Genomic DNA, 57,671 nt, shown 5'->3' on the forward strand with positions numbered 1-57,671 from the left:
TGAGGTAATAGCCATTATACGATGCACGCACATCGCCTTAACGACACTGATAATGCCACATCTAATTGAAAAGAACAGCGTTTTATCACGTGTTCAGGTTCGACTGATGAAGTTATCACCACTTAGGTTGCCTAGCGTTGCTTTTATAATCACTTAGAAGCTTTACAACACAACGCTCTCAATCAATAGCCACGAAATCATACTTGCTTAAAATCATGAAGAGTAAAGTCAATGAGCCCTTCTATCATACGAGTTGTGTCGGGCTAGCGGCTTTTGTATGACTCTTTATCTATTCCATGCTTTTTCATTCTTAAATACAGTTTTTTCCTCGGCACTTGCAGATAGCTTGCAGCATCACTGACTCGCCCTGAGTGCAAAAACAATGCATCTTCTATCACGCCTTTTTCATAATCATCAACCAGTTCATCCAGTGCGAGTTGTGTTTCCTCTTGAGTGTAGAGCTTTTCTTGACCCGTGAGTTTAATAATACCTACCGCGTAAAGTTCTGCTACATTACGAAGCTCGCGCACATTTCCCGGCCAACGGTGGCTTCGCAAAACAGATAAATAACTCGGGTCGACTTTAGGTACACTTTTTCCGAGTTTAATGCAGCTTGATTTTAGGAAATGGTGGAACAGCACGGCAACGTCATCTGGGCGAGAGTGCAATGAAGGCATTTCAATGACACCTTGATTCAACACGTAATAAAGCTCTGGGACCAGTTTGGCCGCGGCTATGAGCCGCTGTGGATCTTGATTGAAAATAGCAATCACCTGCAAAGGCTGTTTGTTTCTTTCTTTCTCAATAATCGCTTGAGCCAAAATGCGTTGGCAAGGCTCGCTCATCTGCTCAATATTGTCGATTAACCAAGTTGTTCTTGTTTCACCGCCGATTTCTTGAGTGAATAAATCACAATCAGTGCAAGACTCCGAACTGACACGAAATACCTCTTTAGTTTTGAAATCGGTGAGATCATGAATTAACTGCCCAACTAAGTGGCGGCCAGTTCCCGTTTCACCCCAAACGACAACATGGTTTTTTAGCAAAGCAAATTGAGATATACAGTGACGAATATGCTCAAGTTGAGCTGAATGACCGATTAAGCTGCGGTCAATACTCGACGCCATGGCCTTCTTCTGCTCTATGAACACTTTTCGAAAGCTTAACTGCTCTTTAACCATTTCTAACAATTGAGCGGGGTTAATTGGTTTTTCTACAAACTCACATGCCCCTACTTTAAGCGCTTCAACGGCCATAGGAATATCGCCATGGCCCGTAATAACGATCACCGGAATACGCTCATCTAACCGCTTAATTTTTTGTAACAGTTCTAGCCCATGCATCTGTGGCATGTACATATCGAGCAGCACCACACCCGGCCAATCGGTGTAGAGATGTGGGCTTACCAAGGTAGGATCTGCCACAGGTTTTGCAGTTAAACCTGCAAGTGACATAAGGTGCATGTATGAATCCAAGACATCTTGATCATCATCCACCAATAAAACAGAGTAGTTAGGATAGATCATAAGGTAACTCCAAAAGTACTAATGCTCCTCGGTTCACACTGGATCCAAGATAAATGTGGCCAGAGTATTTCTCTATTAGCGACCGACTAATACTTAAGCCAAGTCCCAGCCCCACTTCTTTCGTCGTGGTAAATGGTGTGAACAATTTTGAGACAATATCTGGCTCAAAACCATTCCCGTTATCTTCAATAGCGATAGTGTGGTAATTAGGTGAGCTGTAAAGGTGGTAGATAGAAACGTTACGCGATTCTGGATTTGACTCACTAACCGCATCACATCCATTGACCATTACGTTAATGAGCACTTGTTCTAGAGCCAACGCACTGAAAGCCACACGAAGATCTGGTTCTACTCGGTTTTCTAGGGTAATCATTTGACGCTTGGCTTTGGTATTAACGATACTCATTGCCTGCTCAACTACGTGATGAATGTGCAATGACTCTGGCGCTTGGTCTCCATCTGGCTTTTTGGCAAAACTGCGTAAACTGGTAATGACCTTATTCATTCTGTTGGCCAATACATCCACCTGGTGTAACGCTTGATTCATTCCAACGATATCTTTGCCCTCACTGGACAGTTTTGCACTGTATAAGTATGTCGACATTGCATTGAGAGGCTGATTTAACTCGTGGGCCAAACTTGTCATGGTTTGCCCTACAACGGCCATTTTTGCTGCTTGAATCAACTCACCTTGGGTTTGCTTAAGGTTACGCTCGGCCAACTCGCGTTCGCTCACCTCTTTTGATAAACGCTGATTTTTTTCAATTAAATCGTGCGTTTTTTCATCCACCAACTTTTCTAATTCTCGAGCAGTCAGCTCTTGCTGAGTCACGTTAGTAATGGTGATAATTATTTTGTTCAACTGACCATGAGAGAACTGATGGAAATCGAAATGCAAATAGCATGGCTCTGCATGGCCAACGCTGAAAGTGAGCTCGTCTTGCCCATGAGTTCGCAGTTTCCCTTCACGAGAAAATATACGCGCCAAATCTAGTGGATTATCAATATCTAATATTTCCCAAATTGGCTTATGACCAGAGTCTTCATCTGTTGCGAGCAATCGACGTGCGCTCAGGTTTAATGACTCCACATTGCCTACTAGATCACAGGTCAACAAGCTTGCGGATGTGTTGTTAATTAGGCTAACAGCGTTAGTGCGCTGAATTTCTTTGACACTTTCACCATACTCAATCAGTTTTTCACTAATACGCCCAATTTCATCTTGGCCATCCACTTTAATCGGGTAACTTAGGTCACCTCGTGTTATTGCATCAATGCTGGTGCTCAGTGCCGTCAAACGAGCAACGATGCGGCGGTTAATAAAGTAATAAGTCAAAAACAGCGACATCAAAATTGAGACACTAAAACACACGAGCAATACATGGTTACCATACGACACCAATCTGGCTGTCTTTTTCTTTACATCGACAAAACTTTCATCCGCTAGACCAACCAGTTGCCCTATTTGCTGATGGATTTCATTTAGTTGAAAATCAATTCTATGGTTTAACCCATTAATCCTTTGGTTTGTCGACACTTTGTCTAGGATTTGCGAGTAAAAGGCCCCTTCAGGAGACAGTAGGCCCGTTAACTCTTCAAGCAACTGTTGGTAAGCAATCGCAGTAGGCAGCACCACAATCACCTCACTGATCTCGCTGAGATCATTCAATTTATACTGAACCACTTTTGCTGCATTGTGCACTTGCCCTAGCTGTTGCGCGTCCATTACATCGCTGATGATCGTAAACACACTTGATTCGAGGTCCAATATTTGTTGTATCGTACGTAGTTGCTCAAAGGCGTTATTGCGCCTTTCTCCCGCATTATAACGCTCAATTAACCAGTGCAATTCTTGGCGAATGGGCATGAGCTCCGCGTCAATATCTTGATTTAACCAATTTAATTGCTCTTTGAGCTGATTGATCTTTCGGGTTTGCTCGACTCGGTGTAAGACTAAATCACTATACTGACCTAAGGTGTTTTCAAGATCCAAGTAAAGCTCAGCTAGGTTTGTACCTCCAACATCATTGAGACCACCTTGATTATGGTCGCTTAAGGTACGTTTAATTGACTCTATTAGGGTTGATAAAGTTGCAATCTGATCATTGAGCTCGACCATGTTAGTGATCGTCGGTAGCAATTGAACCTGGTATCGAATTTCGCCACTTCGACTCTCAAGCAAATAGCTGGTGTTGTATTTAGGAACACTTTGTTCAAGTAACTCACTCACTTGATCATCTAGCTGATTCCAAGTTAACCAGGCCACCACACTTACCACCGTCAAGAGTATAGTGGTGCCAGTGAATGCCAACACCAGCTTGGCGCCAATCGTACTCCATTTATTCATTGGTCGTACTCTTGTTGCAGTTCTTGTTGCAATTGACTGATGCGCTTAGCAACATTGGTCAAATTGGCGCTATATTGGCCGCCAAATCGATAGCTAAACTCCGCCAACATCACACGCTCTATACCACTCGACGCGATATCCTCTTTTACTTGTTCTCTCATTGTCGCTGAATATGCAGCGACCTGTTGTTCTGATATTGGCAATTGAAACAACTGGGATTGTAGCCGTTCAAGCTCTTTACTCACCTTTGAATTCGGTTTCGACTCTTGTTTGAGCCTCATTAAGCTAAACCACGCATCTTGTAGTTCTGGCAGCCGTTTCGTGATGGCTTCATCAAAGATCATGTTGACCAACTTCTCTCGCCTCATGACTGTATTAAGTTCGATGCCTGGAATGTCGCTGCTGAATAATGAAGGATCAGCAATCGCATGCTTTGAAAAACGGGTTTGTAACATGTTGGTTTGAACTTGTTTAGACAATAACAACTCGACAAACTGCTGAGTCGCGACACTATCAACAGGTTGATGCACTACCCCCACATAAGTCGGCATCAAGGTGAAGTCTTGATCATAGCCAAATTCGACATGACTGAATTGATTGGCCAGCACCAATGCATAACTGTCAATACTCGGCCCAATCGCAAACTGGCCTTTTGCCACGTAATCACTCACACCAAAACTACGCGATGAGATAGATCCAAGATTAGCGCCAACATTAAGAATGATCGACCAACCTTTTTCCCACCCGTATCTTTTTAGAATACTTTCGATCATCATTTGCGTCGTGCCAGATCGGCTCGGCGTACTCATTGTCAAATGGCCAAAATAATCAAACGAGGTCAGGTCAATGAAACGTTTCGGTTTGTTCAGACCGTTGGCGTTAAGATAGTCATTATTCCAAACCAAACCCGCCCCTGAATAACCAACGCTGGTGACTTTATTTTGTTCAGGTAATACAAACTGGCTCAGCCAATCCGGTACCTCATTAGAGAAATCCACCGTGGCTAGCTGATTCCGCTTGTTAAGCTCTTGCATTAAAAACGGAGAAGAACTGAGTACGACATCGACATCTTCAATATAGGTTTTGTTGAGCATTTGAATAGCAGATTGAGTTCGGCGGTGGATCAATTTGATATCCACAAGCGGATGGTGCTTTTGATATTCTGCAATCAATTCAGCCATAGGTTCACTAGAAAACGTAGTCAAAATGACCAGTTGCTCTTGGTTTGCGAAACTCAACGAGCTAAACAGCCCAAGAACGGTCAACCATATCGAACGAATAATCGTTCGTGCATTCTGTATACCCACGTCACAAAGTCCCTTAAAAGTGTGCGTCAATTCAAAATTCGCCAACAAGCTAATAATTAGGCCATTTATCTATTGGGTCAAAGCCGACACAACGCTTTATCCCGATAGACATAATTCTATCAGTTAGCGGCCTATTCGCGGACTTAAAAGCGCCATTTTTAACTCATGCCAAACTAAAGTTTGAGTCATTTTCGTCTCAAAAGTGGCTTTTTGTAACTCTTACCCTCGCTCGCCATGATGCCCCGGACAAATTAATTATCGTCAATTTATCGGAGTAAAACATCATGTTTGATTTTTTCAAAACCCGTCCGGACAAGCCCTTGTCCGACGGAAATAAGCAGGCCATGCAAAAGCGGTTCAAACGCTATCAATGGGAAGTATTCCTAGGCTTAGTATTCGGCTACGCAGTATTCTACGTGGTTCGAATGAGTTTAGGTGTCGTAAAAAAACCGATGCTTGATGCTGGAATCGTTTCCATCGAAGAGCTTGGTATTATGGGTTCAGCCTTCTTCTTTACTTATGCAATAGGCAAATTCTCGAACGGCTTCCTTTCTGACTACGCCAATATTGGCCGCTTTATGTCGTTTTCATTGCTCCTGTCTGGTGCAACAGCGATCGTAATGGGCCTTAACACTACCGGTTTCTTTTTCGTTCTGCTTTGGGGCTTAAACGGTTGGTTCCAATCAGTAGGTTCTGCACCTTCTTGTGTGTCTCTATTCCAGTGGTTCTCACCAAAACAGCGTGGTAGTCGTTACTCTGTTTGGGGTGGTTCTCGTAACATTGGTGAGGGTATCACTTGGATTCTAACCGCGACATTAGTGAGCTACTTAGGTTGGCGCGCAGGTTTCATCGGTGCTGGTATTGCAGCCATTGCAGCCGCGCTATGTATGTTCTTTGCGCTAAAAGACCGTCCTCAAACTTATGGCCTACCTGATGCGGCAACGGCATTTGACGAAGACCCTGAAATTAAGAAAAAGAACGATCCAAAAGAAACTCGACGTGCACAACTGTTTATTCTTAAACAACCAACCATGTGGCTTATTGCTATGGCATGTGCGGCAATGTATGTCTCACGTTATGCGATGTCGTCTTGGGCTGTTCTGTATTTACAAGAAGTGAAAGGCTACTCACTGATCGATGCTGGTTTTGCTATGTCGACCTACCCAATTGCAGGTCTGGCGGGCGCTATATTATCGGGCATTATTTCTGACAAAGTGTTTAACGCTAATCGTCATATCCCAACCTTACTTTACGGAATTGCCAACATCGCAGGTATGTGCCTGATGTTCTTCGGACCAGACCACCGCATGGTTGACGCAGTGGCTCTTGGCCTCATCGGCTTTGCTATCGGCGGTCTAGTGGTATTCCTTGCTGGCCTTACAGCTTGTGATTTGATGCCGAAGAATGCGGTTGGTGCAGTAAAGGGCTTCATCGGGCTGTTCTCTTACATGGCCGCATCCGCTCAAGAAGTGGTTTCAGCTTCGTTGATTAACATTACTGAAGTCGATGGTGTGACGACGTACGACTTCACTCAAGCTCAGTACTTCTGGCTAGCAGCAGGTGTGGTTTCACTGGTTCTGGCGCTCACAGTATGGAACGCTAAAAAAGTCGTGGATATTGATGAGTCGGAAGGCGAACTCAAACCAAGCACAGCAAGTTAATGACATATTGAGGAGTCTTAATTGGCTCCTCTCACCCATTTTCTTCCAACCTTTCAATTATGTCGTTATAGGTAAGCCCATGAATAAAACAAAAATTGTCGCAACCCTTGGCCCCGCAAGCCAAGATGCCGAAACATTAACAAAAATGATTAAAGCAGGCGTCAATGTTGTTCGACTCAATTTCTCTCACGGGAATCAAGAAGACCACATAGCAACCGCGCTTAAAGTAAGAACCATCGCCAAACAACTGGGGAAATATGTCGGTATTCTCGTTGACCTACAAGGCCCTAAAATTCGTATTTCGGGTTTTGAATCTGATTCTATCTACCTGAATCAAGGGGATACTTTTTACTTAGACGGGAAATTAGCGCCCAATGCCGGAACCCAGCATTCTGTTGGTTTAGATTATCCTCAACTGATTCAGGATTTGGAACCTGGCAATATTCTTCTATTGGATGATGGTCGTGTTCAATTGGAAACCTTGTCAGTCGATAAAGTAACGCAAAAGGTGGAAACTCGAGCGTTAAATGGCGGCAAGCTGTCAAACCGCAAAGGCATCAACTTATTGGGCGGTGGTTTATCTGCACCAGCATTGACCACCAAAGATAAACAAGACATTGCCACCGCAGCGGTGATTGATGCCGATTTCCTTGCTGTATCATTTCCACGCAATGCAGACGACTTGCACGATGCTCGTGCTATCGCTGTGCGATCAGGTTGCAACGCGCAAATTGTGGCTAAAATTGAACGCGCTGAAATTGTGACAGATGCAGATTCAATGGACAAAGTGATAGCCGCTTCAGACATTATAATGGTGGCACGTGGTGATCTTGGTGTAGAAATCGGTGATGCTCGTCTCCCGTCAGTTCAAAAAATGCTTATTTCTCGCGCTAAGCATCTTGGAAAACCTGTCATTACAGCAACTCAAATGATGGAATCTATGATCGAGAATCCACTACCAACTCGCGCAGAGGTTATGGATGTCGCTAACGCTATAATAGACGGCACAGACGCTATCATGTTGTCAGGAGAATCTGCAATGGGGTGCTATCCGGTAGAAGCCGTTGAAGCCATGGTGAGAGTGGCTGAAGGTGTCGAAACCGAAAGCTTATGCGCTGATGCATGTTGGCAAAAAATTCAGCAGTTATGCAGCGACAACAGCAAGAGTTTTGCAATTTCGTCAATGATTTCAGCTGCACGCTCAGAGCAAGCGCTGGGGGTTGCTGTCTACACGGAAAGTGGAGAGACGCCTTTGCTGATGTCTCGCTGCCAAAGCCAAGCAGTGATCTGGGCGCTGAGTAACGATGAGAAATTGCTCGCGAGAATGAGTATTTTGCGCGGCGTTGAAGCGATTTACCTCAACACCACCCACTCATCGTCGGATGATACATCGATCATTGTGCCACTGCTAAGTCGTGAACTGGAAAAACGTAATATCTCTTCCCTTCTTATTTCTCGTTTTGAATCGGTTGAAAACGTCGGTGATATCAATATTAGCCAGTTGATTCAAATCAAACCAAGCACTTGCATTACTGCCTGTTAAAGGCGGTTAGTTTCCCTCCCCCACCCCTCGCTCCACAGGGATTTTAGGGATTTTGGCCTACCTTCGGGTAGGTCCTTTTTAACAATAACCACTGTTTTTTGGCTGAAGTGACGTTAACGTTGCTGAAATGCTGAAATGCTGAAAACCATAAAATCACTTCACCACCAAAACGCATCTCTCATTAATCCACAACCTTAATTGAAATATGAATCAAAATGGCGAAGGGTCACGCATAACAAAAGTTACACTCGCGTAAACTGGTCCATTTCTGTATTGAGTTCAACCACCTGCTCTTTCACCGTCACCGATGTCGCATGAGTACTTTCTGCAATTCTCGATACATCGTCTATTGAACTGGACACCTCGCCCATTAAAGCGTTAATAGCTTGAGTAGAATCCGACTGTGCTTCTGCTGCGTTCGCGAGTTCTGACATCTCATGACTTAGCATCTCTATTTGCTTAACCGTTGACACTAATTTTGCAACGGCTAGTTCTGTGTGTTGTGCGCCTTGCTGAGCCAAACTCTTACTCGCTTCAATCTCATCAACTACCGATGATGTGGAGGCTTGGATAGCATCGACAATTTGGTTTATTTCGGTTGTCGATTCTGTTGTTCTTGTCGCTAGCAAGCGAACTTCATCGGCGACAACGGCAAAGCCTCGCCCCTGCTCTCCCGCTCGAGCAGCTTCTATTGCGGCGTTTAATGCGAGTAGGTTCGTTTGCTGTGCAAGACCTTCAATAACTTCCGTCACCCTACCAATCGCTTCGCTTTCACGACTAAGCGTCGTCACCTCGGCACTGGCTTGTTCAATGGTTGAATATAGCTTTTCGACCGTTTGTTTATTTTCGCCCAATGCCTCTGAACCCTGGCTGATTAGCTCGCTCGACTGGGCCAGTGTTTTCATCGATTGATCCGCATGATGAACCGTGGTTTGTGCCGATTGGGCCACGTCATCCAATTGCTGAACGATTTGATGAATGTCCTCTTTTTGCCCAGAAACCTGACTGAGCGTCTCTTGATTGGCTGTCAGTAAGCCTGAAATGCTGTCATCAACTTGATGAGCTTTGTCTGTCACACCTTGAACAATGCCAGCTAACGATTGATTCATTCGATTAATAGAGTCGGTTAAACTGGCCAATTCATCGTTGCCTTCAACATCAAGGGCCGGTTGTGATACATCGCCACTCGCTATTAATTGAGCTCGTTGAGAGATACGGCTAATTCGCCGACCGATATTACGCCCCATAAAATGTGAAATGGTAAAAGCTGCAACAAGCGCTATTAATCCTGCTGAGATCAGTAGTCCAATCACGCTAGAAATAGCACTAAATATCTCTTGGCCTGTTTTATCCGCTTGCTGCTGTTGGGTTACAACGAGGTTTTCGAGCGATACTTCAAGTGTTCGCGCGGCTGGGATAAGCTCATCCGCCATTTTTTGATTTGCTCGGTTCCATCCCGCGGACTTTCGCAGTTCAACGACTTCTTGTACCAATGGGAAATAAAGTTGCTGCATTTCATTAAACAACGTCCACAGGACGACGTCGCTACTGTCTAGCAGCTCCTTTTTAGATTCGATCTCTGCAACGGATTTTTCATGAACGTTTATAAAATCAGCGTACTTATTAAGATGAACTTGTTTCCCATACAGCAAAAAGTCTCGCATTGAAGCCAACGCGTTTGAAAGGGAGGTATAGCTATCCGCGTATAGTTTAAACAGGCGTTTTCGTTCTTCGCCTTCCTTATTTGATGATTCTTCATTAATCAAACCTTGAATTTGATCAAGTGCCACTTCAGCGATAGGCGCAGCTTCGTTAATGAATAAGCTATGAGCCGGAAGGTTTTCATCACTGTGGCTAAGATCGGTGATCTCTGTGACTAAGCCCTTTAGTTGGATCCATTGACCACTTATCTGAGCAAACTCTTCCTCCGAGATCAACACTTCGAGAGTGGGTAATCGTTCATCGGTAGACGCTATTATTTGATTTAATGTGTCCAATTGCTCTGCGCCAACCTGTTCGTTATCGCCCAGTAGCATAAAGGCGCGAACCGTCGAGAGCGTTGCTTGAACGGATTGTTGCAGTGAACGACTGGTGTCTACAGTCGGTAAATCGGACTGAAGAAGTGAATGTGTCTGAGCTTCAACAACGGTTACGCTACGGTATGCAAAAAATGCGGATGCGATAAAAAGTACTGCTAGTAGCAGAAAACTAAGCTGCAACTTCCCTGATATCGAGAGTTTCATCCTTTAACTCCTATATTTAACCAATAGGCCAATATAGCTGTATTGAGCTAAATATAACATCGTTATCGCTGCTTTTATGAAACATTCCCGTCACACCATTCTTACAAGTAATTATTTTATAGTGACTTATCTGGCTAACCAATAGCTAACTCACTAATAGTTAACTCGCTGACAAACAACTCGCTACTGCGTCAGCTTATAACGAAGTCGAGCACCGAGATTCTATTTGGCTACGTTGATTGATAATGAACTCTTTCCCTGCCAGCAAGCCTTGCTGGTAGTCACTGAGAATATCATCTTTCCCACTGAGTAGGCCTCGACTTGAAAGTGGGTTTGCCGGTGATATTTCATGTATGACGATACCTTCAGGAGGCCTATTCATGAACTCTTTGACCGATTCATGGTTAAGATAATGAGAGACTAACATCTCCATTTTCTTTGAACTACCCCCTGAAAAATGCCCTTTCTTCGATTGCTCTTTCAGCAAATTAGCCAGCTTTTCTACTTCTGGCACCCAATTAATATTGCCTGACTTTCTTAATAATGAAGGAGTAGATAATGAAGGCATGGTTAATGAGGGGACCGCTAATGAAGGGTAATTTGACTTTACCCGTTCAACCGCTTGAGAAAACTGCTGATGAAACTCATTCAAACGAGACACATGCCCAACTAAGCCATACTTTTCAACAAACTGATCAAAGCCGCTTTCTATGCCAAGAGAAAATTGGGAAGGCGGTTTGGGCTGCGATTGATTTTCGTTAGCCAACGGCTTTTCGTTAACAAGTAGCTTTTCATTGGCAAGCTGCTGCTCATTAACAAATGGCGTTTCATTCATAATAGGTTCAGTGGTGATAACGACCAGTTCTGTTGCGCCACGTCGATACGCTTCATGTACAGGAATCGTTGATGTCACGCCCCCATCAACCCAAGTTGCACCATCAAATTCAATGTCATCAAAATAGAGAACGGGAATCGCACTGGTTGCACGTAAAATATCAAACCAATTGTCTTCAAAAATCGGGTAGTAATAATCTTTAAGCTCTTCAACGTGTGTCACACAGGCCAGCGCTTCTCTTTTACGACCAAGATGAAGTTGTTCTAGTTTCTCTTTTCCTTTTTTTATGTCTAATGGAAACTCCCCACTTTCCACAAATTGAAACGCCCAATCCAGATCCATCGGCTGCTGTTTATTCACAAACTTATTGAAATCAAAAAAACGCTGATTCGTGGTGTAGTTCATTATAAAATCGAGTGCCAAACCCGTTTGACCAGCGATGAATGCCGCGATGTTTAACGCCCCAGCGGACGTACCCAAATAGAGAGAAAACGGGTCATACTCTTGTCGCTTAAATTGATCCAAAACACCTGCCGCGAAGGCGCCTTTTTGACCGCCACCCTGAACCACTAAAGCACTTACTGTTGAATCAAGCATGAGAACCTCTATTTACTATTTCGGGAAACTAGATAGACCGTATTTTATGGTTTAATTGGGGATATCGACACTCACATGAGCATAAACATTAACGCAGAGTCGAGAAAGCCTAACCTTGCAACTCTTTATAGCAAGATCACAAAGAATAAATTAACTGAGGCTTCATTACCCACTTGCATCAATATTATTTATACTGATTTTGCTATCCAGCAAATTATAATAAATCCACGATAAAACAAAGTGTTAATTCTACAAATAATTCATTGCATCAGTCTTGACAATACTCATACCGAACACATAGTTTTAACAACTGCTTCAATTATTTAACACATTGAAATTAAATGATTATTTGATAAAAAAAGAGATTCCAATCACATTTATATTGGTTATAATCCGCGCTCTTTGCGTTAATTGTTGATAAACGCAAACTAATTTTGAAGAAATACCTTTAATCACTTCCTCGATACGTCGAGGCAACACTGGAATAAATAATGAGCAAGATCGATAAAGCTATGCGTATCCTACTAGCGGGATTCTGTATCAACCTTTGTCTTGGCATCCTGTATGCTTGGAGTGTATTTAATAAAGCACTGGTTACTGACTTTGGTTGGAGCGCGGCGGATGCTTCTTCTCCATACGCTACGGCTACCATCACTTTTTCTATCTGCCTTCTAGTCGCCGGTATTCTTCAAGATCGCATGGGGCCACGTAAGATCCTCATCTTAGGTACCTTGCTGACTGGCCTTGGCATGATTGCGTCTGGTTTTGTTCATTCGGTACTCATGCTTAATATCACCTTTGGTGTCATCACCGGGGCAGGCATTGGTTTCGGCTATGCGTGTTTGTCTCCTTCAGCCATGAAGTGGTTTCACCCATCTAAAAAAGGCATGGTTAACGGCTTAATTGCCGCGGGATTTGGTCTTGCTGCTATCTACTTAGCCCCGCTCACTTCAATGCTTATTACCGACCTAGGTATTAACACGGCATTCATGATTCTCGGAACAGGCGTTTTACTCATTGCCGTTCCATTAGCATGTACCATCAATAACCCTGATGAAGACTACGTACCAGCAGAGCCAAAAGTAAAAGCAGGCCAAGCTCCAATCGTTGTTAAAAAAGCGGCTGACATCAACTGGAAGACAATGCTGAAAACCCCTCAGTTTTATTCACTTTGGGTGATGTATGCGTTTGCAGCATCAGTGGGCTTGATGGTGATTGGTAACATTACTAACATTGCAAGTGTTCAGGCAAATCTACCAAATGCGGTTTACTTAGCGTCTATTCTTGCTGTATTTAACTCTGCAGGTCGTGTTGGCGCTGGTATGTTGTCAGACAAAATTGGGGGTGTTCGCACCCTTCTTCTTGCCTTTATCCTGCAAGGCATCAATATGGTGTTGTTCGCGACATTCGATTCTGAATTTACACTCATTATTGGTACCGCTATTGCCGCGGTTGGCTACGGCACATTGCTCGCAGTCTTCCCATCACTGACTGCGGAATATTACGGCCTAAAAAACTACGGTACCAACTACGGCGTGCTCTACACAGCATGGGGCATTGGTGGTGCACTAGGCGTTGCTGTTGTGGGGTATTCTATGTCTCATAACGGTGGTTACAGTCTAGCTTATACGATTTCTGCTGCAATGATGGCTGTTTGTATTGTTCTAGCATTTGTTACTAAACCTGTGAAAGAAGTGTCTGCAGACCAATTACAAGCGGTAAGCGCATAATCGTTATTGATACCTCACTATTTGAAATGGCCCGACCTTGTGTTGGGTCATTTTCTATCCGCTTTCAACTCTTCCTTTCTATACCCTCGCTACGTGTTCATCTTGCTATACTTAATACATATGGCTTAATACATATGGCTTAATAGTTATTGCTTGATCGTTATGACCCATAGCTAGATTTTTATGATCAAATTTCCATGGCTATTTCCATGACGAGAGTGACTTGAGCAACGATGGGTAACTCACGCTGTATAGAGTCAAGTTGCTTCATTAAACCCAGCTATTTTTTGTTGTATAATCATAGATAGTTTTAATCTCTTTCGGTAACAACATGAATTTTAGGAAGTTCCTTTTCTTAAGTTTTGTCGTCATTTTCTCAGGTTGTGCAACTTACGCAGGGCTGAACTACGATGAGCTATTCGGTAAAGCGAGTGTTCAGCAACGGACAGTTAGCCACGAGTCCGCACAGGCTGATTTTTTCCTCAATGAAGTCAGACCCATCATTGATAACCGCTGCGTGGTTTGCCACGCTTGTTACGACGCACCTTGCCAACTCAAGATGTCGTCTGTCGAAGGGATAGATCGTGGAGCCAGTGACGCTCTGGTGTACCAAGGAACACGCTTAACCGCGGCTCAGCCTACACGACTGTTTGAAGACGCACAGTCAACCGAGCAATGGCGAGCTTTCAATTTTCATCCGATACTCAATGAGCGTGCTCAAACCCCCACGGCGAATATTCAAGCCAGTTTGATTTCTCGTATGCTGATGCAAAAAGAAAATCACCCTCTGCCCGATCAAAAGCAGTTGGAGGGATTTGATTTTGCCATTGATCGATTGCAGGAGTGCCCTTCTATTGAAGAGTTCGATAACTATGAGCAAGATTTCCCTACCTGGGGAATGCCTTACGGACTCCCTAATATCAGTAGTCACGAATACAGCACACTGATGGCATGGGTTGAGAACGGCTCAATCATGAATGCCTCTCTTCCTTTGTCTAAGGCGGAACTGAGTAAGATAGCGGAATATGAAACCTTTCTAAACAAGGATGATCTGAAAAGCCAACTCTCGGCTCGGTACATTTATGAACACCTTTTTCTTTCCCATCTTTATTTTTCGGATCTCACCGATAGCCCTCGTTACTTCAGTCTTGTCCGATCCTCTACCCCACCAGGAGAGTCGGTTCAACGTATAGTCACTCGTAGGCCTTATGATAGCCCAGGGGTTGACCGTGTTTACTATCGATTAATTCCAGAACAAGGGACGACCGTAAGCAAGACTCACTTACCCTTTGAATTAAACAAAGCTCGTATACAAGATTGGAAAGCGTGGTTTGTAGATGAGAGTTACACTGTCACTAGATTACCTAGTTACCAAATCGGTGTCGCCGCTAATCCTCTGACCGCTTTCTTTGATTTGCCAGTTCGTTCACGGTTTAAATTTATGGTCGATACCGCTCAAAACACCATTGGCGCGTTTATAAAAGGTCCCGTTTGTCGTGGTCAGCTCGCACTCAACGTGATTAACGATCGTTTCTGGGTGATGTTTATTGATCCTGATAAATCTAATCTTCCAGAAATAAATGAATTCTATCAATCGCAAGTAAATAATTTACGACTTCCCTCTGAACTTGATAGCACAACTGTCCCTGTTGTCAGTTGGGTAAAATACTCACGTCAACAAGCTCGCTATTTAGAAGCAAAATCAACATTCATTAACGATTGGTTCAATCAGGGTGAGTACTTAACCACCGATATCCTTTGGCAAGGTGATGGCAGTAATCACAACGCTGCCCTCACCATTTTCAGGCATTTTGACAGCGCCTCGGTGGTGCAAGGGTTAGTCGGACACCCGCCTAAAACCGCGTGGGTTCTCGATTACGCACTCCTTGAAAGAATCCATTACCTTCTGGTAGCAGGCTTTGATATCTATGGTAACTTTGGCCACCAACTGATCACTCGTATGTTTATGGATTTTCTTCGACTCGAAGGGGAAACGAATTTTATCTCTCTGTTACCACGAGAGGTTCGCCATATCGAACATTCGAGCTGGTATCAAAATCAAAGTAGCGACTTGAGTGATTTTTTCCAGCGTAATATCCGTCCATTTGACCAACAGAGTCTCGTTCCATATCAGACGACAGATTACAAAAATGAGCTGTACGATATTCTACAAACTCAGCTTGGACCGGTGCTCAATGCTCGATATGACATAAAAAAAACTGATCTCTCACCCCGTAACGAGCGTATCCTTAACTCGGTTAATGGTATTACAGGCAATGGTGTCCAGTTTCTTCCAGAGATCATCATGATGATCGTTGAAGCAGATACGGGAGAGGATGAAGTATTTACCCTCCTGCGTAATGCCGCCCACACGAATATTTCGAGTTTGTTTAATGAAGAGAGTAATCGTGATTTTGATAATGACGACTTAACATTAGTCAAAGGTATTGTAGGAAGCTATCCGTCGGCGTTTCTTCTTGTCGGTGAAAAAGAGGTTACTGATTTAGTGAAGATGCTCTCCACCCTTAAAACGGAAGAAGACTACATTAAGTTACTGGATCGATTTGCTATTCGACGCAGTGACTCATATTTTTGGCCGTTCAGTGACCGTCTGCACGCTTGGTACCAGAAAAATCAGCCTATCGAATTTGGGTTGCTTGACTACAATAGATTTGAAAATAGATAGATTTGAGAACAGGCAAATCAGGTCTGTAACACGTATAGGAGGTGGATCATGGCACTAAAAGATAGTATCGAGGCATTGGAGCAGCAAATTTATATCGCTTGCTCAGAAGCTGATTACGATACCGTTAACATGCTAGAGCATCAATTAGAGGTGCTAAGAGATCGCGCTGAGCATCCCTTTGACGATGATCCTAACGCACTGAGTGATAACTCACTGAAAAAAGAGTGATAGCTCATCGAAAAACAAGTGAAAATTGCTTGTGTGATTGAATAATGAGGCAAAACAGCCAGGCTATAACGAAATAACACCCTACGAAAGGGTGTTATTTTTGTTTCTAGCCGCTTTTAATAAAACCGCTACTTATACCAATCGTAGTAAATAACTGTTCACCCTAGCTAGTTAAAATACTCGATAACGGCGTTAGAATTGTTGATTGTAGAATAACAACTTATCAAAAAATTCCTCCTTGTTCTCAAGCTTTTTTTCCTACGCTATTTCTGATCACTTACTGACTGTGATTGGTCTTATTCATCTGATCATGCATCGCGTCGACGAGATTCCCAGAAGGGTCGCCTGACAGCTCCCAAGTAAAGATACCGCCTAATTTAGCTGATTTGGCCCAATCTGCCTTTGCTCGGATGGATCGTTCATCTTCAAACGAAATAAACACTTTGTCCTTTTCATTCCACAAGTAAGGCGCTTGAGCTTGCTCGTCGTATAGGTAGCTATAACCTTGCTTGTCACTGTAATTTTCCATCAAATCCCAGAACATAAAGTACCCATTCTCACCGGTACCAAATTCCGCTCCTTTCTCAGAGACTAGGTCTGATGAAGGTAATCCACCTTGATAGTCTTTTGTTCCTTGCCAACCTCGGCCATAAAATGCGGCACCCAGAACCAGTTTCTCACTTGGAATGCCCGCCTCTATCATTTGGTTGATGAACACATCAGCGCCCATTCCCCACCAGCTTCTCTCTGTTGCGTGAAGATTGGTAAGGTGTCCCGTTTGTTGCCCCCACCCTCCGAGGAAGTCGTAGGTCATTGCAAACATATTGGTTAAATAAGGCGCCGCGCTCGCCCAGTCAATTTGAGTCGCTTTAGGGCCAACACCTACAGCAGTAGACAGTTCGTACTCTCGTTGAGTCGATTTCGATAAAGCATCGAGGTCCTGGCGAAGGGTTTTCACTAAATAGGTAAAGGCTTCTCGTTCTTGGGCTTTTTGGTCATCATTAAGCTTTGTGTCCGGATTCCAAGGCGATGTCGTCAGCCCGCCTCCCCCAGGGTATTCCCAATCGAGATCGATGCCATCAAAGAACGCATATTGTTCTATAAGCTCGACCGCTGTTTTCGAGAACTGTTGCATAGCCTTAGGGTCTTTCGCCATGGCATGAAAGGGTTCCGACATCGTCCAACCACCAAATGACGGTAAAATCTTGATTGAAGGGTTGTCGTTCTTTAACTGAGCAAGCTGAGCAAAGTGACCTTTGTAGTTAACATCGACTTCTACATCACCAAAGTCATGTTGCAGGGCGGCTTGACTATCAACAATAATCGCACTGAAAGGGGCCTTACCCTCACACGCTTTCTCAACCTGCTCTTGGACCGCATTCGACGCTCCAGTATGAGGGCCACACATACTTAAAAATGCGTAGATAATGTGAGTCAATTTATCGGCGGGAATGTCTTTCACCGTATAAGGGTTTTGCTCTTTGTTATATTGCCAGTCGGCGAAGTAACCCGCCACGACTGGCTCATTTGCACTTGCCGATGAAACAGAGAGTGCAGACAACATAGCCAGCGTTGTAAGTGTTTTTTTCATTTGTAACCTCCTGTTATTTGGTTACAAAATAGTCATTGGCTATTTATTTAGCACTTGAAGTAAATCGGGCTGCGAGTCATCCCCCACTAATCGTTGCAAGGATGCAATATTTTTAACGTTCAGATCAAAGCTGGCGACTTTAAGTCATTCATAAGCCTATCTTATTACTCTAAGATCAGCGTTACGGCGATCGACTGCTACCTCATCTGCTCGTCAAGATTCAATACCGTGAGCGCATTGCTCACACTGGTCGCAATAACATCCACCACTCCAGTCCTTAATGCACCAAGTAACGCTAGCGGTTTTGAGTTTTCAGCCGCAATAGCAATGACTTCCGCAATCGGGCGAAATTCTTCAATACCTAAACCGATGACTCGGTCACTCATGACGGTAATCGCGACCTTTCCGTGAATATCGAAGAAATCATAACCCGCAAAATCGCCAACTACGCCTTGTGTCAAACGTGACTGAACGACCTCGTCAGTGCTAAACCAGCCTAAGTCGACCATATAGCTATTTTCACTCATGTCACCAATGCCGACTAACGCGACATCGGCTTTACGCGCAAGATCGAGGGTCTGCTTTACCGTCGCATTTTGCATAAACGCTTTCTTCTGATCTGGGTTCTCAGCATAAGCAGGGGCGTAGAGAGATTCCGACGAACCTCCATATTTCTTGGCGAGCTGACGGCAGATATGGTCAGCGTTAAACATACCCCCTCTTGGGTGAATGCCTCCAATGCCACAGACGAATTTACAATCACGGGGGGTAATGACACCAACATGATGTGCAACGGAAGAGACGTTTCTGCCCTGCCCAACGGCAACGACCATGCCATTTTTTAACGAGCTGGTCAGATAGTTTGAGACTAGACCAGCGACTTGTTCACGTTGTAATTCTTCACTGGGCTGATCCAACGCGATTAACGCCCGGCTCACACCAAAACGCTCGATTAATCGCTGCTCGATCTTGGCACTAAAGACAGGGTGGTATTTGACGGTAATATCAACAATCCCTTCATCACGCGCCTGTTTCAACAACCGACCCACTTTTGCCCGTGATATTGAGAATTTTCGTGAAATTTCCTCTTGGGTGGCCCCATCTTGATAATACGCCACGGCAATTTCCGTCAGTAAGTTAGTTACTTCGAGTGAGATATCTTGAGTATTTTGCACAAGGATTCCTACGCTATGAGATCACTGACTGATTCTAAGTGAACCTCACACCAGATCGCAAGCATTTGCGCAGCTAGATTACAAATGTTCAGCGTGTTTTCTCCATCGTTGCGAGCCATAGAAAACCAAGCAAACGTTTATACCGCTACTGCATCCACTAATATAAATAAATTTCATGACAACATTCACTTTATAGGGCTCATAACAATTGACAATATTTCAGAATACGATAATTATGATTACATCAATTACTCATGCAATGAGCATGCGCTCAAGAGCACTTGCACACGGCATAAAAATTTAGATCTGATGCAAAGAAATGAGTTCTTCGTATCACATGCTTGCTGAACCCTTTCAATCGCCCAATGGCGAGCGAAGCCCAAAAATAGGATGAATGATTATGAGCAATAAGTTAGAGCAACTTCGCAAACTGACGACAGTTGTAGCGGACACTGGTGATATCGAAGCGATCGCAAAATACACGCCAGAAGATGCAACAACTAACCCGTCTCTAATTCTTAAGGCGGCTCAAATTGCTGAGTACGCGCCTCTAATTGACGCTTCTATCGAATACGCTAAAGCTCAAAGCGACGACAAAGCACAGCAAGTTCAAGACACTTGCGACATGCTGAACGTAAACATCGGTAAAGAAATCCTGAAAGTTGTCCCTGGCCGTATCTCTACTGAAGTAGATGCTCGTCTTTCTTACGATATGGAAGGCAGCGTTGCTAAAGCTCGTCAACTTATCAAAATGTACAATGATGCAGGTATCACTAACGACCGCATCCTAATCAAACTGGCTTCTACTTGGGAAGGCATTCGCGCGGCTGAAATCCTAGAGAAAGAAGGCATCAACTGTAACCTAACGCTTCTATTCTCTTTCGCTCAAGCTCGTGCTTGTGCTGAAGCTGGCGTATTCCTGATTTCTCCTTTCGTTGGTCGCATCATGGACTGGTACAAAGCGAAAGAAGGTCGTGATTTCGAAGCATCAGAAGATCCAGGTGTCATCTCTGTTTCCGATATTTACAACTACTACAAAGACCACGGTTACAAGACGGTTGTTATGGGCGCAAGCTTCCGTAACATCGGCGAGATCCTTGAACTTGCTGGCTGTGACCGTCTAACTATCGCTCCTCAGCTTCTAGCAGAACTCGAAGCGACGGAAGGTGACGTTGTAGAGAAGCTGATTGACTCTAACGGTACTAAAGAGCGTCCCGCTGCCATGACTCACGCTGAGTTCCTATGGGATCACAACCAAGATCCAATGGCTGTAGAGAAACTGGCTGAAGGCATCCGCAACTTCGCCGTTGACCAAGGCAAGCTTGAAGACATGATTGCCGCTAAGCTGTAGTCGCTAAGAATTAAAAAAGGGGAACGTTTGCGTTCCCCTCTTCATATCAAATTATCTATTTCAAATTCAAACTTTAACTCTATTTGGAAGCAATTATGACTCAATCTAGAAAGCATCTTGCTAACGCTATCCGCGCACTCAGCATGGACGGCGTACAACAAGCAAACTCTGGCCACCCAGGCGCACCTATGGGTATGGCTGACATCGCTGAAGTGCTTTGGCGCTCACATCTAAACCACAACCCATCAAACCCAGAATGGGCTGACCGCGACCGTTTCGTGCTGTCTAACGGCCACGGTTCAATGTTGATTTACTCTCTGCTTCACCTAGCGGGTTACGAGCTCTCTATCGAAGAGTTGAAAAACTTCCGTCAGCTACACTCTAAAACACCAGGCCACCCAGAATACGGTTATGCTCCGGGTATCGAAACAACAACCGGTCCACTTGGCCAAGGCATTACTAATGCTGTTGGTATGGCGTTAGCCGAGAAAACACTCGCTGCGCAATTTAACAAAGAAGGCCACGACATCGTTGACCACTATACCTATGCATTCATGGGCGATGGCTGTCTGATGGAAGGTATCTCTCACGAAGCGTGTTCTCTTGCTGGTACTCTTGGCCTCGGTAAGTTAGTTGCTTTCTGGGATGACAACGGCATCTCTATCGACGGTGAAGTGGAAGGTTGGTTCTCTGACGATACGCCTAAGCGTTTTGAAGCTTACGGCTGGCACGTTATTCCTGCGGTTGATGGTCACGATGCTGACGCAATCAATGCGGCCATTGAAGCCGCTAAAGCAGACCCTCGCCCGACCCTTATCTGTACGAAAACGGTTATCGGCTTTGGTTCTCCAAACAAATCAGGAACGCACGACTGTCACGGTGCACCTTTAGGCGCTGAAGAAATTGCAGCAACACGTAAACAATTAGGTTGGGAGCACGGTCCTTTTGAAATTCCGTCGGAAGTTTACTCAGAGTGGGATGCGAAAGAAGCAGGCGCAGCTAAGGAAGCAGCGTGGAACGAGAAACTTGCAGCTTATGAAGCAGCATACCCAGAATTGGCAGCAGAATTCAAACGCCGAGTAAATGGTGAGCTTCCTGCGCAGTGGGAAGAAAAAGCATCGGCAATCATCGCTGATCTTCAAGCTAACCCAGCTAACATCGCTTCACGTAAAGCGTCTCAAAACGCGCTAGAGTCTTTCGGAGCTATGCTACCAGAATTCCTAGGTGGCTCTGCTGACCTAGCACCTTCTAACTTGACTATGTGGTCTGGCTCTAAGTCTCTAACCGCTGAAGACTCATCAGGTAACTACATCCACTACGGTGTTCGTGAATTTGGTATGACAGCGATCATGAACGGTCTTGCATTGCACGGCGGATTCGTACCGTACGGCGCGACGTTCCTAATGTTCATGGAATACGCTCGTAACGCGATGCGTATGGCGGCTCTGATGAAAATTCAGAACATCCAAGTTTATACGCATGACTCTATCGGTCTTGGCGAAGATGGCCCAACTCACCAACCGGTTGAGCAAATCGCTTCTCTACGCCTAACTCCAAACATGAGCACATGGCGCCCGTGTGACCAAGTTGAATCAGCAGTGGCTTGGAAGCTGGCGATTGAGCGTAAAGATGGCCCTTCTGCGCTTATCTTCTCTCGTCAAAACCTGGCACAGCAAGACCGTGACGCTGAGCAAGTTGCAAACATCGCTAAGGGTGGTTACATCCTGAAAGATTGTGAAGGCAAACCTGAACTTATCATCATTGCAACGGGTTCTGAAGTTGAGCTAGCGGTTAACGCTGCGGCTGAATTAACGGCTGAAGGCAAAAAAGTTCGCGTAGTATCTATGCCTGCAACTGATGCGTTCGACAAGCAAGATGCGCAGTACCGTGAGTCTGTACTTCCGTCTGACGTTACAGCACGTATCGCAGTAGAAGCTGGCATCGCTGACTTCTGGTACAAGTACGTTGGCTTTGGTGGCAAGATCATCGGTATGACAACGTTCGGCGAATCTGCGCCAGCTGGTGAGCTATTTAAGATGTTTGGTTTCACGACTGAAAATGTTGTTAACACAGCAAAAGAGCTGCTGGCTTAATCGCATCGCAGTAAGTTAATTTGTTACTAAAAGGTCTAGCTTCTTGTTAGGCCTTTTTTATTGTCTGTTATTTAGCGGTTTATTTAGATCAGTGAAGTCCCTATACTTTAGCAAACTTGATCTAGCGCAAACTTATTATGCACATCCCTTTAGCCGGTTTATGGCAGCTATCGCCATTGACTGACCTTTCTATCCCTCAAGATGATATTACTTTTCCAGGGCCACTCAGCGCGGTGTTGCCGAGCAATCTTTCGGAAGACGATATCGTCAAGCAGGAATGGCACCTAATGCATGATATTGAAGTTGATGAAGCGATGTTGTCGAATTCAGCGGTAGATCTAGTGATATCGGGTATTGGTTATCATGCTGAAATTCGAATCAATGGAGAGGCTATTTTTGATTGTGACGACTTTCAAGAGCATTATCGAAAAGATGTGCTTCCCTATCTGCAATTGGGGAGAAATCGTTTTGAAATTCTGTTTCTTGAACCTGATGATGATTGGTTACTCGACGAAGAACACGATGAAATTGGCAATCTAGTCCCTCTCGTATCGAACGAAATTGAAGATCGAATGGGGATTTGGCACACACCTTATTTAGACGTCTTGCCAACGGTGCGTTTGGATCGTGTGGAGACTGAACAAGTTTGCCATTTAGTGGGGGGGTGTGAGCTCCTTGTACACTTACATTACACAGTGTTCAAGCCAGGTTTGCTTTCCGCTGAGATCAAATTCAATGGCATGACTTACCGTCTTCCCATTGATGTTAGAGCTTCAAAAGCGACGGCGATATTTCAACTGGATGCGCCAAAATATATTCAGCCAGAAGGAAGGTTGCTTGAGGACGATTGTTACCAGTTAGATGTTCAACTTGAACAGGCTCATCAAACTCACCAAATTGGATTAGTGAATGGCAGTGATGAAGGGACAACTTTGCATTATCAGCGCGAGATTCCCCCTGTTTTTTAAGTGAGTTGTTTCGTTTATTGAACTTGTCTAATGAGCCGTTGGATCAGTTCATTCATCGTCGCGTTTAGTGAGCACAGTGCCATTGTGAAGAGTGCTTACTTTGCCATATTTTTTCATGGAAATAGTATGCACAGGTATTAAAAGCAGGCTCTACGGTTGCCATTATTCCACCGACTAACGCATCCCCCGTTAATAGATAAACCACACCAAATGCCACACTGAAATGGACGACTGCAAAACTCATTGTTTTTATTTTTGTTGAGCGAGAAAAGCGTTTCAGTGCTTGCCATTGATTCCATATTTTTTCGTGGAAATAGAATGCAAACGTATTCACTGTGGGCTCGATCATCGCAATTAAGCTACCGATGAGAATATCGCCCGTTAAGATATAAGCGACACTAAAGGCAATAGTGAAGTGAATAGCGGCAAAGTTGAGTGTTTTTTTCATTAGGATTCTCAAATCAGTTCTTGTGGGTATAGGAGCATTATTGAGAATTATTATCATTAATTAAAATGGTTATTGCCTATCGGTTTCATCAGCCATTTCTATGGTAATGATCAGTGCGTCAACGCAGATGAGCTTTACAAAAATTAAGAAGCGACAGATAAAGAAAAACGTAACCCTGATAGAAAAGATTACGATTATATTTTTACCGATCTGATACCATGTAGGCGTTGTCACAACTAGCCTTGAGGCTTGACAACCATGACGTTAATTCGCGAGTTTTGTACCACTTTGCTGGCGACAGAGCCTAGCACCGCATGATCAAGCTTAGAGCGTTTATGGCTTGGCATAACAATAAGGTCAGCCCCCAGTTTTTCTGCGTACTCTAAAATGGTTGAATAAGGCTTGCCCTCAGCGACATGTACTTTGTACACAATCTTGTCGTCAATGTGCTGGACAGCGAACTGTCTAAGTTGCTCTTTGACATCTTCCTTCATTTTTTGCGCGGCATCTTTCGGGAAATAGGTGGCCACCATCGACATATGTATCCCCGGCAATACATTCAAAAGATGTATCTGCGCTTTTGAATGCTTAGCGTGCCAAACAGCCAACTCAACCGCTTTGTCTGAAAAGCCTTTATCATTTAAATCTACAGGAACAAGGATTTGTTTATACATTATTTTTACTCTTGATATTTTTGGCTGATAGCCAAGCTAATCCTTTCAAATATTGGCCTTATCTCGCGACAATCTAATACGGAATAAGGCCATCTCATTATGTCATAACGCTCATTACGCGCTCAGTTGTTCCTTTCTAGCACGTCTTTGTTGGTTCAGTCCTAGACCGATTAAGATCAATAGGGCAGGGACAAATACCCACTCTTTCATTGGACGATCCGCGTCTTGGACAATCCATTTGATTTCCCAATCAAAGTCAATACCTGCCGCTTCTGCTGGGCTGCCAAATTCAACCATATCAACAATCATTTGGTCATCATTTTGAGTCAGCATGAGACCCATTGAAGCTATGCGTTCTTCTGATGTCACCGCTCGATCTTCGAAAGGTAAACGCACCGTTCTTTCTAGGTAGCGTCCTTCGATGTTCTCACCCGCCACTTGCATCTCAAGCTGCTGTCCAATATCGAGTTTTCCAGTAATCTCTGCAATCTCAACACCTGGAGAGTAAACTTTAGCAGGGTATACCATATCCCACCAAAACCCAGGTCTAAAGAAAGTGAAAGTTAACACGAGCAATAACACGGTTTCCCACCATTTACTCTTAGTTAACCACCAACCTTGCGTTGCTGCTGAGAAAATGAGTATAGCCACTATCGAGGAGAAAATGGTTAAAGCTAAGTGCCACCAACTATCAATACCCATCAATAGCAGTTGAGTATTGAAAACGAACATAAACGGTAAAATCGCGGTTCGTATGTCGTAGGTAAAGCCTTGAATACCTGTTCGTATTGGATCTGACTTTGCGATAGCCGCGGCTGCAAACGCCGCCAGTCCGACCGGAGGGGTATCATCGGCAAGGATACCGAAATAGAAAACAAACAAGTGTACAGCGATGAGAGGAATAATCAGTCCGTGTGCTGCCCCTAGAGTCACGATGACCGGTGCCATAAGGGTCGAAACAACGATGTAATTCGCGGTTGTAGGTAGGCCCATTCCCAGAATCAAGCTGATAACCGCGGTGAAGAGCAACATAAGAATGATGCTACCACCTGAGATAAACTCAACAAAGTCAGTCATGACAAGACCGATACCCGTCAAGGTTACCACCCCTACAACGGTTCCGGCCGCCGCAGTTGCAACACCAATACCAATCATATTGCGAGCGCCTGATACCAAGCTTTCTGCTAAATCAACAAATCCAGCTTTTACTTGCTCAGAGACATCGCCTGACTGAGACATCATTGCCATCAGTGGACGTTGCGTGATCAAGATAAAGACCATGAACACGGTTGCCCAGAATGCAGATAGCCCTGGCGAAAATCGTTCGACAGTCAAGCACCAAACCAATACGACAATAGGAAGCAGGAAATGCAGCCCTGATTTGATGGTAGGGCCAGGTTCTGGCACTTCGGTCAGTTCCGCATTAAGGTCCATTCCTTCATCTGCATAGCGCGAGGAAATGCGAACCAAAGCGACATAGGCTATCAATAGAGCGATGGTGACAATCGGTGTTGCTGCGGTGCCAAAGACATCTTTCGTCCAACCAACGCCGTAGTAAACAATCGCACTCATAACACCGAGGCCGATAATTGTACCAGTAAATGATAATAGGCTTTGAACCCATGTCGGAGTGTGACGACGAGGCAGGCCTGTCATACCCGCTTTACACGCTTCTAAATGGACAATATAAATCAGTGCGATGTAAGAAATTAAAGCTGGTAAAAGAGCTGCTTTGATAACTTCAACATAGGAAATACCGACATACTCAACCATCAAGAAGGCTGCTGCACCCATAATCGGTGGAGTCAGTTGCCCGTTGGTTGATGCTGCAACTTCAACAGCACCCGCTTTTGTACCCGGGAAACCCACTCGTTTCATGAGAGGAATGGTGAATGTTCCTGTAGTCACGACGTTGGCAATCGAAGAGCCGGAGACTAAGCCTGACAGCCCAGAAGCGACGACCGCTGCTTTTGCTGGACCGCCTTTCATATGACCCAGTAAAGAGAACGCGACTTTAATAAAGTATGCACCGGCTCCAGCGCGTTCTAGCATTGCACCAAATAGTACAAACAAGAAAACAAAGGACGTTGAAACACCCAGAGCAACACCAAATACACCTTCAGTGGTTAACCACAGGTGCGACATTGCTTTATTTAAGCTCGCACCCTTGTGGGCGATAACATCTGGCATGTGAGGTCCGCCAAATGTGTAAAGCAAAAAGACAGCGGCAACGACCATAAGAGGTGGCCCTAAGGCGCGTCGTGTGGCTTCTAAAAGAAGAATCATACCCGTCACAGCGGCGACGATATCAAACGTTGTTGGTGCACCAGAACGTTCGGCAAGCTCGGTATAGAAAAGATAGATGTATGCAGCGGAAAAACTGCCTGCTAACGCCAATAACCAATCGATAATGGGTATCTGATCCCGAGATGAATTCTTAGAAGCAGGGTAAGCGGTAAACGCCAAAAAAACGGCAAATGTGAGATGAATTGCGCGGGCTTGCGTGTCATTAAGTACTGCAAAATTAAAAATAAACGGTAGCGGAGATGCGTACCAAAGTTGGAACAGTGACCAACACAATGGAACAAACCAAAGAATACGCCCTGGAATGCCTTTCGGATTACGAGCGCCAGTATCGGCTTGTGCCACCATTTCTTGCACATCTTGAGACGGTGTTGTTGTCTGCGTCATGTACTTTGTCCTTATTATTGATGGTCTGGTTTATCTATAGTGCATTTTTGCTTGTGATTCGTTTAGTGAACTCACAGATTGAAGTCGACTTACACTGCATTAATGGTTGTAATTATAGATGTAAAACGAGGTTAGGTTTCTAGCAGTGATAATCTAGATAGGGTTGTAATAATCAAGGAGGCATGACGCCCCCTTGATGTACTCAGTTATTGACCTATTTTAGTAGACCAATTTCTTTGTAGTACTTCTCCGCACCTGGGTGAAGAGGGATTGAAATACCTGCTTTCACCATGTCTTCTTTCTGCAGATTTGCAAATGCAGGGTGAAGGCGTTTAAAGGTATCGAAGTTTTCGAATACTGCTTTAGCAACATTGTACGCGATCTCATCAGAAACATCGGTGGTGGTTACCATTGTTGCAGCAACACCAAAGCTGTTGACATCACCTTCTGTACCACGGTACATGCCAGCAGGTACTGTGCTGTAAGCGTAGTATGGGTTGTCTGCTACAATCTTATCGATTTGAGGGCCAGTTGCTGAAACCAGCTTAGCATCACATGATGTCGTTGCTTCTTTGATTGATCCGTTCGGGTGACCAACCATATAAATGAAGGCATCGATTTTGTTGTCACAAAGTGCTTGTGAACGCTCAGAGCCTTTTAGCTCAGAGGCGAGTTTGAAGCTATCGTTAGTCCAACCTAACGCGTCCATTACCACACCCATCGTTGCACGGTCACCCGATCCTGGGTTACCGATATTAACGCGTTTGCCTTTCAGATCTTCAACGCCGTTGATCCCTGAATCAGAGCGAGCGATGATGTTGAAAGGTTCTGTGTGTAATGAGAACATTGCACGTAGCTTATTGTACGGACCTTGTTCTGCAAACTTACTTGTACCGTTGTAGCCGTGATATTGCCAGTCAGACTGAACAACACCGAAATCCAACTCTCCGGCGCGAATGGTATTCACGTTGTAAATTGAACCACCAGTAGATTCGACTGAACAACGAATGTTGTGGTCTTTACGTCCTTTATTCACCAGCTTACAAATTGCACCGCCAGTTGGGTAGTAAACACCCGTTACCGAACCTGTACCAATTGTGATGAATTCTTGAGCGTTAACTGCGCCTGTGCCCATTACTGCTGCGGCAATTGCACCGATCTTAATAAGTTTCTTAAATGCCATGAATAATCCTTCCTTAATTCATTAGTAGCCTCAAAACAAGTGTAGTCGCTTTGAGAATTTCCTCGTTTGGAAACGGCATCTTTTCCAATCCGTACGCTGGAAAAGTGGCTGAATAATAGCAAAAAAAAGGAGAATAATTATATCAATGTTAAGAAATGTAGAAGAATAGACTGACTTGTAATCGATTGGTTAAAAGGGTTTTTAGGTTGGTTTTTTATTGATATCAATAATTTAAGCTGTTTATTTGGCTTACTTACGACATTCTTGAGATGTGAGATTGGTCACGAATGAAAACGTCATTTCGTGACCAATATGAATGGAAAACCTATTTAGCCAGTGTATTCGAAGAGATCGCAGACGGATAAGAACAGCTGCTCAGTGGTTACCGACAGCGTAGGCGTGATGAATATTGTGTCGTCACCTGCAACTACGCCCAGTATACCTTCAGACTTTCCTAAAGAATCCAATAAACGTGCAATTAACTGAGCAGCGCCTGGGCCTGTATGTATAACAACAATGGCCGCATTGCGGTCAATATCTAAGACCAATTCTCTAAGTGAACTGGAGACTGTGGGTACTCCGAGTTCAGCTGGCAGACAATACACCATTTCCATTTTCGCATTACGAGTACGCACGGCACCAAACTTGGTGAGCATGCGAGAAACCTTGGACTGATTGATATTCTCGAAACCTTCATTTCTCAAAGCATCAACAATATCGCCTTGAGAGCCAAATCTTTCTTCTTTCAGTAGGGATTTGAAAGCACGGACTAAATTATCTTGTTTCTCTGTATTGCGCATGATTTAGATTCTATGATTGGTCTGATAGTGAATATCTTCGCATAGCTATGCAGAATAATCCAAACCTTAGCCATTAATTCTGTCTAAGCGGTCACTGAACACTATTTTTCGATAGGGTTGAATTTAGGCGATAAGCCTTTGTCGATTAAGGTTATTAAATGCATAATTGGCGGGGCTTGTAGCACGTTTTTATTGAGTTGCGCTAGGTCGCAAAGATGACGTTAATCGATTGTAATCAAGATATGAATAATATATTTTTTATTCTAACAATCACAAAATCCCCTACATAACATTTATAAGAGATCCAATCTCAAGGAGACAACAATGAAAGTAGCCGTAATTGGTGCCGCTGGTGGCATTGGCCAAGCTTTAGCCCTTCTTCTTAAAAACCGCCTTCCAGCGGGTTCTGACTTAGCTTTGTATGACATTGCTCCTGTTACACCAGGAGTTGCCGCAGATCTAAGCCACATACCGACACCTGTTTCTATTAAAGGATATTCAGGTGAAGATCCGACACCAGCATTAGAAGGGGCTGACGTTGTCCTAATTTCTGCGGGTGTGGCTCGTAAACCAGGTATGGATCGCGCGGATCTATTTAATGTAAACGCAGGGATTGTAAAATCGCTGGCGGAAAAAATTGCGGTAACCTGCCCAACAGCTTGTGTCGGTATCATCACCAACCCGGTAAATACCACAGTGCCAATTGCTGCTGAAGTTCTAAAGAAAGCGGGTGTTTATGACAAGCGTAAATTGTTCGGTGTCACCACGCTTGATGTTATTCGAAGTGAAACTTTTGTTGCGGCATTGAAAGATAAAGATCCTAGCGATGTTCGTGTGCCAGTTATTGGCGGCCACTCAGGCGTAACTATTCTTCCTCTATTGTCTCAAGTTGAAGGTGTGGAGTTTACTGCTGAAGAAGTTGAAGCATTAACTAAGCGCATTCAAAATGCAGGTACTGAAGTTGTAGAAGCGAAAGCGGGTGGCGGTAGTGCAACCCTTTCTATGGGGCAAGCAGCGTGTCGTTTTGGCCTAGCGCTTGTAAAAGCACTTCAGGGCGATGAGTCTGTTATTGAATGTGCCTACGTTGAAGGGGCAGGTGAACATGCTCCATTCTTTGCTCAACCGGTTAAGCTTGGTAAAGATGGCGCTGAAGCTATTTTAAGCTACGGTGAATTGAGCGATTATGAAAAATCGGCACTAGACGGTATGCTAGAAACGCTAAATGGTGATATTGAGATTGGTATCGAGTTTGCTAAGTAAGTAAGGAAGCAAACCAGTCAGTAACTATCACATCATTTGATCATCACAGATAAAGCCGGCCATTATGGTCGGCTTTTTTGATCCTAGAACTTAATTCATCCGTATCTATTCTTGTAATACTAATCGCGGTAACTAGGTGGTTAGAAACAGCGGAGGAAAAATATATGGCCAGTGTACAAAAAGGTATGAATGTCGAGTATTTGGGGCGTCTAGGAAAAATTTTAGTTATTGATGAACAAGAACAATATGCGTTAGTAGAGACCTATAACGAACATGAACAGTATGCTGTGCCAATGGAAGAGCTAGAAGAAATTGAAGCACATTTACCACTATCACTAGAAGCAAGTCGATACTAAATCATCTTCGGAGTGGATATATGCCCTAAAACAAAAGAGCCTGCAGGCTCTTTTGTGACCGATCATGAAAATGTTCGAGGCAAGAGCCTACTTATTTAGTGCGCTTAACAGCAAGATGAGCCAACGCAATTAACGCCTCCTTATAATCAGACTCTGGCAGTATAGAAAGTTGCTCTATGGCTTTGTCTGCTTCTTCTAGTGCTTTACTTGTCGTGTAGTCTAACGATCCACTTTGATCCATTGCAGCAAGGATTTCATTTAGGCGATCCATGCCATTCGAATGCTCAATGGCATCGCGTATCATCGCTGCCTGCTGGTCGTTGCCGTGACGCATAGCGTGGAGTAGTGGAAGGGTCGGTTTCCCTTCTGCTAGGTCATCGCCTACATTCTTACCCATTTCTTTACCATCAGAGGTGTAATCCATCACATCGTCAATCAATTGGAAGGCCGTACCTAGGTATTTACCATAATTTTGTAGCGCTACTTCTATTTCTTTTGGTGCATCATTTAAAATGGCCCCAATTTGAGTCGCTGCCTCAAAAAGACGGGCGGTCTTTGAGTAGATAACTTGCATGTAGCTTTCTTCTGTGGTGTCAGGATCATTACAATTCATTAATTGCTGAACTTCACCTTCTGAGATGACATTAACAGAGTCACTCATTAATTCGAGGATCCTTAACGATCCTAGCTTGGTCATCATTTGAAATGATCGAGTGTAGATGTAGTCACCGACCAAAACACTCGCTGCATTACCAAATGCCGCGTTCGCTGTTTCTTTGCCGCGTCTCATGTCTGATTCATCGACAACATCATCATGTAGCAAGGTCGCCGTGTGGATAAACTCAATGAACGCTGCAGCGGTTGTATGAGCTTCTCCTTGGTAGCCTAAGGCGCGTGCTGACAAAATGGCCAACATTGGTCTTAAACGTTTCCCACCACCACTGACGATATAAAAACCAAGCTGGTTGATTAAAGATACATCAGAGTTGAGTTGGGCTTGAATTGTTTCATTAACTTTTGCCATGTCGTCGGCAGTAAGCGCTTGGATAGCTTTAAAATCCATTATAAATCCGGCTGAGGTTAGACCCTGTAAGGTGTTCTTATCTTCTTTAGTAGTCGAATAATACACTAAAAAACGTTGATTAATACATCACTAAAGGGCATGATTGCCGCACTTTTCTTTGGCGATTAGCTTTTCGCCAATTTTTTATAAATATGGCTTGTCATAGCCGCATGATTCCCGTAGAATCTGCGCCCTATTGATTAGTTTAGCGCACACCCGAGTTGTACAAATAACAACCAAAGGCTGTGCGGAAAAAGCGGAGTAAAATATGTACGCTGTTTTCCAATCTGGTGGCAAACAACACCGAGTTAGCGAAGGTCAAACCCTTCGTTTAGAGAAATTAGACGTTGAAACTGGTGCAACTGTAGAATTTGATAAAGTTCTTCTTGTTGCTAACGGCGAAGAAATCGCTGTTGGTGCACCTCTTGTTGAAGGTGGCAAAGTGACTGCGGAAGTAGTACAACACGGTCGTGGCGATAAAGTTAAAATCGTTAAGTTCCGTCGTCGTAAGCACTCTCGTAAAGAGCAAGGTCACCGTCAGTGGTTCACGGAAGTGAAAATCACTGGTATTAACGCTTAAGTATTAGGAGAGTTTAACAATGGCACATAAAAAAGCTGGTGGTTCTACTAATAACGGCCGCGATTCAGAAAGCAAACGTCTTGGTGTTAAGCGTTTCGGTGGTGAATCTGTTCTTGCAGGTAACATCATCGTTCGTCAACGTGGTACTAAGTTCCACGCTGGCACTAACGTTGGTATCGGTAAAGACCATACTCTTTTCGCTCTTACTGAAGGTAAAGTGAAATTTGAAGTAAAAGGTCCTAAAAACCGTAAATTCGTTAGCATCGAAGGCGAGTAATTAAGCATTTGCTTAGTTTCTATTAGCTTTCAAGCTGAATTTAAAAGCCCTGCCAATTCGGCGGGGTTTTTTATTTATAGACGTTACATCCTAGGCCCTAGTGTTCACTGGGATTTATGATCTAACGTCTACTAGACTAGTAGTGATTTCCCACGTGCATGAGTGGAGTTTAAAATGAAATTTGTTGATGAAGCAACGGTTAAAGTTGAAGCCGGTGATGGCGGTAATGGTACCGTAAGTTTTTGGCGAGAAAAGTTCATCACCAAAGGTGGCCCTGATGGTGGTGATGGCGGTGATGGCGGTGACGTTTATCTACAGGCTGATGAAAACCTAAACACCTTGATTGATTATCGTTTTCAGCGTTTTTACGACGCAGAACGCGGTGAGAATGGTCGCGGTGGAAACTGTACCGGTAAGCGCGGTAAAGACAAAGTAATGCGAGTACCCGTCGGTACGCGAGCGGTTGATATTCATACCAATGAAATTGTTGGTGAAGTGGCCGAACATGGCAAAAAAATCATGGTCGCTAAAGGTGGCTGGCATGGTTTGGGTAACACTCGCTTTAAATCGTCAGTAAACCGGGCACCGCGTCAGAAGACTATGGGTACCAAAGGTGAGGTTCGTGAACTTCGTCTTGAGCTATTGTTATTGGCTGATGTAGGTATGCTAGGCTTACCTAACGCAGGTAAATCAACGTTCATTCGTTCTGTCTCTGCGGCGAAGCCAAAGGTTGCTGACTACCCATTTACGACGCTTATTCCTAGCTTAGGTGTAGTGAGTGTGGTTCCTGGAAAGAGTTTTGTGGTTGCTGATATCCCTGGTTTGATCGAAGGCGCAGCGGATGGTGCAGGTCTCGGGATTCGATTCCTTAAGCATTTAGAGCGTTGTCGCGTTCTTATCCACATGATTGACATCATGCCAATTGATGAAAGCGATCCGGCACAAAATGCCCTAACGATCATCGATGAGCTAGAGCAATACAGTGAAAAGCTTTCAGAGAAACCAAGATGGCTAGTTTTCAACAAAGTTGATCTAATGCCTGAAGAGGAAGCGGACAAAAAGATCCAAGAGATCATTGAAGCGCTTGCTTGGGAAGGGGATTACTTCAAAGTTTCAGCGATTAATAAGAGCGGTACTCAAGAGCTTTGTTACAAACTTGCTGACTTTATGGAAGAGCTTCCACGTGAACTTGAAGAAATTGATGAAGAAGACAAAGTCGATTTCATGTGGGACGATTACCACAAAGATGCAATGAGTGGCGATAATGTTGTCACTGAAGATGACTGGGACGATGAAGATGATTGGGATGATGAAGAAGATGACGGACATGTTATCTACGTTCGTGACTGATCGGCGTTAGTTCTTTATCAGTTAGATACTGAATAGAAAACCGCAATGCTGTAAGGCTTTGCGGTTTTTTTGTATCTAAATCATGTTGGTTAGTGTGATTATTTGGCACTATAGCGATTCAAATCGTATTTTGGAAAGGACTCATGGACGAACACCAACGAGCGGTCTCAAGACTTATTGCTCAAGCCGGACAAATGTTACTGGCGCATGGTGCTGAAAGCACATTAGTAGGAAGCATCACGCACAGAATTGGTATTGCGGCAGGCATGGATGAAGTCGAAGTTTCGCTATCAGCTAGCTCTTTAGTTGTGACAACGGTTTATCAAGATCACTGTATTACCACCGCGAGACGAAGCCCAGATAGAGGGATCAATATGCGGGTAATCACTCAAATCCAACGCATTTGTATCATGCTCGAAAAAGGGATCGTTGATTGCGATCTTGCTCAAAAGAAGCTTAATGACATCACGCCAGAGCGTTATAATCGCTGGTTGGTTGTGGTGATGATAGGTTTATCTTGTGCTTCATTCAGCCGATTGGCGGGTGGCGATTGGGCGGTATTTATGATGACTTTTATCGCTTCTTCGGTGGGGATGATCGTTCGGCAAGAGATTGGACACCGTCACTTTAACCCTATGGTCAACTTCTCTGCGACCGCCTTTGTGACAACGATTATTTCAGCCCAAGCGGTTTCCTTTTCTATCGGAAATCACCCTACTATTGTGATGGCATCATCAGTATTAATGCTGGTTCCGGGGTTTCCATTGATCAATTCGGTTGCCGATATGATCAAAGGCTACATCAATATGGGGATCGCACGATTTGTCATGGCCAGCCTATTGACCTTAGCAACGTGCCTAGGGATTGTTGCTGCGATGAGTGTCATGGATGTTTGGGGCTGGGGTTTATGATGACGGGGTTTATGATGACTGAAAGTATGATGACGCTTTTATTAGGTTTAGCAAATGACATGCTATTTGCAGCCATTCCCGCTGTTGGGTTTGCTCTCGTATTTAATGTTCCGCAAAGAGCATTAGTCTATTGTGCCTTAGGTGGCGCAATAGGCCATGGTTCACGTTATCTCATGATGCATTTTGGTGTCCCTATTGAGTGGGCCACTTTTTTTGCCGCAACGCTGGTCGGCATGATCGGTGTTCACTGGTCTCACCGATTTTTAGCTCACCCAAAAGTGTTTACGGTCGCTGCTATGATTCCAATGGTTCCGGGTGTTTTTGCCTTTAAAGCCATGATCGCCATCGTGGAAATGAACCAACAGGGTTACTCTCCTGAACTTGTGGCAGTCCTGTTTGATAACTTTTTGAAAGCGATGTTTATTATCGCTGGACTAGCGATTGGATTAGCAATGCCAGGCCTGTTATTCTACCGTCGTAAACCCATTGTATAGCAAACAGTTAGGAACAAAGAGATGCTCATTAGTATGATTGCCGCGATGGCTGACGATCGAGTTATTGGCAAAGATAATCAAATGCCTTGGCATTTACCAGCAGACTTCGCCTGGTTCAAGCGCTGCACTTTGGGAAAGCCTGTCATCATGGGAAGAAAGACCTATGATTCTATTGGACGTCCATTACCAGGCAGGCAGAATATCGTGATCAGTCGAGATGAAAGTTTGTCTATTGAAGGGGTTTTAACGGTCACTTCGATTGATGAAGCCCTGAAACAAGCCGGTGATGTCGATGAAGTGATGATCATTGGGGGCGGCGCCATCTATAGTGCGTGTCTGCCTATGGCAACGAAACTATACGTGACCTTTATTGATGCAAAAATTGAAGGCGATACTCAATTTCCGAGCTGGGGATCGGATTTTGAAGAAGGCTATGTCGAGCATTACACGGCTGACGAAAAAAATGCGTACGATATGAAATTTACAGTGTTAGAGCGAACGGCCCAGTAATAGCAATCATACTAAATAGCCTAACGGTTTGTTTAGGCTATTATATTTCACCCATTTTCCATTAGTTGATAGCTAATGGTTTAGTCTTTAAAAGCAGGCTGCTCAAAAAACTGTTTATCTTCCCAGCGTAACATGGTTAAACTTCCTCCCCACACGCAACCCGTATCCAGACCAATCACCTTCGAATCACTATATCCTTCTAAAGCGGCCCAGTGGCCAAAGATAATGGTTTTGTTAATCTTGATTCTGTCACTGATTTTAAACCACGGAAACAAAGTCGTCTCACCACTTTGCTCAACATGACTAGGCGGAAGCTTACACGCCATATCTAAGCTTTTATCAGCAAAGCAAAAACGCATTCTGGTTAACGAATTAATAATGTAGCGATAACGCTCTATCCCTTGTAAATCGGGTTGCCACTGTGATGGGGTGTTACTGTACATATTTTCAATCAGCCATGGCCACTGATCACTTTGTAGAATACATTCGACTTCTTTTGCTGAAGATCTTGCTTGAGCTAAATCCCATTGAGGTGAAATACCCGCATGGGTCATTACAAAGTCTGCATGTTCAGCCAAGAGTGGTTGGTGTCTAAGCCAGGTAAGAAGATCTTCTTTATCGGCGGCTTCAAAGATGGGGGCGGTCTTATCTTTGTCTTTAACCCTATGGATGCCTAGAGAAACAGCCAATAAATGCAGATCGTGATTCCCCAGAATAACTTGCGCCGAGGATCCCAAATTTTTAATGAACCTGAGTGTCTCAAGTGATTTTGGCCCGCGTGCAACAAGATCACCCGTAACCCATATGTTATCTATTTTTGGATCAAAATTAACTTGCTTGAGTAGGTGTTGAAACTCATCTAAACAGCCTTGAAGATCACCAACAATATAGGTAGACACAAAAGATCCTTAATTCAGAATGTTGGGAATAGCGAGACGAAAAGGGCTGATCTCGGTGGTAAATTTATTACCGTCATGATCGATAAAAATATAGTGCCCTTGCATGACGCCGACAGGTGTTTCGATTGTCGTTGCGCTGGTGTAGGTATATTCATCGTTGCTTTTAATCTTGGGCTGTTGGCCGACGACACCTTCTCCTTCAATGGACATTTGTTTTCCGTTGGCATCGGTAATTAACCAGCGTCGACATAATAGTTGGACGGTTTGGGGGCTCAAATTTTTTATCGTGATGAGGTAAGCGAAAACGTAGTCATCCTTGCTTGGTGTCGATTGCTCTTCTACGTATTTGGTTTGTACTTGAATATTGATGTTAGGAATTGGCTCAATCATGATCACTCCCGATCAGTTTGTGCGCTTATAAAATTCAGCCCCTATCTATTATTTGTAAAACTTTCAATGTGTAAAAGTCTTAGGTGTAAAAGACAGAGGCCAAATAGAGGCTATGAATGGTTAGCGTCTAACCAGTTTGCCATACCAACAAACTGCTCTAAAGTTAGATTTTCAGGACGCATACTTGGATTTACCCCGAGCTCTTCCAGTGTTTCCTTGCTCATTAATGCTTTGTAGCAATTACGTACGGTTTTACGTCGTTGGTTAAACCCTTCACGACATACACGATCAAGCCACTTTAAGTTCTTAGCGGGATGAGGAAGAACCTCATAGGGCGTTAGGCGAACCACAGCAGAATCCACTTTAGGTGGCGGAACAAAGGCGGTTGGCGGAACTTCAAGTACCGGCGTAACTTTACAGTAGTATTGCGCCATGACCGTTAGTCGACCATAGGCTTTACTTCCTGGGCCAGCGGCTAAACGGTTAACCACTTCTTTTTGAAGCATAAAGTGCATGTCTTGGATGTCTTTATGAAACTCGAAAAGGTGGAACATCAATGGCGTTGAAATGTTGTAAGGTAAGTTACCAAAAATACGCAGTTTATTATTGGGTATCACCAATTGCTCGAAGTCGAACTTCATTGCATCGCCTTCGTGAATCGTCAGCTTGTCCGCTAAGTCTGGATGATTACGCAGACGTTCAGCAAGATCTCTATCCAATTCTATGACGGTAAATTTATCGACGAGTCTGCCAACAGGCTCGGTAATAGCGCCAAGGCCAGGGCCAATTTCTACTAGATTCTGACCTGGTAGAGGATTTATGCCTGAAACAATCCCATCAATAATATAGGGATCGTTTAGGAAGTTTTGACCAAAACGTTTTCTCGCTTTGTGCCCCAAGTGGACATCATTTCTCATATTTTTCTCGAATTTCGTGCTTTATCGCATCAATTAGGTTGTTTATCGACCAATTCAATCGCGTGAGTCAGTGCTGTTTTAAAGCTCCCTGTATCCGCATTGCCAGTCCCTGCAAGATCGAGAGCGGTACCGTGATCGACCGATGTTCTTATAAAGGGTAGACCAAGAGTAATGTTTACGGAACGGCCAAAACCTTTGTACTTAAGTACAGGGAGTACTTGGTCGTGATACATTCCTAATACCGCATCAGCGTGTTGTAAGTATTTCTCATTGAAGATAGTGTCGGCAGGCAGTGGCCCAATAACATTAATCCCATCTTCTTGACGAATTTTATTCAGTGTTGGTGTAATGGTTTCTATTTCTTCACGGCCAAGGCACCCATCTTCACCCGCGTGAGGATTTAACCCACAGACATAGATAGATGGATTCTCAATGGCAAATTTTTCAACCAAATCTTGATGAAGAATACGGATGACTTTTTCAAGCCTCTGCTCTGTCACCGCTTGAGAAACGTAGGCTAGGGGAATATGTGTCGTTACAAGCGCAACGCGTAATCCTTCCGTCGCCAACATCATCACCACTAGAGGGGTATTGGACTTCTCGGCAAAGAACTCGGTATGCCCACTAAAAGCAACACCAGCTCGATTAATCACCCCCTTGTGAACAGGGCCGGTGACAATAGCATCAAATTCACCATTCATACAGCCTAAAGCCGCTCTTTCTAGTGTTTTTAATACATAATGGCCATTCGCTTCATTCAGCTTTCCTGCTTCGCATGGGGCATCAAGTGCGATATGGTCAACAACCAGTGAGCCGGAGTTTTGTGGCTTAATATCGAGAGATTCGGTGTAATCAATCAGTTGTACATCTATGCCAAGCTGCTTTGCTCGTTGTTCAATGAGATTTTTGTCGGCACAAACGACGATTTGATGGTTCCAGTTTTCTTGGGACAACGCTAAAACGAGATCGGGACCAATACCTGCAGGTTCTCCAGCGGTGACCACGACACGTTTAATTGTCATCTTGTTGTTCCTCTACCACTTCAACAAAGGCACTGGCACGTAACTCTTGGATCCAAGCGCTGGCTTCTTCATTAAATTTACGGTTAAACAAAATGCCATAGGCTTTATTTTTTAAAGCCGAATCGGTTCTGTCCACTTCACGGCGATCAATGACCTCAACAATATGCCAGCCATGAACGGTTTTGAAGGGTTCACTGATTTTCCCTACTGGAAGCGTTTCAACCTGATACTTAAACTCTGGCACATACAGATCTGGAGTTTGATAGCCTAATTCACCATCCTGTACCGCAGAGCCTGGATCTTGACTGTATTGCTGAGCCAGTTCTCCAAATGTCGCTTCGCCAGCCGCGACTTTTCTAGTGATTTCTAGAAGATCTCGTTGCACACCTTCATCGCTCAAAATCACGGTCGGTTTAATCAAAATATGGCGCGCATTGACTTCAGTCACCGCGACAACTTCTAGACCTTTTACATCATCAATTTTTAATATGTGGAAACCGATACCGCTGCGGAACGGCCCAATGATGCTGCCCTTGTTTTGCAGTTTTATTTGATCGGCAAAAATCGTTGGCATCTCTTCTTTACGCATCCAACCCCAATCGCCGCCTTCTAGCGCTTTCGGGCCTTTTGAATAGGTGTAGGCCATGGTTTTAAAATCGGCACCATCTTGTAACTGCTGAACCAATTCATTGGCTTGCTTTTCTAGCTCTGATTTTTCTTGATCGTCATTGAAACGAAGCTGAATATGGCTCACTTGATACTGAACTGTGGCATTGGTTTCTTGCGCTAAAATATCCGCCAGGTTATCCACTTCTGCAGGAAGAATGTTAATGCGACGTCGTACGAGTGCATTTCGTGCCTCACTCGCGGCGATCTCTTTTCGTATTTGCTCACGAAAGGCCGCGTAAGTGAGCCCTTCAGCCGCCACTGATGCCGTCAGCTCTTCAATGCTTTGTTGGTTATTTTTTGCGATATCCGCAATCGCTTCATTGAGGCGGTTATCATCAATACGTACACCAAGACGCTCTGCTTCTTGCTGTTGAATAGTATCAATGATCAGTTTTTCTAATACCTGCTCGCGCAAAATGTCTTCAGTGGGAAGGGCTTGTTTGTTCTCTTTAGCGTTGGCTTTGAGAGTTTTAAAAGCAGTATCAATATCGCTTTGCAGTACCACACCCTCGTTGACGATAACGGCAATTTTATCCAGAGCCACAGGCTCTGCAATGACACTTGCTGTACTCAAACTCGTGATGGTGCCTAGCAGGATCTGTTTCCACAGTTTCATTTTCTATCCTATAAATCAGTATGGGTTAGCAGCAAGGTCAACCAGGCTGCTAAAAGTCAAAATTAGTTATTTAAGAAGAACGGTCGTCCATAGCCAAGAGCATTGCCTGCACTGGCGGCTCCTGCTGCACTTGAATCGGAGCCAATCGTAGTACCAAACCCGATGATACCAAAGTTGATACCCAGGTTTTTTTCATAAACAGGGGTGGCACTCGGGTCATTAACAAAATCACCGTTCCAGCTAATGATTTGGTTACTGTAGGTAAAGCCTATGTACCAGCAGTCATCGCGATAACTGAGTGTCGCAAGCCACTCTAGGTTTTCTTCCGTGGTGAGGTCATAAAAATATTGTGCACTGGCGTTCCATTTGCTGCTTATTTGATAGCCACCAAGCAAGCCTGCTTGAGAAATTCCATCTTTAGTTATCCCATTTAGCGACTCTGGATCGTCATAACCCAGAGTGTATTGGATATAATTTTTATCTACGTATCGATAGTTAGTTTGAATATAACCCCCGGCAAAGCGGTACTCCAGTGTGCTGTTACCCAGCTGCACGGTACTTGAATCAATATCGTACTGAATACCACCGTGATAAAAGAGGTAATCATCGTAGTTAAAGTCCATTTCAACCGCCCACGCTGAATAATTGGTGGGTTGAGAGCTACTCGTTGGATTACTTAGCGAAGAGTTTTTGGTGTCTTTATCAAGGTAAAAAATCTGACCAAATGAGATATTCAAACGTTCTTTATAGGCGTCATCGAAAAAGCGAGATGATGCGCCGTAGCTAAACTGATTCGCTGCGGCTATTTTATCCACACCGCTGTATTTTCTACTACGAAACAGTCCGTAGTAATCGGTTTGCAGCAACGTGGTATCGTAGTTGCCGATAGCACTTTGATCTTCTTCTGGCACATAGAGATATTGAACTTGAGGTTCTAATGTCTGTGTATAGCTGTCTAAGACAATAGTGTCACGCTCTAGAACAACACCAGCATGAGTACGAAACTCGGGTATTAAACGAGAAACACTCTCTTCTAAATCAGAATTAAGCACGTCTGTCAGATCCTGTTGGTAGTAGGTTCCGAGTAATCTTGCTTCGGTTGTCCAGGTACCCCAGGTATTGGCAAGCGGGACAGTCAAACCAGGTTCAATATGAACACGCATTGCTGATGGTTGATTATCAGCGTCGGTTTCAAATCGTGAAATATGGCTGATTAAATCAAAATCTAAATGCTTCATTAGCTCTGGTGCGTAGTAATTAAACTCGACCTGAGGCATTAACCGATAAGGCAAATTTCCGCTGGTGGTGAGAACTTGGAAATCACGGACTAACACTGAGGTATCCCAAGAATCACTACGATAAGTGGCTTGGCCTTCCTGGAGTAGTTGTCCATCTTCTCGATTGCCTATGTCTGACGAAACGTGGCTAAAATAGTCAATATCACTGACTTTAGAGAAGTCGATATCAAATTTCCACGCTTGTTGAAAAATCCCGCTATGTTGATATTGGAAGCCCCAACGATCGCCGTAGTCGGTGTATTTTTTGTCGTCAGGTAAGTACTCAGATTTAATAGTGCCGTAACCTAAATCTGACAAGTAGCGAAACTCACTATTGAGTTGTGTGCCTCGCTCTTGCATATATTTGATCGTGGTCTCGAGATCATAATTGGGGGCTAAATTCCAATAAATTGGCACATCCATCTCAAAACCATCACTGGATCCATACCCTACGGTTGGGTACAAAAAGCCGGTTTTACGGGTGTCACCAATCGGCACAGTTAAGAATGGTAGATAGAACACGGGAACGTTTTGAATCTCAAAACGAGGGTTGTAGAAGGTGGCTTCTTCTTCGTTCTGATCGATATCGATACTCGAGGCGCGCATTCGCCACGATTTATCCCCTTCAGGGCAAGAGGTAATACTGCCATCTTCTATTTCATAGACGGCTTTACCGGTTTTGGCGATAAAGACCGCCTCTCCACGACCAGGTTCGCATAAAAACTGATACTGAGTATTCTCTGCGGTGAGCTCATCAGTCGTGAGATCATTGGTGGCAGTATCCGAAATTGTCTTAATTTCCCCATCACTAAAGTGAACATTCCCGTTTGCCACGACAATATTATCTTTTTGATGCCAAGTGACTTCATCTGCGGTCAGGCGCTTTTTACCCTGAGTCACAACAACGTCGCCTTTGTATACCGATTTGTTGTTATTTAGAGCTTCTAGCGCGTTGGCTTCTACATCAATCGGTAGCTCATTTGGATTTTCTGCATCAGGTAGATTGACCAAGCATTGGTCAATAGGGTCTAATATTTGGCATTGTCCGAAAGCAGGCATTTCGAGCACATCTTCGTCTAATACCGTCTCAGCACTAGTCTGAGGAACGAGAAAGGCGGTACTGATGGAAGCGGCTATTAAAGTGCGAGGAAAAAATGGCATCGAGTTTTACTGTCCTGTTGAACTTGATTTATCCGGTGATTGGAACCCGAATTTTAGAATACGGCTCCTATCATAAAGGAATTTAATGCTTACGGCACTATCAGACCACTTTGTGGCAAAAAAATTCAGAGATTGAGAGCACATAATGCATATTTTTGGCAAAATTCTGGGCGCTTTTTTTGGCTTCCTATTTGGCGGGGCGTTCGGTTTATTTTTGGGACTGTTCATCGGCCATCAATTTGATAAGGCGCGCCGTTTAAATCAAGCGGGTTTTAGAGGAGGGGCATTTGGTTCTGGGCCAAGCCAAGCTGAGCGCCAAGGTGAATTCTTTAAGGCGGCTTTCGCGGTGATGGGGCATGTTGCGAAAGCGAAAGGTCAAGTGACAGCGCAAGAGATTCAACTTGCAACGACCATGATGGAGCGCATGAACCTGCATGGTGAGCAGAGACGTTCAGCTCAAGACGCGTTTAGAGACGGAAAAGAAGCCGACTTTCCATTGGACAGTGTGTTAGAGCGAGTGAAAATATCCGTTGCAGGTCGTTTTGATTTATTGCAGTTCTTCCTGGAGCTTCAAATATCTGCTGCGTTTGCTGATGGCGATCTCCATCCGAGCGAGCGAAATGTATTACACAAGATAGCGAAAGGTTTAGGATTCTCTTCAGCACAATTAGAGCAGCGCCTTCGAATGCAAGAAGCGGCGTTTCGTTTTCAACATGGTGGTGGCTCCCATCAAGGAGGTCATCAACAATCGGGTGGTTGGCAGCAAGCAAATCAAGTGGATCAGTTGGCGGCGGCCTATGATGTGCTTGGTATTAGTGACAGTTCCGAGTCGAAAGAGATAAAACGCGCTTATCGAAAGCTGATGAATGAACATCACCCTGATAAATTGATGGCGAAAGGTCTCCCTCCTGAGATGATGAATGTCGCGAAAGAAAAATCACAGGAAATTCAAAACGCTTATGACCTGATAAAAAAGGTTAAAGGCTTTAAGTAAACCGTTTCACACTCTAGATAAAACGAAGGCGAGCATTCTATATAAAATCGTGCTCGCCTTTGTCATTTCATAACCATTGAACGTACTATTTGCGAACCGCAATCGCTTCAATTTCGATGCCCACATCTTTTGGTAGACGAGCCACTTCAACGCATGAACGAGCTGGGTAGTGAGCGACATTATGTTCATCAAAGAACTTTCCGTACACCTCGTTTACTGCGCCAAAATCGTTAAGATCTTTAACGAAAACGGTCATTTTCACAATATCACTCACGGTAAGGCCTGAAGCCTCGACAACCGCTTTAACATTTTCAAGAGACTGACGAGCCTGCTCTGTAATTTCACTAGAGACTTCACCTGTTACTGGGTTAACTGGGATTTGGCCTGAAGTTAACACCATATTACCTAGGTCTACACCTTGAATATATGGGCCAATGGCTGCAGGAGCAGAGTCAGTATGAAGAACTTTTGTCATGTTATTTATTCCGTCAGTAGAGGGGAAGATGAGCACTCAGTGTGCCGTGAATTTGAGATGACGTAAAGAAAAAATCCCTTATCAATCGTCCACGAGAAGTGGTGCATGACAAGGGATTAATACGACCTATTGCGAATAGAAATGAACGTGGTGTATTGCCGTTATTCGCTTTAAGCTAGTCGTGTTGATTTATCTTTCCGTCACCACTTCTCTAGAGAACACTTTTTCGCAGTATTTGCATTTAAGGCGGATATCGGCATTTTTCTCAATAACACTAAAGCTGCTTTCAACGGGTTCATTGTGGGTAATGCAATTGCTGTTTGGGCAATTAAAGACATCGTTGACCTGTTTAGGTAGCTCTAGCACCAATTTTTTAGCAACTTGATATTCTTCAATTTGATTGACGGTAGCGTGTGGTGCGTAAAGTGCTAATTTGCTTGCTTGATCTTCGTCGATAAAGACATTTTCAATTTTGAGTAAGTCTTTCGCACCTAGCGCTGATGAGGGAAGGTTAAGACCAATCGTGACACGTTGATTGGAGTTATGCATATCGAACAGTCGCAATACTTTAATGCCAATCTGTGCCGGAATATGGTCAATAACAGTGCCGTTTTTAATTGCTTCAACCTGCAATTGAGTTTCTTTAGACATAATAATTTCCTCTATGACAGGTTTGAGTTGGATATGGAAGGATTAAGAACAAGTGCCAACAAAGCTTCGCGCGCATAAACACCATTTTCAGCTTGCTCAAAATAATAAGCGTGTGGCGTTTTATCAACATCGGTCGTGATCTCATCCACGCGTGGCAGTGGGTGTAGTACTTTTAAGTTCTCACGTGCCCCCTCAAGCATACTCGCGGTTAGAATGTACGCCGATTTAATGTGTGCGTATTCTGATTCATCAAAACGCTCTTTTTGTACACGTGTCATATACAAAATATCCAGTTCAGGGATGACGGTTTCCATGTCGGTATGAAGGCTGTACTGAATGTTCGCTTCGTCCAGTTCTTCACAGATATAATCCGGCATTGCCAGTGCGTCTGGTGCGACGAAGAAAAAGCGGACGTTGGAGAATTTGGCTAACGCTTGTGTTAACGAATGAACCGTGCGGCCGTATTTTAAATCACCGACAAAAGCAACATTGAGGTCATCTAATCGACCTTGTGTTTCTGAAATACTAAATAAATCCAGTAAGGTTTGAGTGGGGTGCTGGTTCGCACCATCACCCGCATTAATCACGGGCGTGCCATTGGAAAACTCAGAAGCAAGGCGAGCGGCGCCTTCTTGTGGGTGACGCATGACAAAAGCATCAACATAAGAGGAAATAACTTGAACGGAATCGGCCAATGTTTCCCCTTTTTTTGCCAAAGACGTATTACCACCGCTGTCAAAACCAATCACATCACCACCGATGCGTTGAATGGCGGTCTCAAAGGAAAGTCGGGTTCGTGTCGAAGGTTCAAAAAAACAGCTAGCGATGACTTTGTTTTTAATCAGTTCAGGTTGAGGATGAGATTTCAACTGACCGGCTGTATTAACTATGAGTTCCAGTTCTTCACGAGAAAGCTCTGGAATCGAGATAATATGCTTTTGATAAAGCGAGTTTGTCATGTTCTTCTTCCCTATCTTGAGTGTTCTTAGGCCAAAAAAAAGCCCCCCATAAATGGGAGGCTTAAAAAATTGAGAGAATTACAAAAAGAATGACAGCACCGCTAAGCTTGGAAAGCAGTCGCAGTTTGCACATTGTAATATCGTTGAATCTGTAATATCGCTGAGTCGGGCACGATACTGACGCCATCATTTGGTAATCCTCTGACAAATTGCCGAGCATTATACGCTTTCATGCAATCTGCGCAAGCGATTACGTCAAGCTTTAATGACACTCTATTGGCCCAATGTAGCCACCATGATCGCCTTAATAGTATGCATGCGGTTTTCTGCTTCATCGAACACAATAGAGTGTTCAGATTCAAACACTTCCTCGGTCACTTCTAACCCCTTCATGCCATATTTTTCCGAGACTTCTTTACCAATGACCGTCTCATCGTTATGAAAAGCGGGTAGGCAATGCATAAACTTCACATCTGAATTCTGCGTAAGCGCGAGTGTTTGGGTGTTTACTTGATATGGGGTCATCTTGGTGACACGCTCATCCCACGCTTCAGCGGCTTCACCCATAGAGACCCAGACATCGGTATAAAGGAAATCACACCCTTTAACGCCTTCTTCTACGTTTTCAGTTAAGGTGATTTTGGCGTTGGTTTGAGTTGCGATCTCTTGGCAAGTGGCGACTAAAGAGGCTTCTGGCCAAAATTCTTTAGGAGCAACAAGGCGAATATCCATGCCCATTTTCGCCGCACCTACCATCAAAGAATTGCCCATGTTATTACGTGCGTCACCTAAATAAGCAAAGCTAATTTGGTGTAACTGCTTTGCTTTTCCGTGTTCGATCATGGTGAGGAAATCGGCAAGAATTTGTGTTGGATGGAATTCATCGGTAAGGCCATTCCAAACGGGAACGCCTGCATGCGCTCCTAATTCTTCAACGATGTCTTGACCAAAACCACGGTACTCAATGCCGTCGTACATGCGACCCAGTACCCGAGCGGTATCTTTCATTGACTCTTTTTGGCCAATTTGTGAACCCGAAGGGCCAAGGTAAGAAACTTGTGCGCCTTGATCAAAGGCCGCGACTTCAAAGGCGCAACGTGTTCGAGTTGAGGCTTTTTCAAAGATCAAAGCAATGTTTTTACCGACCAATTTTTTTTGTTCGGTTCCTGCGTATTTTGCTCTTTTTAAATCGGCCGAAAGATCGATCAAAAACTGGATCTCTTTAGGAGTAAAGTCGAGAAGTTTAAGAAAGTTACGATTACGCAGGTTAAAAGCCATAAAATGAGTCCTTGAAAGATGCTTTATCTAGGGGATTAGTAAAACATATAAATGCACCATTTGTGAATAATTATTTTAAAATAAAAAAGAGGCACGGTGAGTGCCTCGCTTTGTAGAAGGGGTTCTATATGGAGGTTATAAGCTACAGGTTTTCTTCAGCGAATTCGGCGAGTCGACTACGAACGACCCCGTTTAAGTGTATGTTGGCGCTGCCTTCAAAATTCTTAAATCGCTCGACCATGTAAGTCAGCCCTGATGTGACGGGCGTAAGGTAGTGGGAATCAATCTGAGCAAGATTACCTGAGCAGACGATTTTGGTGCCTTCTCCACAGCGGGTGATGATGGTTTTGATTTGAGATGCGGTTAAGTTTTGACATTCATCGAGCAAGACAAAAGCATTTTGAATGGATCGACCACGCATGAAGTTAATCGATTTAAATTGAATATTGGCTTTATCACAGATGTATTTCATCGACCCTTCGGTACAGTGGTCGTGTTTATGCAGCGCTTCGAGTGTATCGGTGATAGCAGCAAGCCAAGGCATCATTTTCTCTTCTTCACTGCCGGGCAAGAAACCAATAGATTCACCGATATCAGGGGTGTTTCGAGTCACAATGATTTTATCGAACATCTTCTTCTCAATGGTTTGTTCCAGTGCGGCAGCCATCGCCAACAATGTCTTACCACTCCCTGCCGCCCCCGTTAAGATGACCAGATCAATATCAGGGTCGAGTAGGGCATCCATCGCCATGCCTTGATAGATGTTTTTCGGCGTGATGTCCCATGCACGTTTATGCATCATTCGTTCGCGGCTGAGATCTTGTAGCGTGATGCTGTCATCAGATATTTCGGCCACTCTCGCCGCAAAGTCACTCTCTTCGTCGATGATGTATTGATTGATGAATGTGGGTTCAAAGGGTTCGCGATCGAGAGTGTGGAAAGTTTTCCCCCCAATAGATTGACTGTCGACTTCTTCAACGCTCTCCCAGAATGCGCCTTTGCGTTGTTGGAAGCCTTTGGTGAGGTATTGAACGTCGTCAATGAGTTGATCGGTTCGATAATCTTCAACAAAGCGGACACCCGCGCCTTTAGCCCTCAAACGCATATTAATGTCTTTGGTGATTAAGATGACTTCTCGGGGAGCGTGCTTGGTTTGTAAATCGAGTACCGCATTGAGAATACGGTTATCACCTGCTTTATCCGCAAAGGCTTTGACGGTTTCCTGCAATTCAAAATCAGCAACAATAGAAATAGACCCGGTTGCGGCTATCTCTTTGGAAAATTGAATGCCTTCTGAAATCTCATCGGGCGTGGCGTCTTTGAAAATGCCTTCTAAAGCACGAATGGCCACTCGCGCGTCTCGAGCAACATCTCGCTTACTGTCTTTGATTCGGTCAAGCTCTTCAAGCACCGTCATGGGAATGAGCACGTCATGCTCTTGAAAGGAGTAGATAGCAAAAGGTTCGTGAAGCAGGATATTGGTGTCAAGAACGAATAGTTTTCGATCGGTATCAGTCATAAGCATCTCCTTGCCGGCGGCATTGCTTAGCAGTCTTTCTTGCAGAAGAGGGCTGAGTGACAACGCGTTTGAAGATGCGTCGCACTTGGTACTTTAATCCAAGCCCTACAACTGCAAATCCGTGTTGATCTATTTCTATACCTAGTGGATCTATTTCTAGACATAAAAAGCATAATTTGTGCCATGAATGACCGTTGTGACACAAATTCATGCTTATTCATTAACGATTATAGCAACACTCAAACACACAAATGACATGCTTTTCTTACAGTTTGATGGCGGGCTGATTTCTGTTAAAAAATCCGTTGATACCTCGTGACCTATATCACAGCTTCAAGTAAGATTAGCGACCTTTTTTGGTGCGGATTTTTTCATGATTATTCTTTTGGGGTCATCCTTTTTATGCCCGTACTGATGAAATACAAACTAATATAACAAAGAATATTTTCAATTTTGAATAATGAGGTAGTCGATTCATGACATTTGCTTTGGGCCAGCGCTGGATCAGCGATACGGAAAGCGATTTAGGTTTAGGTACCGTGGTAGCAATGGATGCTCGTACAGTGACATTGATGTTTGCCGCCGCAGAAGAAAATCGTGTATATGCACGCAGTGATGCTCCCGTGACCCGAGTGACATTCAATGTCGGCGATGTCGTTGAAAGCCAAGAAGGTTGGTCTATCAAGGTAGAACAAGTCGAAGAGAACAAAGGCGTTTACTTCTACCTTGGCACACGCAGTGATAACAACGAAGAAGTGATGTTGCGAGAGATCATGTTGAGCAATAATATTCGCTTCAACAAACCTCAAGATAAGTTGTTCGCGGGTCAAGTCGATCGTATGGATAACTTTGTGCTGCGTTACAAAGCATTGACCAACCAGTTTGAGCAGCATAAGAGCCCAATGCGTGGATTATGTGGCATGCGCGCCGGACTTATTCCTCATCAGCTCTACATTGCACACGAAGTGGGGCGCCGTCATGCTCCTCGTGTTTTACTTGCCGATGAAGTGGGCCTAGGTAAAACCATTGAAGCAGGCATGATTATTCATCAGCAGGTTTTATCTGGCAGTGCTGAACGCATTTTGATCATTGTGCCTGAAACGCTTCAACATCAATGGTTGGTGGAAATGATGCGTCGTTTCAATTTGCATTTTTCAATTTTTGATGAAGAACGCTGTATCGAGGCATTCGCGGAAGCTGAAAATCCATTTGATACTCAGCAATACGTGTTGTGTTCTTTAGACTTCATTCGTAAAAGCCGTCGACGCTTTGAACAAGCGCTTGATGCTGATTGGGATCTGTTGGTGGTTGATGAAGCGCACCATCTAGAGTGGAGCCAAGATAAGCCGAGTCGAGAGTACCAAGTGATCGAAGGGCTTGCGGAGAAAACAGCGGGAGTGCTGTTGCTAACGGCAACGCCAGAACAGCTTGGTCGAGAAAGTCACTTTGCTCGTTTACGACTGCTTGATCCTGACCGTTTTTATGATTACGAGGCGTTTGTCCAAGAAGAAGAGCAATATGCGCCTGTCGCCGATTCCGTTGCTGCATTGTTTTCAGGTCACAAGCTGGAAAATGATGCAAAAAATCAAATCACAGAGCTGTTGTCTGAGCAAGATGTTGAGCCTCTTTTTCGCATTATTGAAAATGATGATCATGAAGAAGCCAAAACCGCTGCTCGCCAAGAGCTGATCGATAACCTAATGGATCGCCATGGCACTGGTCGAGTATTGTTTAGAAATACACGCGCTGCGATCAAAGGCTTCCCAACACGCAATGTGCATTTGCTACCCATGGAGATTCCAACGCAATACGCGACCTCTATGCGTGTTTCTGGATTGATTGGCGGTAAGATAACGCCTCAAGCTCGCGCTTTAAAAAATCTTTACCCAGAAGAGATCTTCCAAGAATTTGAAGGTGATGATGCCAGCTGGTGGCAGTTTGATTCACGTGTTAACTGGTTGATTGAAAAAGTACAAGAAAAGCGTAGTGAAAAAATCTTAGTTATCGCTTCTCGCGCTAGTACGGCACTGCAATTAGAGCAAGCACTTCGCGAACGCGAAGGTATTCGTGCGACCGTTTTTCATGAAGGCATGTCGATCATTGAGCGTGATAAAGCAGCAGCGTATTTTGCTCAGGAAGAAGGCGGTGCGCAGGTTCTTCTGTGTAGCGAAATTGGTTCAGAAGGACGTAACTTCCAGTTTGCTAATCAACTCGTAATGTTTGATTTACCGTTTAACCCTGACCTGTTAGAGCAGCGTATTGGTCGCTTAGATCGTATTGGCCAACAACGAGATATTGATATTCATGTCCCATATCTGAAAGGCACTTCCCAAGCAATCCTAGCGCGTTGGTTTGACGAAGGCTTGAATGCATTCAGAGAAACTTGCCCTACAGGTCGTGCTGTCTATGATAAATATTCTGATGCGTTAGTGGATATGCTGGCATCTGGTGAAATCGAGCAGCTTGATGAAGTCATCTCAGAATCTGCGAAACTGAATAAAGAACTCAAGTCTCAATTAGAAAATGGTCGAGATCGATTGCTTGAAATGCATTCTAATGGTGGCGATAAAGCGCAGGCCATTGTGGAGACTATTTCTGCAACCGATGGTGATACCAATCTGGTCAGTTTTGCATTGAGCTTATTCGATACCATTGGTTTAAACCAAGACGATAAAGGCGAAAATGCACTGGTTGTGACTCCATCAGAACACATGATGGTACCAAGCTACCCTGGCTTACCTTATGAAGGTGCGACGATCACTTTTGATCGTGAAACCGCATTATCACGTGAAGATATGAACTTTATCAGTTGGGAGCACCCAATGATTCAAGGTGGTATCGACTTGTTGATGAGTGAAGGTGTGGGGGCATCAGCGGTTTCGTTATTGAAAAATAAAGCGCTACCAGTCGGTACATTACTGTTAGAGCTTATCTATGTTGTGGATGCACAAGCGCCGAAACGCAGTGGTATTACTCGTTTCTTGCCACAAACCCCAATCCGTTTGATGATGGACGGACGTGGCAATGATCTCTCTGCCCAAGTGGAGTTCGATAGCTTTAACCGCCAACTCAGCCCTGTGAATCGTCATCTTGCTAGTAAACTGGTTTCTTCAGTACAAAATGAAGTCCACGGTTTGATTGAGGCGGGTGACAATCTGGTTGCTGAAAAAGTGGAAGCGGTTCGAGAGCAAGCCCAGAAAGAGATGTCAGCGAGCCTAAATGGTGAGTTGGAGCGCTTACAAGCCTTGAAAGCGGTGAACCCGAATATCCGTGATGAGGAGATTGAAGCGATTGATGCACAAATCAAAGAGTTGACTGTCTATATCAGTAAAGCTCAGGTTCAATTGGATTCATTACGTTTGATTGTGGTGAGCCACAACTAAACCTGTGTAGCTTTGACCAAAACTCGTAATTTTGACCAAAACTCGTAATATCATTGCTTCTAATAGAAAGGGCTACTCTTCTTTTTGTTAGAAGCATTTTTCTTTTAGAAGCTAAAAGATAGAAGCTAAAAGCATCTTTTGGCTAACAGCCATTTTTCTATTTTTAGTCCATGTTGAGAACTTACTATGGCGATGCTCGAATACACACCACCAACCGATCCTTGGATTGATATTGTTTATGAAGATAACGATATCTTAGCGGTCAATAAGCCCTCAGGCCTTCTTTCTGTTCCCGGTCGTTTGGCTGATCACTACGACAGTATGTGGAGTCGTTTAGTGGTGGAGTACCCTGAGATTCAAGTGGTGCATCGTTTGGATATGTCGACATCGGGTTTGATGCTACTGGCGAAAAATAAACCGGCAGAACGATCATTGAAAAAGCAGTTTCAATACCGTTTAACGCATAAAATCTATTATGCGAGAGTCTGGGGCAGTCTTGAAGCTGAGCAGGGGAGTGTTGATTTGCCACTTATCTGTGATTGGCCGAATAGACCGAGACAGAAAGTCTGCTTTGATGACGGTAAGCCCTCGCAAACTAAGTATCAGTTGGTTGAGCATGAAGCGAGTACCTCAATTGTTCGTCTACTTCCCATTACTGGGCGATCTCATCAGCTTCGCGTTCACATGCAAGCCATAGGGCATTCGATTGTTGGCGATGAGTTTTATGCTAACGCAGAGGCGCTAGCGTTTAGCTCGCGTTTGGAGCTGCATGCCGCAGAGTTGAGTTTTTATCATCCTGCGACAGAGAAGCGACAAACCATTTTTGTACCGTGTGACTTCTACCCAGGTGTTAACGCGCAAATTTTGCAACACTTTGATTGCCCAGAAACACTGCCTGATTACAAAACATTACCACGCTGCTAAATAAGGAATCTTTATGCCTTTGCCAACCGTCGTTTTTCTAGATAGAGCAACCGTCCCACAGCAGATAAACATCGCCACATTACCATTTGAGCATGAATGGATTGAATACGACTACACCTTACCTGAACAGTGTTTTGAGCGTATTAAAGACGCTGATATTGTGTTGGTCAATAAAGTCGTACTTGACGCTGATATCTTAGCTAAGCTACCGAACCTTAGCCTTATTGCCGTGGCTGCAACGGGGTATAACAATGTTGATGTTGAGTATTGTCGTGGTGCAAATATTGCCGTGACGAATGTGCAAGGCTATGCCACGCAGTCAGTGCCTGAACATGTCATTGCAATGCTGTTTACTCTTCGAAGAAATCTAGTTGGGTACCATCAAGATATTCAAAACGGTGAGTGGCAACGTGATAAACAGTTCTGTTTCTTTACTCATCCTATTGGGGATGTGGCGGGATCAACATTAGGCGTTATCGGTAGTGGTGCATTAGGTCAAGCAACGGCTGCATTAGCCAAAGCGATTGGTATGAAGGTTGTCTTTTCGGAGCGAAAGGGCGTACCAAGCAAAGATTGTCGAGAAGGTTATTTACCGTTTGAAGAAGTCCTTCAGCAAGCCGATGTGATGACATTACATTGTCCGCTAACCACTCAAACACACCACATTATCTCAACGGCTGAATTTGAAAAGATGAAGCCAACCGCTATTTTGATTAATACCGGTCGAGGAGGGTTAGTTGATGAGCAAGCGTTGGTCAACGCACTGCAATCTGGCATGATCGCTGGAGCTGGGGTGGATGTCTTTACTCAAGAACCTGCTGATGAGCATAATCCGCTTTTGGCGAATGCCTCAATGCTTAACCTTATTTTGACTCCCCACGTTGCATGGGGAAGTGACTCATCGATTCAAAAGTTGGCTAATATCTTGATTGATAATGTGGTGGCCTTTCATGAAGGCCGTACACAAAATAGAGTGGTTTAGGTTAGCTTATCAGTCTTGTGCCTTAGTCAGTCACCTGGCTTGCGTTCCATTGTTTAAGCCCTTGATTGAAAATGTCGAGTAACGCTTTTCCATCTGGGCTTTGTTTTGAAAATAAGAGGAAACTGTCATTACTCAAAAAAGGTTTAGGGTGGTAGGTAATACTGTCTTGCACCTCTTTTGGTTGTTGACTTAGGTTATACATGCCTATCTGTCTTTCCTCTGGGTACAGATCGATTCTTTGATGTTTTAGTCGCAGGATATTTTGGCTAGGCTCTTTAACTCGGCTCATGCTGACTTGTTTTGAGTCTATGAGTTTATTGAGGGGCTCTCCGTAGCTGTAGCCTATGCCACCGCCAAGCTCTTTCCCTGTTAAGTCTTCTAAGCTAGACCAGCTAAACGGGGTTTCTTTATTGTAGAAAAAGACAAACTCTTCTTTTGCAACCGGATCGCTATAGTAGAAGTGTTCCGTTCGACTTTCATCAAACATCCATACCGCCGTTGCGTCGAATTCGCCTTCTTGTGCTTTTACGTAAGCTCGTGTCCAAGGGTAGAACTCAAATTCTACGGTATAGCCTTGAAGGGCAAAAACCTCGGTGATTTTTTTTCCTACTGAACCAAAAGCGTCGAGATCTTTTCCGATAAATGGAGGCCAATCTCCGGCGGAAATCTTTATGATCTTAGATGATGAAGAATCATCGGCGAAAGAGGGAAAGGCCAACATTAATACACTGAGCAATAGGCTAAATCTCACAGGGTACGTCCTTATGAATGCGGTAATTAACTAAAGATTAGAAGAGAATATTTGTTTGTTCAATGCTCAGAAAAAAGATCATAAAAAAAGCCAACCGAGTGGTTGGCTTCTTGATGAGATTGCTTGGAACTTAAAGTGCAGCGATGGTCGCTTTTTGCTCTTCAAGCTTAACCAGAGTCTCTTTATAGCTTGCTAGCTTTTCACGCTCTTTTGCGATAACAACTTCAGGTGCTTTAGCAACGAAACCTTCGTTACCGAGTTTACCTTCGATACGTTTGATTTCGCCTTGAGTCTTAGCCACTTCTTTGTCTAGACGAGCAAGTTCTGCATCTTTGTCGATAAGACCCGCCATTGGGATCATCAGCTCAGATTTGCCAACTAACTTCGTTGCACAAGCCGGTAGTTCTTGTTGATCAGAAGGTTCGCCGTCTGCTAGAACCTTTATATCGTCTAGCTTAGCTAGAGAAGTAAGAACGATCTTGTTTGCTTCGATACGAGCTGCATCTTTCTCGTTCGCCACTTTGATCATCACTTCTAGGCCTTTGCTAGGAGCAATGTCGTATTCCGCACGCAGGTTACGGATAGCGGTGATGAACGTTTTAACCCATTCGATGTCTTCTACGATCTCTGCATTGAAGTTCGCTTCATTAAACTGAGGCAGTGCTTGAGTCATAATGGTTCTGTCTTCAGAGTCAGGGCCTTCAACGCCGTCAATCAGTGGAATAACGCTCTGCCAGATAGATTCAGTGATGTAAGGAAGAACAGGGTGAGCAAGACGCAGAGTCTTCTCAAGAACCGTGATAAGCGTGTAACGAGTCGCTTGTTGTTGAGCTTCAGTACCTTTCCAAAGAACAGGTTTAGTTAGCTCTAAGTACCAGTCACAGAATTGGTTCCAGATGAATTCGTAAAGCGTGTTTGCTGCCATGTCTAGACGGTAGTTGTCTAGGTGAGCATTAAACTCTTTCGCGGCAACTTCAAACTGAGATTCAATCCACTTATCAGCCAGAGAGAATTCCATGTTTGCACGGTCTTCAACAGACAAAGACATGCCACAGTCGTGTTCTTCTGTATTCATCAGTACGTAACGGCTTGCGTTCCATAGCTTGTTACAGAAGTTACGGTAACCCTCAAGACGCTTCATGTCCCAGTTGATGTCACGGCCCGTTGAAGCCATAGCAGCAAGAGTGAAACGCAGTGCGTCCGTACCGTATGGTTCGATACCGTTTTCGAACGTTTTACGTGTCGCCTTCTCGATTTTAGCCGCCAGTTTAGGTTGCATCATGTTGCCACAACGCTTTTCTACTAGCTCTTCAAGGCCGATGCCGTCAATCATGTCGATAGGGTCAAGTACGTTACCTTTCGACTTAGACATTTTGTCGCCGTTTTCATCACGGATAAGGCCCGTCATGTAAACGGTTTTGAAAGGTACTTGAGCCTTGCCATCTTCGTCTTTTACGAAGTGCATGGTCATCATGATCATACGAGCAACCCAGAAGAAGATAATATCAAAACCAGATACCAGTACTTCTGATGGGTGGAATGTTTTCATTGCTTCAGTGTCTTCAGGCCAGCCTTGTGTGCCGAACGTCCAAAGTGCAGAAGAGAACCAGGTATCCAGTACGTCGTCGTCTTGCTTAAGCACAACAACAGGCGCTAGGTTGTTCTTTTCACGAACTTCTTCTTCTGTGCGACCTACGTAAACTTTACCATCGTTGTCATACCACGCTGGGATACGGTGGCCCCACCAAAGTTGACGAGAGATACACCAGTCTTGCACGTCACGCATCCACGCGAAGTACATGTTTTCGTACTGCTTAGGTACGAATTGGATTTCACCATCTTCAACCGCTTTAACCGCAGGTGCAGCAAGAGGCGCTGTGCGCACGTACCATTGGTCAGTCAGCATTGGTTCGATAACCACGCCACCACGGTCGCCGTAAGGGACAGTTAGGTCGTGATCTTTGATCTCGTCAAGAAGGCCTAGCTCTTCAAATTCAGCAACGGTTGCTCGGCGAGCAGCAAAGCGCTCCATGCCTTGGTATTTAGCAGGAAGTTCTGTTGAGTAGACATCGCTTTCTTCACCATTAGTCGTGAAGACTTCAGCCGCATCACGAATATCACCATTGAACGTTAGGATGTTGATCATTGGTAGGCTATGGCGCTTGCCCACTTCGTAATCGTTGAAATCATGGGCTGGAGTGATTTTTACACAACCTGTGCCTTTATCCATATCGGCGTGCTCATCGCCTACGATAGGGATAAGACGGTTGACGATAGGAAGCAGGATTTTTTTACCGATAAGATCTTTGTAACGTGGATCTTCTGG

46 protein-coding genes (1 of these 46 running past the window's edge) are annotated in these 57,671 nt (G+C 44.2%); 20 read left to right on the top strand and 26 right to left on the bottom strand.

Annotated features, from left to right (window positions below):
* Positions 1-263: 263 nt before the first annotated feature.
* The 3 genes from A1QO_RS15010 to A1QO_RS15020 are packed head-to-tail and all read right to left on the bottom strand — an operon-like array spanning position 264 to position 5,180.
* Positions 264-1,526, bottom strand: coding sequence for a sigma-54-dependent transcriptional regulator (locus A1QO_RS15010; RefSeq protein WP_017034972.1), 1,263 nt, complete (start codon positions 1,524-1,526; stop codon positions 264-266).
* Positions 1,513-3,873 carry an ATP-binding protein gene (locus A1QO_RS15015; protein WP_017034973.1) on the bottom strand — a complete coding sequence of 787 codons (2,361 nt, stop codon included), beginning with the start codon at positions 3,871-3,873 and terminating at the stop codon, positions 1,513-1,515. Before A1QO_RS15015 ends, A1QO_RS15010 begins: the two co-directional genes overlap by 14 nt.
* Positions 3,870-5,180 (bottom strand): ABC transporter substrate-binding protein, encoded by a 1,311-nt coding sequence (locus A1QO_RS15020; RefSeq protein WP_017040887.1) that lies wholly within the window; start codon positions 5,178-5,180, stop codon positions 3,870-3,872. The genes A1QO_RS15015 and A1QO_RS15020 overlap by 4 nt, the downstream gene beginning before the upstream one ends.
* A 284-nt stretch (positions 5,181-5,464) precedes the next feature.
* On the opposite strand from A1QO_RS15020, the gene A1QO_RS15025 reads away from it, so the two are divergent.
* Entirely contained in the window at positions 5,465-6,841 is a 1,377-nt protein-coding gene (locus A1QO_RS15025; RefSeq protein WP_017034975.1) for an MFS transporter, read from the top strand.
* A 79-nt stretch (positions 6,842-6,920) separates the two neighbouring features.
* Complete coding sequence (pyk, locus tag A1QO_RS15030) at positions 6,921-8,384, top strand: pyruvate kinase (protein WP_017040886.1); 1,464 nt, start codon at positions 6,921-6,923, stop codon at positions 8,382-8,384.
* Positions 8,385-8,626: 242 nt separating this feature from the next.
* On the opposite strand, the gene A1QO_RS15035 is transcribed toward pyk, so the two are convergent.
* Positions 8,627-10,627 carry a HAMP domain-containing methyl-accepting chemotaxis protein gene (locus A1QO_RS15035; RefSeq protein WP_017040917.1) on the bottom strand — a complete coding sequence of 667 codons (2,001 nt, stop codon included), beginning with the start codon at positions 10,625-10,627 and terminating at the stop codon, positions 8,627-8,629.
* Between the two features lie 196 nt (positions 10,628-10,823).
* The gene (locus A1QO_RS15040; RefSeq protein ID WP_017040884.1) at positions 10,824-12,059 is read right to left on the bottom strand and encodes a patatin-like phospholipase family protein; all 1,236 of its coding nucleotides are present in this window, start codon (positions 12,057-12,059) and stop codon (positions 10,824-10,826) included.
* Positions 12,060-12,550: 491 nt separating this feature from the next.
* Here A1QO_RS15040 and A1QO_RS15045 point away from each other — a divergent pair, with 491 nt between their 5' ends.
* The 3 genes from A1QO_RS15045 (at position 12,551) to A1QO_RS15055 (ending at position 16,703) form a co-directional block, all read left to right on the top strand.
* On the top strand, positions 12,551-13,789 hold the full coding sequence (locus A1QO_RS15045; RefSeq protein WP_017034980.1) for an L-lactate MFS transporter: 1,239 nt from the start codon (positions 12,551-12,553) through the stop codon (positions 13,787-13,789).
* A 331-nt stretch (positions 13,790-14,120) separates the two neighbouring features.
* Positions 14,121-16,475: a fatty acid cis/trans isomerase gene (locus tag A1QO_RS15050; protein WP_017040883.1), complete on the top strand. Its 2,355-nt coding sequence runs from the start codon at positions 14,121-14,123 to the stop codon at positions 16,473-16,475.
* Between the two features lie 48 nt (positions 16,476-16,523).
* Positions 16,524-16,703: a hypothetical protein gene (locus A1QO_RS15055; protein WP_017038775.1), complete on the top strand. Its 180-nt coding sequence runs from the start codon at positions 16,524-16,526 to the stop codon at positions 16,701-16,703.
* A gap of 277 nt (positions 16,704-16,980) precedes the next feature.
* On the opposite strand, the gene A1QO_RS15060 is transcribed toward A1QO_RS15055, so the two are convergent.
* A complete protein-coding gene (locus tag A1QO_RS15060; protein ID WP_017034516.1) occupies positions 16,981-18,294 on the bottom strand; it encodes a glycoside hydrolase family 18 protein in 1,314 nt (437 codons plus the stop codon).
* A 197-nt stretch (positions 18,295-18,491) separates the two neighbouring features.
* Positions 18,492-19,469, bottom strand: a complete 978-nt coding sequence (locus A1QO_RS15065) for a sugar-binding transcriptional regulator (protein ID WP_017034515.1) — start codon at positions 19,467-19,469, stop codon at positions 18,492-18,494.
* A 400-nt stretch (positions 19,470-19,869) separates the two neighbouring features.
* On the opposite strand from A1QO_RS15065, the gene tal reads away from it, so the two are divergent.
* The 3 genes from tal (at position 19,870) to A1QO_RS15080 (ending at position 23,881) form a co-directional block, all read left to right on the top strand.
* Positions 19,870-20,820: a transaldolase gene (tal, locus tag A1QO_RS15070; RefSeq protein ID WP_017038774.1), complete on the top strand. Its 951-nt coding sequence runs from the start codon at positions 19,870-19,872 to the stop codon at positions 20,818-20,820.
* Between the two features lie 95 nt (positions 20,821-20,915).
* The gene (tkt, locus tag A1QO_RS15075) at positions 20,916-22,913 is read left to right on the top strand and encodes a transketolase (RefSeq protein WP_017034512.1); all 1,998 of its coding nucleotides are present in this window, start codon (positions 20,916-20,918) and stop codon (positions 22,911-22,913) included.
* A 137-nt stretch (positions 22,914-23,050) separates the two neighbouring features.
* Positions 23,051-23,881: a glycosyl hydrolase 2 galactose-binding domain-containing protein gene (locus A1QO_RS15080; RefSeq protein ID WP_017040716.1), complete on the top strand. Its 831-nt coding sequence runs from the start codon at positions 23,051-23,053 to the stop codon at positions 23,879-23,881.
* Positions 23,882-23,945: 64 nt separating this feature from the next.
* Here the strand turns inward: A1QO_RS15080 and A1QO_RS15085 are convergent, their stop codons facing one another.
* From A1QO_RS15085 to argR, 5 genes are all read right to left on the bottom strand, one after another.
* A complete protein-coding gene (locus tag A1QO_RS15085) occupies positions 23,946-24,329 on the bottom strand; it encodes a DUF2061 domain-containing protein (RefSeq protein WP_017034510.1) in 384 nt (127 codons plus the stop codon).
* A 236-nt stretch (positions 24,330-24,565) separates the two neighbouring features.
* Positions 24,566-25,003, bottom strand: coding sequence for a universal stress protein (locus A1QO_RS15090; protein ID WP_017038771.1), 438 nt, complete (start codon positions 25,001-25,003; stop codon positions 24,566-24,568).
* Positions 25,004-25,117: 114 nt separating this feature from the next.
* Positions 25,118-27,694 carry a TRAP transporter permease gene (locus tag A1QO_RS15095; RefSeq protein ID WP_017040918.1) on the bottom strand — a complete coding sequence of 859 codons (2,577 nt, stop codon included), beginning with the start codon at positions 27,692-27,694 and terminating at the stop codon, positions 25,118-25,120.
* A 214-nt stretch (positions 27,695-27,908) separates the two neighbouring features.
* Positions 27,909-28,877, bottom strand: coding sequence for a TAXI family TRAP transporter solute-binding subunit (locus A1QO_RS15100; protein WP_017034507.1), 969 nt, complete (start codon positions 28,875-28,877; stop codon positions 27,909-27,911).
* 329 nt (positions 28,878-29,206) lie between these two features.
* Positions 29,207-29,677, bottom strand: a complete 471-nt coding sequence (argR, locus tag A1QO_RS15105) for a transcriptional regulator ArgR (RefSeq protein WP_017034506.1) — start codon at positions 29,675-29,677, stop codon at positions 29,207-29,209.
* A gap of 324 nt (positions 29,678-30,001) precedes the next feature.
* Between argR and mdh the strand changes: the two genes are divergently transcribed.
* Positions 30,002-30,937: a malate dehydrogenase gene (mdh, locus tag A1QO_RS15110; RefSeq protein ID WP_017034505.1), complete on the top strand. Its 936-nt coding sequence runs from the start codon at positions 30,002-30,004 to the stop codon at positions 30,935-30,937.
* Between the two features lie 164 nt (positions 30,938-31,101).
* Positions 31,102-31,293 (top strand): hypothetical protein, encoded by a 192-nt coding sequence (locus tag A1QO_RS15115; RefSeq protein WP_017034504.1) that lies wholly within the window; start codon positions 31,102-31,104, stop codon positions 31,291-31,293.
* Between the two features lie 91 nt (positions 31,294-31,384).
* Here the strand turns inward: A1QO_RS15115 and ispB are convergent, their stop codons facing one another.
* Complete coding sequence (gene ispB / locus A1QO_RS15120) at positions 31,385-32,356, bottom strand: octaprenyl diphosphate synthase (RefSeq protein WP_017034503.1); 972 nt, start codon at positions 32,354-32,356, stop codon at positions 31,385-31,387.
* A gap of 268 nt (positions 32,357-32,624) precedes the next feature.
* Between ispB and rplU the strand changes: the two genes are divergently transcribed.
* The 6 genes from rplU to folA all read left to right on the top strand — a co-directional run bounded on the left by rplU (position 32,625) and on the right by folA (position 36,478).
* On the top strand, positions 32,625-32,936 hold the full coding sequence (gene rplU / locus A1QO_RS15125; protein WP_017038768.1) for a 50S ribosomal protein L21: 312 nt from the start codon (positions 32,625-32,627) through the stop codon (positions 32,934-32,936).
* 19 nt (positions 32,937-32,955) lie between these two features.
* Entirely contained in the window at positions 32,956-33,213 is a 258-nt protein-coding gene (gene rpmA / locus A1QO_RS15130) for a 50S ribosomal protein L27 (RefSeq protein ID WP_017034501.1), read from the top strand.
* A gap of 174 nt (positions 33,214-33,387) precedes the next feature.
* On the top strand, positions 33,388-34,563 hold the full coding sequence (gene cgtA, locus A1QO_RS15135) for an Obg family GTPase CgtA (RefSeq protein WP_017040718.1): 1,176 nt from the start codon (positions 33,388-33,390) through the stop codon (positions 34,561-34,563).
* Between the two features lie 143 nt (positions 34,564-34,706).
* Complete coding sequence (locus A1QO_RS15140; protein ID WP_017038766.1) at positions 34,707-35,474, top strand: threonine/serine exporter family protein; 768 nt, start codon at positions 34,707-34,709, stop codon at positions 35,472-35,474.
* Complete coding sequence (locus A1QO_RS15145) at positions 35,471-35,968, top strand: threonine/serine exporter family protein (protein ID WP_017040719.1); 498 nt, start codon at positions 35,471-35,473, stop codon at positions 35,966-35,968. Before A1QO_RS15140 ends, A1QO_RS15145 begins: the two co-directional genes overlap by 4 nt.
* Before the next feature lie 21 nt (positions 35,969-35,989).
* Positions 35,990-36,478, top strand: a complete 489-nt coding sequence (gene folA / locus A1QO_RS15150; protein ID WP_017040720.1) for a type 3 dihydrofolate reductase — start codon at positions 35,990-35,992, stop codon at positions 36,476-36,478.
* Positions 36,479-36,558: 80 nt separating this feature from the next.
* Here folA and apaH read toward each other — a convergent pair whose 3' ends face one another.
* From apaH to lptD, 6 genes are all read right to left on the bottom strand, one after another.
* Entirely contained in the window at positions 36,559-37,377 is an 819-nt protein-coding gene (gene apaH / locus A1QO_RS15155) for a bis(5'-nucleosyl)-tetraphosphatase (symmetrical) ApaH (protein ID WP_017040721.1), read from the bottom strand.
* 9 nt (positions 37,378-37,386) lie between these two features.
* Positions 37,387-37,767 carry a Co2+/Mg2+ efflux protein ApaG gene (gene apaG, locus A1QO_RS15160; protein WP_017040722.1) on the bottom strand — a complete coding sequence of 127 codons (381 nt, stop codon included), beginning with the start codon at positions 37,765-37,767 and terminating at the stop codon, positions 37,387-37,389.
* A gap of 110 nt (positions 37,768-37,877) precedes the next feature.
* A complete protein-coding gene (rsmA, locus tag A1QO_RS15165) occupies positions 37,878-38,684 on the bottom strand; it encodes a 16S rRNA (adenine(1518)-N(6)/adenine(1519)-N(6))-dimethyltransferase RsmA (protein WP_017034494.1) in 807 nt (268 codons plus the stop codon).
* Positions 38,685-38,713: 29 nt separating this feature from the next.
* Positions 38,714-39,706 (bottom strand): 4-hydroxythreonine-4-phosphate dehydrogenase PdxA, encoded by a 993-nt coding sequence (pdxA, locus tag A1QO_RS15170; protein ID WP_017034493.1) that lies wholly within the window; start codon positions 39,704-39,706, stop codon positions 38,714-38,716.
* Entirely contained in the window at positions 39,696-40,991 is a 1,296-nt protein-coding gene (gene surA, locus A1QO_RS15175) for a peptidylprolyl isomerase SurA (protein ID WP_017038762.1), read from the bottom strand. Before surA ends, pdxA begins: the two co-directional genes overlap by 11 nt.
* A 62-nt stretch (positions 40,992-41,053) precedes the next feature.
* Positions 41,054-43,429, bottom strand: a complete 2,376-nt coding sequence (gene lptD / locus A1QO_RS15180; protein ID WP_017039494.1) for an LPS assembly protein LptD — start codon at positions 43,427-43,429, stop codon at positions 41,054-41,056.
* A 145-nt stretch (positions 43,430-43,574) separates the two neighbouring features.
* On the opposite strand from lptD, the gene djlA reads away from it, so the two are divergent.
* Entirely contained in the window at positions 43,575-44,423 is an 849-nt protein-coding gene (djlA, locus tag A1QO_RS15185; RefSeq protein WP_017039495.1) for a co-chaperone DjlA, read from the top strand.
* A gap of 85 nt (positions 44,424-44,508) precedes the next feature.
* On the opposite strand, the gene A1QO_RS15190 is transcribed toward djlA, so the two are convergent.
* From A1QO_RS15190 to A1QO_RS15210, 5 genes are all read right to left on the bottom strand, one after another.
* Positions 44,509-44,898, bottom strand: a complete 390-nt coding sequence (locus tag A1QO_RS15190; protein WP_017034489.1) for a RidA family protein — start codon at positions 44,896-44,898, stop codon at positions 44,509-44,511.
* A 189-nt stretch (positions 44,899-45,087) separates the two neighbouring features.
* A complete protein-coding gene (gene pyrI, locus A1QO_RS15195; RefSeq protein ID WP_017034488.1) occupies positions 45,088-45,549 on the bottom strand; it encodes an aspartate carbamoyltransferase regulatory subunit in 462 nt (153 codons plus the stop codon).
* 11 nt (positions 45,550-45,560) lie between these two features.
* Positions 45,561-46,508, bottom strand: a complete 948-nt coding sequence (pyrB, locus tag A1QO_RS15200; protein WP_017034487.1) for an aspartate carbamoyltransferase — start codon at positions 46,506-46,508, stop codon at positions 45,561-45,563.
* A gap of 273 nt (positions 46,509-46,781) precedes the next feature.
* On the bottom strand, positions 46,782-47,786 hold the full coding sequence (argF, locus tag A1QO_RS15205) for an ornithine carbamoyltransferase (protein ID WP_017039308.1): 1,005 nt from the start codon (positions 47,784-47,786) through the stop codon (positions 46,782-46,784).
* A gap of 142 nt (positions 47,787-47,928) precedes the next feature.
* Entirely contained in the window at positions 47,929-49,305 is a 1,377-nt protein-coding gene (locus A1QO_RS15210; RefSeq protein WP_017039309.1) for a PhoH family protein, read from the bottom strand.
* Positions 49,306-49,781: 476 nt separating this feature from the next.
* On the opposite strand from A1QO_RS15210, the gene rapA reads away from it, so the two are divergent.
* From rapA to A1QO_RS15230, 3 genes are all read left to right on the top strand, one after another.
* Complete coding sequence (gene rapA, locus A1QO_RS15220) at positions 49,782-52,688, top strand: RNA polymerase-associated protein RapA (protein ID WP_017040919.1); 2,907 nt, start codon at positions 49,782-49,784, stop codon at positions 52,686-52,688.
* A 186-nt stretch (positions 52,689-52,874) separates the two neighbouring features.
* A complete protein-coding gene (gene rluA, locus A1QO_RS15225; protein WP_017039310.1) occupies positions 52,875-53,612 on the top strand; it encodes a bifunctional tRNA pseudouridine(32) synthase/23S rRNA pseudouridine(746) synthase RluA in 738 nt (245 codons plus the stop codon).
* 13 nt (positions 53,613-53,625) lie between these two features.
* Positions 53,626-54,594, top strand: coding sequence for a D-2-hydroxyacid dehydrogenase (locus A1QO_RS15230; RefSeq protein ID WP_017039311.1), 969 nt, complete (start codon positions 53,626-53,628; stop codon positions 54,592-54,594).
* Between the two features lie 22 nt (positions 54,595-54,616).
* Here A1QO_RS15230 and A1QO_RS15235 read toward each other — a convergent pair whose 3' ends face one another.
* On the bottom strand, positions 54,617-55,345 hold the full coding sequence (locus tag A1QO_RS15235; RefSeq protein WP_017040920.1) for a substrate-binding periplasmic protein: 729 nt from the start codon (positions 55,343-55,345) through the stop codon (positions 54,617-54,619).
* A gap of 130 nt (positions 55,346-55,475) precedes the next feature.
* Positions 55,476-57,671, bottom strand: the 3' portion of a protein-coding gene (locus tag A1QO_RS15240; protein WP_017038754.1) for a valine--tRNA ligase. 708 nt of this gene lie beyond the right edge of the window; only the last 2,196 of its 2,904 coding nucleotides appear in the window; its start codon lies beyond the right edge, outside the window — the gene reads right to left on this strand; it ends in the stop codon at positions 55,476-55,478.

It is taken from the genome of Vibrio genomosp. F10 str. ZF-129, assembly GCF_000287055.2.
In the GTDB taxonomy this organism is placed as follows: domain Bacteria; phylum Pseudomonadota; class Gammaproteobacteria; order Enterobacterales; family Vibrionaceae; genus Vibrio.

Bases quoted from the DNA above. Each gene is read 5' to 3' on its own strand.
- A1QO_RS15025 (WP_017034975.1), top strand. From the start codon at position 5,465: ATGTTTGATTTTTTCAAAACCCGTCCGGACAAGCCCTTGTCCGACGGA.
- A1QO_RS15145 (WP_017040719.1), top strand. From the start codon at position 35,471: ATGATGACGGGGTTTATGATGACTGAAAGTATGATGACGCTTTTATTA.
- A1QO_RS15230 (WP_017039311.1), top strand. From the start codon at position 53,626: ATGCCTTTGCCAACCGTCGTTTTTCTAGATAGAGCAACCGTCCCACAG.
- A1QO_RS15210 (WP_017039309.1), bottom strand. From the start codon at position 49,305: ATGACTGATACCGATCGAAAACTATTCGTTCTTGACACCAATATCCTG.
- A1QO_RS15095 (WP_017040918.1), bottom strand. From the start codon at position 27,694: ATGACGCAGACAACAACACCGTCTCAAGATGTGCAAGAAATGGTGGCA.
- A1QO_RS15115 (WP_017034504.1), top strand. From the start codon at position 31,102: ATGGCCAGTGTACAAAAAGGTATGAATGTCGAGTATTTGGGGCGTCTA.
- A1QO_RS15035 (WP_017040917.1), bottom strand. From the start codon at position 10,627: ATGAAACTCTCGATATCAGGGAAGTTGCAGCTTAGTTTTCTGCTACTA.
- mdh (WP_017034505.1), top strand. From the start codon at position 30,002: ATGAAAGTAGCCGTAATTGGTGCCGCTGGTGGCATTGGCCAAGCTTTA.
- pyk (WP_017040886.1), top strand. From the start codon at position 6,921: ATGAATAAAACAAAAATTGTCGCAACCCTTGGCCCCGCAAGCCAAGAT.
- A1QO_RS15010 (WP_017034972.1), bottom strand. From the start codon at position 1,526: ATGATCTATCCTAACTACTCTGTTTTATTGGTGGATGATGATCAAGAT.
- pyrB (WP_017034487.1), bottom strand. From the start codon at position 46,508: ATGACAAACTCGCTTTATCAAAAGCATATTATCTCGATTCCAGAGCTT.
- pdxA (WP_017034493.1), bottom strand. From the start codon at position 39,706: ATGACAATTAAACGTGTCGTGGTCACCGCTGGAGAACCTGCAGGTATT.
- pyrI (WP_017034488.1), bottom strand. From the start codon at position 45,549: ATGTCTAAAGAAACTCAATTGCAGGTTGAAGCAATTAAAAACGGCACT.
- A1QO_RS15055 (WP_017038775.1), top strand. From the start codon at position 16,524: ATGGCACTAAAAGATAGTATCGAGGCATTGGAGCAGCAAATTTATATC.
- A1QO_RS15050 (WP_017040883.1), top strand. From the start codon at position 14,121: ATGAATTTTAGGAAGTTCCTTTTCTTAAGTTTTGTCGTCATTTTCTCA.
- A1QO_RS15085 (WP_017034510.1), bottom strand. From the start codon at position 24,329: ATGAAAAAAACACTCAACTTTGCCGCTATTCACTTCACTATTGCCTTT.
- argR (WP_017034506.1), bottom strand. From the start codon at position 29,677: ATGCGCAATACAGAGAAACAAGATAATTTAGTCCGTGCTTTCAAATCC.
- A1QO_RS15015 (WP_017034973.1), bottom strand. From the start codon at position 3,873: ATGAATAAATGGAGTACGATTGGCGCCAAGCTGGTGTTGGCATTCACT.
- ispB (WP_017034503.1), bottom strand. From the start codon at position 32,356: ATGGATTTTAAAGCTATCCAAGCGCTTACTGCCGACGACATGGCAAAA.
- rapA (WP_017040919.1), top strand. From the start codon at position 49,782: ATGACATTTGCTTTGGGCCAGCGCTGGATCAGCGATACGGAAAGCGAT.
- tkt (WP_017034512.1), top strand. From the start codon at position 20,916: ATGACTCAATCTAGAAAGCATCTTGCTAACGCTATCCGCGCACTCAGC.
- A1QO_RS15090 (WP_017038771.1), bottom strand. From the start codon at position 25,003: ATGTATAAACAAATCCTTGTTCCTGTAGATTTAAATGATAAAGGCTTT.
- A1QO_RS15040 (WP_017040884.1), bottom strand. From the start codon at position 12,059: ATGCTTGATTCAACAGTAAGTGCTTTAGTGGTTCAGGGTGGCGGTCAA.
- tal (WP_017038774.1), top strand. From the start codon at position 19,870: ATGAGCAATAAGTTAGAGCAACTTCGCAAACTGACGACAGTTGTAGCG.
- rplU (WP_017038768.1), top strand. From the start codon at position 32,625: ATGTACGCTGTTTTCCAATCTGGTGGCAAACAACACCGAGTTAGCGAA.
- A1QO_RS15190 (WP_017034489.1), bottom strand. From the start codon at position 44,898: ATGACAAAAGTTCTTCATACTGACTCTGCTCCTGCAGCCATTGGCCCA.
- folA (WP_017040720.1), top strand. From the start codon at position 35,990: ATGCTCATTAGTATGATTGCCGCGATGGCTGACGATCGAGTTATTGGC.
- argF (WP_017039308.1), bottom strand. From the start codon at position 47,786: ATGGCTTTTAACCTGCGTAATCGTAACTTTCTTAAACTTCTCGACTTT.
- A1QO_RS15140 (WP_017038766.1), top strand. From the start codon at position 34,707: ATGGACGAACACCAACGAGCGGTCTCAAGACTTATTGCTCAAGCCGGA.
- rpmA (WP_017034501.1), top strand. From the start codon at position 32,956: ATGGCACATAAAAAAGCTGGTGGTTCTACTAATAACGGCCGCGATTCA.
- rluA (WP_017039310.1), top strand. From the start codon at position 52,875: ATGGCGATGCTCGAATACACACCACCAACCGATCCTTGGATTGATATT.
- A1QO_RS15080 (WP_017040716.1), top strand. From the start codon at position 23,051: ATGCACATCCCTTTAGCCGGTTTATGGCAGCTATCGCCATTGACTGAC.
- rsmA (WP_017034494.1), bottom strand. From the start codon at position 38,684: ATGAGAAATGATGTCCACTTGGGGCACAAAGCGAGAAAACGTTTTGGT.
- A1QO_RS15100 (WP_017034507.1), bottom strand. From the start codon at position 28,877: ATGGCATTTAAGAAACTTATTAAGATCGGTGCAATTGCCGCAGCAGTA.
- A1QO_RS15045 (WP_017034980.1), top strand. From the start codon at position 12,551: ATGAGCAAGATCGATAAAGCTATGCGTATCCTACTAGCGGGATTCTGT.
- surA (WP_017038762.1), bottom strand. From the start codon at position 40,991: ATGAAACTGTGGAAACAGATCCTGCTAGGCACCATCACGAGTTTGAGT.
- djlA (WP_017039495.1), top strand. From the start codon at position 43,575: ATGCATATTTTTGGCAAAATTCTGGGCGCTTTTTTTGGCTTCCTATTT.
- lptD (WP_017039494.1), bottom strand. From the start codon at position 43,429: ATGCCATTTTTTCCTCGCACTTTAATAGCCGCTTCCATCAGTACCGCC.
- cgtA (WP_017040718.1), top strand. From the start codon at position 33,388: ATGAAATTTGTTGATGAAGCAACGGTTAAAGTTGAAGCCGGTGATGGC.
- apaG (WP_017040722.1), bottom strand. From the start codon at position 37,767: ATGATTGAGCCAATTCCTAACATCAATATTCAAGTACAAACCAAATAC.
- A1QO_RS15060 (WP_017034516.1), bottom strand. From the start codon at position 18,294: ATGAAAAAAACACTTACAACGCTGGCTATGTTGTCTGCACTCTCTGTT.